This is a genomic window from Bacillus sp. SD075 (genome assembly GCF_017355165.1).
GTDB lineage: Bacteria > Bacillota > Bacilli > Bacillales > DSM-1321 > Peribacillus.
In genome coordinates, this window is the sequence record NZ_JADILK010000016.1 from 1 (window position 1) to 57,671 (window position 57,671).

A 57,671-nucleotide genomic window follows, 5' to 3' on the forward strand; every position below is an offset into this window, starting at 1 on the left:
AGGGGGTTCGGTATGGTCTCATACCGAACCCCTTTCATGATTTTATTGAGGAATTATTACCTATGGTTTTTTACTGTTTTTTTATATAGGATGAATCCCTCACTGGATTGGTGAAATTTGCGACACTCCTGCCGAATAACTGTCTAGCTGAGACCCCGCATGCACTTGCGGCGAGGATTCGGAAAGGGAGCGGATTTCTGAAAACAATTTGAACGTTTTTCAATGTAGTCAACTCAATCTTATGTTACCCTCTAAGAAATGGTTAGCTGTGATTAAACCAAGGGTTTTTTCATGTTTTCTTGAACTTATTTTTTGGCCGCACTCCGGCCCACACTGCAATGATAAGTCCTCCAATGGTATCCGCGATTAAATCTATCATTGTATCTTTATTTCCCCCGCCTTGTAGTGTCATTACGAATAATTGATCAGAACTAAATTCGTAGATTTCCCATATGACACCACCAAATGCTGAGAAAGAGAGGATAAACAAAAAAACAAACCAAGGGGATATTTCTTTGCCTGCATTTCTGTATACCAATTGTTCATATAAAGCAATTCCCGTAAAAGCAAGAAGGGAACCGCTTAGTAAATGTAGGAATGTGTCCCACCACCCCAGTCCATACCAACCTAAAATTGATCCTAAAAATTGTGAACCGAATAAGAAGATTAAATAGGAAATGATAATTGGCAGATTGAAATGAAGCTTGGTAAATAGGGCCAATAAAAGGGGAACTGCCCCACATACCACACCGCCCATCGAAACCAGTGATTTGAAAGTTTCATCGGCTGAATAGTAAAAAATAGATAAAGCGGCCATGAAAAGTACATACACTACACTTAATGAAATAACTAGCTTACGATTCATATGATTACCTCAACCAATCATCATAATTTTAATTTTTGTACACTAGAATAATAAATGGAGATAAGCATACCGCCGCTAAGACCGGAAAGTAAATCGTACATGGTATCTTTATTACCGCCTCCCTGCATGGTATGAGTAAAAGTGAGAATCTCCTGCGAACTCATATATTTCCCAAAGAACAGTGGCAAGGACGGAAAGTGAGAGAATAAAAATAAAGATGCCCCACCTTGAAACATCTTTTCTCGTTTTTTGAGGGATGTATAGTTTATAAAGAGCAACCCCAACAAAACCCACGAAAATACCTTTATAGAAGGGAAGGCCAGAGTCCCACCATTTCAAATCAACATAAAAATTTGCGATAGCCCTAAAAATGTCGTACAGAAAACAAAAATATAATAACCGATTATGATTGGAATGTTAAAGGGGTCATTTTTTACAAACAGTAATGAAATGGGCAAGGCACTTACCAATATTCCCCCAAGAGCTACCATCCATCGGGATGAATCATCTTTTATGAGATAAAAGATGAGTAAACCAGTCATGAATGCTATAAAAACCAGACTGAAAATAATGATTATTTTATATTCCAATATACTCACCTCATTCGTAAATATTCATTACGATCAAATCCAATTCAGCCAGATGCAACCCGGAAAATTGAATTTTCGGGTATTTTTATGATGTTCTTTTAAAATCCTCCAACTCACATTAGTGTTATCATGGTTGGTTCCTTTGGTGCTTTTACATGATGTTTTTACATTCTGCCGTGATAAACAATGAAATCACAGCAATTGTAGCTTCAATTGCCTACATTTATTTTTTTGCCACCTTATAACTTGGAGTGGGTTTGGCCCATTTTCAGCTACTTGCTGAAAGTTTTGGATATTTTCTTGAGGAATGATTGAAACAAAAAAAATGGTCAGTAATATTGAGACGGGTATGAAGAATCTTTCAAACGAGCGTGTAAAAGATTCAATACCAAGGCGAACTGTAAAGGTATCTACTGCAGCTATCAATATATTTAATACTACAAGTGGAGTATCCGGCATCCAAAAAGTTTCAATGAAATTCCCCACATATTAAGCAGTCTCGGAAGCAGTGGAAAAAGACCAGAAAAAAATGTGAGATGGATCACTTACCGATCTAAAGCGAGATATAAAATTTCCAGCCCGGATGTAAAACCATTCAAAAATTAATGCGATTTTCTTTCCCAGTACTGCAGCTAGCCAAGCATCATGCTTTGCAAAACTAACTAAAGGAGAAGGGGTATGTTAAATAACCGTACCTACCGAATACACACGGATTCAAATCATCAATTGATGTGATGTAATGTTGAAACTACCAGGCATTAATTTTAATCCTTTTGTTTTCCTTATTTTTGGCCTCATATTAAGAAATTAATTGCCTTACTTCAAAAATCCATCCCCGTTTCATTCGGTCTCAAATTTTCTGGCCTTTTCCTGAAAATTCTAAGATATTCATCAGAAACGATTCCATTGGTATTTAGTGCTGCTTTTCATATTATTCTTATTTCTTATTCCAGAATCAAAATCTAAATAAACAACCTGTATTTGAAAGAAGAGTAGCACTCCGATATGTATTATGTACGATTGCTTTTTTTGTCATGAAAGAAGATCTCCTTAAAGTAGCTAACTCTTCCCCTTTTATAATGTTTTATCGCTTCTAATAAATATTATTGAAGAAATCTAAAGTGTTTAGCGCTGTTCTCAACTTCGATACAAACTTTGCCCCGAACCTTTTGTTTTGGTGTTTTAACTGCACCTAATTTTTCATCATCCTCATGGTACTTGCTGATATGATCCTTCGGCTTTTCCAGGCGATGTTCATGAGTTTCTTAGCCTATTAAATGAACTATTATTGTAAGTTATATATTTCCTTAAGAATGGCACGATTCTTGCATGTAATTTGTTGGTATATCTAATATTTGGAGAAAGGAGGGAGATAGGGAACTGTAAGACACATGATTTTTGAAAAACTTTTAATTTCTTGGTTATCAAGCATATTGGATAGGTTCATATGTCAGGAAATGAATACTGATTCATAAAGGGAAGGCGAAGCAAGTAAACTTATAAAGGTCAGGAGAATATTACTATGAAAATACCAGTGGAAAATATAGTAGAGTTAACTGTAGAACATCAATTCACACAGGCTTATCATATATTGAGTCAGATACGTCCTGATTTGACTGTAAAGGAATATCTAGAATTATTAAATGATAAAAGTAGGGAGGGAAAACGGTTATTTGCTTTATATCATGATACAAGCATCGTAGCATTAGCAGGTATTAGCTGGCGTGAAGATTCATATAATGAACGCTATGTTTATGTACAATATTTGGTTACTGATGTAAATCATCGTCCTAGTGGCCTTGGATATACTCTTCTCAGTCATATAAATAATTGGGCAAAAGAACATGGAGCTGAATACATTACATTGGAATCGTGAATTAGGTGTCTTGACACCATGAATGTATAATTATTTTAGGAAGCGGATGGTATCTTTTAGGTGCAGCTCTTTTATCGTACATATGTACCAGCAAGGAAATTGGGACAAAACAATTATGATATTAAGGTTGGACCAGGTATCAATAAACTTAGGATGGAACAAACATCTGAACAAGTTTAAGGAAGTAAATTCTAAGGACATATTCAAAGGGAAGGTGCCCTGCCATCCGAAAATTAGTTGAAAGCTTATAGAAACTCTGTGGAGGTCTGCAGAGTTTTTCTTCATTTATCTTTTTTTTGCCCCTAAACCATCTTTGCGAAATACGATATAGATTACATGATAGATTTACATCAAAAAGGGACGCTAAGCGAAACAGACGTTTCATGTTCAATTCTTTATTCCTGCAAACGCTAACGTAAAGCCTGAAGCGTTAAAAGAGTCAAAAAAGCTGGGTGCTGCTGTTTATAACTCCATTGAACCAACTGGTTCGATAATATGGAAGTTATGGTATAATATAGGCCGTAATGGTGCAGCCGTTCATTATGATATGCCACACGACTTTTTGAGATACGAGGTATGTCGAACCACAATATCGAATCAGGAGCGCTTGGATAAAAAGTCACGGCTATCTAATAAAGCAAGCAGGGACCACTTAACTTGTTAATCAGTAGACTGACAATTTTTTTGAAAATAACAGGGCTATATAAAAAGATGACATAGAAAAAAGGCATCTGCTCTTACTAAAAGCAGATGCCTTTTGAACGATAATAGTACCGACTTGAAATGTCCTCCTTACTAGTTACTGTTTGCTCCTATAAACTATTTTCGGTGGAATTTTCCTTTTTTTGTTCTTCCTTCAAACTTAAGGCTACTAAACTGGCAAAATCATGAATGATGGTGGCTGCCAATAGTGATGTGATTTGTGTTGGATCGTAGGGCGGGAGGACTTCAACCAGGTCGAACCCAATAAAGTTGAATCCTTGCAGGGAGCGTATCATCTCAAGGGTTTCAAAGCTATTTAGACCTCCGACCTCCAGGGTGCCAGTTCCAGGGGCACAGGATGGATCAACAAAATCAATATCAAAGCTCAAGAAACATGGTGTATCCCCAATGGTTTTCTTGACTTCCCTCACAACATCTTCGATTCCTCTTTTCTTCAGCTGAGGAGTAGTTATCACATTGTAGCCTAGATCCGTACTTGAATCTATATCTCCTGGATGATTGAGCGTACCTCTGATGCCAATCTGGAAAACTTTATCCGTTTGGAGCAACCCTTCCTCATAAGCACGGATAAAAGGGGAACCGTGCCAATATTTTTCATCATAATAAGTATCCCAGGTATCTGTATGTGAATCAAAATGGAGAAGTGCAACAGGACCATGAATTTTAGCGGCAGCTCTTAGATTAGCCAATGTTACTGAATGATCTCCCCCGATGCCTATTGGAATGATACCGTTTTTCATCAAGTCTGCCATAGCCTTTTCAATTATCTCATAGCTTCGATGTATATTATGGGGAATGACCGAAACGTCCCCAATATCAATAGCATTACATTCGTCAAAAGGAAATACCTTGTGAATGGGATGATAGGGAAACAAGGTCATGGATGCCTGGCGGACTGCCTGTGGCGCAAAACGTGCTCCTACCCTGAAAGAAGCGGCCGTATCAAAAGGCATACCTACCACTGCCAGTCTGGCATTTTCTCTTGAAGAAGGTAAGCGCATAAATGATCCGGTGGTACAAAATTCTGGTTTAACATCAGGGGATAAAGGATATTTCATTTTTCTATTCCTCCATTTTCTTATAACTTATAGTCTTGAAACTCAAATTCATATAGTTGAATTTCTATAGCTGATTAATTATGCAATTATCATGCCAAGTCACAGTAAGTGATTTAATGAAGGTTTTAACCAGATAACAGTGGCTTGGGGTATGCAAAGGCGAATAATTTATGGGAAATTGAATCGCCGATGAAGAGATGCTGAAAGACTTCATTTCTATGAATCAATCATTTGCCGTTAAGAATACAGGAATTAAAAAGCATTTTTGGCTAGGTTTGTTTTTCGAATTAAACCGAGATCATATGGCACAGAAATTGCATTAAGGTATACAGGTGAAACTTTTTAAAAAGGGAGGCAAGGAGCTTTATCTAGTTAAGAAATTGAATCAACTGGTTTGAAAGCGGTTTCAAGGAGGAATGATAGGTGGAAAATGAGGTTTCATTGAAAAGATCACTGAAATTATGGCAAATCGTTATGATGGGGTTAGCTTATATGACACCCATGGTCGTATTTGATACATTTGGCATAGTATCTGGGATTACGGGCGGCCATGTACCGACTGCCTATATCGTTGCATTGGTGGGGATGCTTTTTACAGCTGCAAGCTATGGAAAGCTTGTAAAGGTTTTTCCTGCTGCAGGTTCTGCCTACACTTATACGCAAAAGGCCATAAACCCGCATTTAGGATTCCTGGTAGGGTGGTCTTCGTTGTTAGACTATTTATTTTTACCTATGGTAAATGCATTGTTGACCAAAATTTATCTCACAGCATTATTTCCAGAAATCCCTACATGGATTTGGGTAGTATTGTTCGTAGCAATCGTGACCATTCTCAATCTCCGGAGCGTTAATGTACTTGCTAACTTTAATGCTCTTTTTGTTTTAATTCAGATTGCCATCATGGCAGTGTTCATCATACTTGTTGTCAAAGGTTTAAATGATGGAGAAGGTACAGGAGAAGTGTTTACAATAAACCCTTTCGTAAATGAAGGAATGGACTTTTCTGCAATAATAACTGGGGCCACGATCCTTTGTTTTTCCTTTTTGGGATTCGATGCGGTAACGACACTATCTGAGGAAACGCCGAATCCGAAAGTAACGATTCCAAAAGCGATATTTTTAACTGCACTTTGGGGTGGTATCATCTTCATAACCTCATCTTTCTTTATTCAGCTCTTTTTTCCGGATATATCCCGATTTAAGGAACCGGATGCTGCCTTACCGGAAATCGCCCTTTATGTAGGTGGGAAGCTATTTCAATCCATTTTTCTTTGTACGACTCTCGTCAATACGCTAGCATCAGGACTAGCATCACATGCCAGCGTTTCCCGTCTTTTGTATGTTATGGGACGTGATAAAGTGTTTCCGGAAAAATGGATTGGATTTATTCACCCTAGATGGAAGACACCAGCCATTAATGTACTCATAGTTGGAGTCATTTCATTGTCGGCTTTATTCTTTGATTTAGTGACAGCGACGTCCCTGATCAACTTTGGTGCATTAATGGCATTTACTTTTGTAAATCTGTCAGTGATCAGCCATTTTATCATCAGGAAAAAAAAGCATCGAACGATAAAGGGGTGTATTCAATATTTAATTATGCCTTTAATTGGAGCCATAGCAATTGGCATTCTTTGGATCAATCTTGAGAGAAGTTCCCTAATAATGGGAACGGGTTGGTTTATTGTTGGTTTTTGTTATCTAATATATATTACAAAGGCATTCCAGAAGGCTCCGCCCCAATACCAAGTTGAAGAAATTCAGCTATAAGAATTTGCAAGAAAAACGCATTCGATAAGGATGTTTCAGTTTATAGTCAAAAAGGTTTCGGATTGGTTCATTCCGAAACCTTTTTGATTTTTAATTGGATTTGAAGCAGGTATAGAGAATAGATGACCGCGACCATTACTGGCCCTTGCCTGTCCAGTTGAATATCTTCTTTACATTCATGGCAGCGAAAATAAGTGTCGCTTGCATCGACAATATTTTTCGTCCGATTGCTGTCCAAAGCAGGCCATGCTTTTCTTTTGCATCTGGGAATTTTGCCACGGCTAGGAGAGGAGTGAGGTCCTTTATCATGAATGGCGTAACCTTAGAACCAGCATAGGCCACGTTCGTATTTACCTCTTCATTGGTCTTACGCATCAATCAAATAAGGAAGATAGATTGAATGAATGCCAGTTTACCAAAATAACTGGATCAATACTTTGGCGTTCTCCCTCCTCCCTCTGAATACCTATCTTTCACCAAGTCATAAATGAAAGGGATATCAATGGCGACCTCAATTTTACAACCAAATGTTCCGATGGCACCATTTTACATAGAGGAACATTTAAAGTCGATGACGCTAATAGAATCATGTTTAGAAAATATCTTTATCACTTCAAGCTTTAAAACAAATTAACTGGAGGCAAAAGGGCTCTATCTAGAAGTTAAAACAAAGTTGATTGGAACGTAAGGTGCGGATCCCTACGGGAAAAGTGTTGCGAGGGGAGACCCCGCAGGCACAAAGGTGCCGAGAACGTACCGCCCGCGGAAAGCGGGTGCCTGGAGGCTATGTTAGAATTTTACAAACGCTCAAAAAAATGTAGTGAAAATCAATTATCATCAGATTTGTCTACAGTCTGACACATCCTAAAAAGGATGCGCTTTTCTATATATTGAATTATCACTTTTTACATATGCAAACCTGAATTGCTTATGAATTAATACATATGTCCTGATGATTGTAAGTGTGATGTTGATGATTGCAAATGGCGGTATATTGCTATCCACACCATATCCTCATAACTGGCATGAAAGTTGCTTAATAATTTTATAAGAATAAAAGTGAGGTGCTAAAATGTCAGGAGAAATTAAGGTAATTGAAAAACGTCAATTGGATAATCCACTGCAAGAATTCCAGGGTATCTTAAAAGAAGCGATACATGTTTTGGACTATCCGAATCAGGTTTTTGATTTTCTTAAAGCGCCAATGCGTTTTCTGGAAGTCTGTATTCCTATTCAAATGGATAATGGAGAGACAAGGATGTTTCAAGGGTATCGGGCTCAACATAATGATGCAGCCGGTCCAACAAAAGGGGGAATCCGTTTTCACCCGGATGTCACTCCTGAAGAAGTTAAGGCATTGGCCGGATGGATGAGCTTGAAATGCGGAATAACCGATCTTCCATATGGAGGAGCAAAAGGTGGCATTGTGTGTGATCCCAGACAGATGAGTTCATCTGAGCTAGAACGTTTAAGCAGAGGGTATGTCAGGGCAGTAAGTCAAATAGTGGGCCCTACAAAAGATATCCCGGCACCTGATATGTATACGAATTCACAAATCATGGCCTGGATGCTGGATGAATACGATCATATCAGGGAATTCGATTCACCCGGATTCATTACAGGAAAGCCTCTGAGATTAGGAGGATCGAAGGGAAGGGAAAAGGCCACTTCCAAGGGAGTATTATATACACTTCAAATGATTTGTGATTTAAAGGGAATTCCCATTGAAGGCATGCGGGTAATCATCCAGGGATTCGGGAATGTTGGCAGTCATTTAGCATTGTATTTACATGAAATGGGGGCTAAGATTGTTGGAATAGCGGATGAACTTGGAGGTTTATACGATCCGAATGGCCTTGACATTCCTTACCTTTTGGAGAATAGGGACTCTTTTGGGGTCGTTTCGAACGTATACAAAGATTCATTATCCAATCAAGAATTATTGGAAAAAGAGTGTGATGTGTTGATTCCCGCAGCTATTAGCGGAGTGGTGAATAAAGATAATGCAAAACGATTAAAATGTGAAATCCTGATCGAAGCAGCAAATGGGCCGACAACAAAGGAAGCGATCAAGATTCTCGATGATAAAGGTATAGTGCTGGTCCCTGATATTTTGGCGAATTCAGGTGGGGTGATAGTCTCGTATTTTGAATGGTGCCAGAACAACCAAGGTTATTACTGGACGGAAGAGCTGGTGGATGAACGATTAAAGGAAAAGATAACGGCCAGCTTTTTGAATGTCTACCATACTTCACAAAAATATACCGTGAATATGAAAGTGGCTGCTTATATAGAAGGGATTCGCAAAATAGCAGAAGCATCCCAGCTTCGAGGTTGGATCAGGTTCTGAACGAATTAGGGCTTACAAGAAAGGAGGCAATCCGTTGAGTTTTGATATTCTGTCCGAAAATAAAGAAAACCAGGCTATTCATCATTATTGCTTATTGTCACAAGATTATAGATATGATGTGACCATTGTATATTCGGCCCAGTTTTTCGGTAAAGCAATGGTGACTTCCATGCAAAGCGGAAGAATGATCCTGCTTTGTGCCAATGATATTAATTTAGATCAGTACTGGGCTCCGACCCTGGGCATTGAACAAGAAGATATACATGAGTTCCAAAATTTTCTCAAGTTAGTCCTACAAACCCCATTTCATTTTGAAGAATACTGAAGGAAGGAATGATGTAAATGTACGTTGATGTGATACTTAGCCCTTGTGATGGCAGAATTGAAAAAATTTCAATATCCAAAAATTCAAGATTTTACGAATGGGAACAATTATTTCAGATTAAGAAGGCAGATGGACGTGTGGAAATCATTGATATTGGTGTCAGCGGGAAGATAGAATCATTGGAGGTATTGGAGGGTGAACCAGTGGTGGCAGGCGAGGTCCTCGCCTATTTTAAAGAAGATTTATTTGTGACCGGCAGCGATTAATATAAAACGAAAAAGAAGTTGTTCGCAAAGAAACACGAGCGTATCAAGGAAGCCTTCAAGATGAAATATATCAAGATCGTGAAAACCATGGAAAGAAGCCTTTTCCACCAGATAAATTTGATAAGGAAGAAACCAAAGCAATTAAAGAAAGTACTACGGATCCTGAGAGTGGCTACTATGTGAAAGATGAACGAACAAAACAGTTTGCCTATTCATTCCATGCGGCCGCAGACCGCAACGGTTTTGTATTGGGAACGATTGTAACACCTGGTAATACACATGACAGTCATATTTTGGAGCCACTTGTTGAGCAAGTGATTGAGAAAGTTGGAAAACCAGAAGCCGTTGCCGCAGATGCAGCTTATAAAACACCAGCGATTACAAGCTACCTATTTAACAAAGAAATCACACCTGCTTTACCCTATACACGTCCTCGTACAAAAGAAGGATTCTTTCGCAAACATGAATAGGTATACGATGAACATATTGATGGTTTCATTTTCCCAACGGGTGAACTATTAACGTATTCAACAACCAATAAAGAGGGCTATCGCGAGTACAAATTGCCCAAACACATGTGTGCAACCTGCTCACCTTTATCACGGTGTACAGAAAGCAAAGAGTATCAAAAAGTGGTGACCTGGCATATCTGGCAAACACATGGGGAAGAAGCAGTTCATCTGTGTCATCATCAAGATGTAAAACCTATCTATGCGAAACGTAAAGAAACGATTGAGCCTGTATTCGCAAATGCAAAAGAAAAGCATGGTATGCGTTGGACTACTTTAAGGGGACTAAAAAAATTGTCGCTGCAGGCGAGGCTTACTTTCGCTGCCATGAATGTATAGAAGATGGCCAATTGTGGACATGGCAAGGTCCAAAACTGACCTAACTTAGTGGGCTCATAGAGCCCTAATCTCTTAAATTTAAGCGAACATTCAAAGGGGATGTCAAAAGGGGTTCGGAATTTTTAATTCCGAACCCCTTTGACTACAAACCGAGAAGATAAAATGATTCATCTTCTTTTTCTGCTTATCCGGTCATCCTCCATTGCTCTCTTGTTCATTTTCCCCTATACCCCAATTTTGCCGAAACCCGATTGCCCGTTTCCATAACATTCTTAATGAGGAAATCAAGTCTTTCATCTGTCAGGTTAAAGCTGACAAAACCAATGCTCACCGCCCCGTGAACTTCTCCAAAATGGTTCAATATCGGCACGGAAACAGAACATGTTCCCTCTGTTCTTTCACTGTGACTGATTCCATGTCCCTTCATTTTAGTCTCTTGCAATATATCCCAAAAAGCTGGTCTTTCTTGAGATGGCAGAAGAGCATCCACGATTTTTTTCGCTTGATTATATGGCATATAGGCGAGCATCGCTTTATTGGCAGCCCCGATATGCATAGGCACTCGTGAGCCAAGCTGGTCATAAACCCGGATTTGGCTTTTTTCACTGTCGATTCGTTCGATAACGAGTGATTCCATGCCAATCGGCTGGCTAAGGTAGACGCTTTCCTCCACTTTGTTCATAAGCCTTTCCAGTTCAGGCCTTATTTGGCTGATGTAATCCATTTTGTCATACATACGTAAGCCGTATTCGAGCCAAATATTCCCCAGACCATATTGTTTGGATTGCCCGTCCTGTTGGATTAATCCATGCGAGGACATCGCTTTTAACAAACGATGCATGGAGCTGACAGGAAGATCACATTCTTGAGAAAGTTCCGTAATAGACAGCCAGTTTTCCGATGAATTGGAAACTAGCACCTTTATAACGTTCATGGCACGATCGATCGATTGCATAAACAAACCACCTATCTTTCATTACAAGTTAAATAAAAAGCTTATTTGTTTGAATATTTAAAACATATTGACATTATACCAAAGTTGATTTTATAATAAAAGAAAAATTCCTATTAGCGGAAACGTTTTCCGATATGCGGAAAAGAAGGGGGAGGCAGTGACATATTGTTCGTCCATGTATAAACCATTGGAACGTGTCATTGTAAAACATCCGAAAGAAGCATTCATTAGTCAAGAGCATTTAAGCCAAGCATGGAGGAACTTCAACTTTGCGGAAGAGCCAGATTTCAATGAGGCACTTCAAGAGTATGGTGACTTTATTTCCATTTTGGAGAAATATGTTCCAAACATCGATTATTTGCCAGCATCCTCGGAAGTCGGCATTGACTCCATATATGCGCATGACCCTGTCAAATTTACAGCCAAGGTGCCATTATCTTAAAGTCCGGGAAAGAATTGAGGCAACCTGAAGCTAATGTATACAAAGGATTTTGTAAGGAAAAGAGCATCCCGATTATTGGGTATTTAACGGGTGATGCTGTTGCGGATGGCGGTGATATCGTTTGGCTTGATGATAGGACCCTTGTTGTCGGACATGGTTATCGTACAAATGCTGAAGCCATTCGGCAATTAAAAGAAATGACCGCTCATCTTGTGGATGAATTCATCGTAGTTCAGCTTCCGCATGATCAAGGGGAGGCTGAGTGTCTCCATCTTATGTCTTTCATCAGCATGGTCGACCATGATTTAGCGGTAGTTCATTCACGCCTAATGCCAGTCTTTTTCAGAAAACTGCTGATTGAACGAGGCATCCAGCTTATAGAAGTGCCGGTTGATGAGTACTTGAATTTAGGTTGTAATGTTCTTGCCATTGCTCCGCGGGTTTGCGTGATATCTTCTGGTAACGATTACACCAAGCAAAAGCTTGTTGATGCAGGAGCAACAGTTTATGAGTACAAAGGAACTGAAATCAGTTTCAAAGGCACTGGCGGTCCAACTTGTTTAACCTGCCCGGTGGTGCGTACATATATTAATGAAGGGGATCGGGTTAATATATAATTGTAAAAAAACACCAGGAAAAAGCTATGTAAATGAACGAACGACATCCGACCTTGGCATGCCTGGAAAAGTATTGAAGGGCATGCCGCTAACGTGGAAGCTTTGTAAAAATGTGGGGTGTCAGTTACACACTTGAGGAAAAGTGTGGATTTTTCAGATTTGAAGAGTCGATAGGACAATTGAATGAAGCTGGATATAAAATGATAGAGCAGGAAATGTCGAAGTTTCAGAGCAAGGTGGTTGTGCATTTGTCACTGTGGTTTTAAGTTTCAGAAATTTCTGTTTTTTTCCATTATTACTCTAATATTTGATGAAAATCAGAAAGGGGATTTCAATGAGTCAATTACTTTGGGGTACTCCAGGAACGCTCCGTGCTTTGTTATGTGAACTTGTTAGCTGGGAAAGCCGTACTCTTACAGTTGGGGAACGCACGTTTCCTTATAAGGTGCAAGAGAAATTGAGGGAGCTTGAATATTTTAAAAGGAATCCGGAGTACTTATCGCTTCACGAAGCTGATTTAGGGAGGAATTTTGTCAACGCCTTTTATAAACATCCTGATGTAAAGGAGACCGTTGTATTAATTAGCCATTTTGATACGGTTCATACTGAAGAATACGGTGATCTTGAGACTCTTGCTTTTAAGCCGGAGGAGCTCACTAAAAAACTTCATGACCGGAAAGCAGATCTACCGGAAGAAGCGCGCATGGATCTTGAATCAGGAAAGTACTTGTTCGGTCGAGGTACGATGGATATGAAAATGGGGCTTGCCCTTCATATGGCTATCATCGAAAAGGCAAGCATTGAACAATGGCCGATCAATCTCCTGCTGTTAACGGTTCCTGATGAGGAAGTGAATTCTGCGGGAATGAGGGCTGCAGTTAAAGAACTTGTGGCTTTACGTGATAAATATGACCTTTCCTATAAAATGTTTTTAAATAGTGAACCTTCCTTTTCACAGAAGCCGGGTGATAATAGACATTATATTTATTCCGGAACTTTGGGGAAAATCATGCCCGCTGCCCTTTTTTATGGGAAAGAAACTCATGTAGGGGAGCCATTAAAGGGCATAACGGCTAACTATATGGCCTCGTTTCTCACGCAACTCATGGAATGGAACACACTTTTTCTGGAAAGTGATCTTGGCGAGGAAACACCTTTACCAGTCTCGCTTCAGCAAAAAGATCTAAAACTACAATATTCAACACAGACACCGTATCGGGCAGCCGCGCTTTATAATGTGTTCATAATGAAAAGAACAGCGGCAGAAATAATGGATCTATTCGAGCAGGTTGCAAACGAAGCAGCGATGAAATGCAATGAATCTTATAAAAAGCTTTGTCTGCGTGAACAAATTGAAGGTGTTGGTGAAGTGCAAGTATTGCGCTACGAAAAGTTACTTTCATATGCCGAGGGCAAGTTTGGCGGGAGTTTTGTTGAGCAAATAAAGAGTGAAGTTAAAGGAAACATGGATTTGGATGAGCGGGAAAAATCAATGCGGATCGCTGAAAAATTGATGATACAATGTCAGGAGCTTTCACCCGCCATTGTATTGCTGTTCGCACCGCCTTATTATCCAGCCGTCAATACGTCCGATGATCCGCTTATCATAGAATCTGTAAAATTAGTGAAGGAAACTGCCAGCATGCTTGATGAAGAAGTCAGCCAAATTCATTATTTTAATGGCCTTTGCGATTTAAGCTATGTTCAATATATTGATGAGTCCGATGGCTGGACGGCTTTTGAAAAAAATACACCAGTCTGGGGGGATACTTACAGCATTCCTTTTGCAGATATGCAAAAACTTCAGGCACCCGTACTTAATGTGGGTCCGTTCGGCAAGGACGCCCACCAGCGTACTGAGCGCCTTCACATCGATAGTGCCTTCGTCCATACGCCCGTAATGCTGGAGAAGTTAATAAAGAGCTTGTTTAATTGCTTGGTTGAGAAGTGATGGAGGGGATTTTATCCCTTCCGATAGGAAAACTGGATTAAAAGTACTGAACTTAACTGGGGGTATCTATATGAATGACCTGCCTAATGGTCAAATCACTTCCGATCCGCTTAATCAGAATAATAAGCCACTTAACCAATTAACGGAGTTACCGGAAAAAGGGATTAATCCTTTTGTATTAATGTTTATCGTAATTGTAATAGTGACGGTTTTAACCTATATCTTACCCGCAGGCCAATACGAAAGAATTGAAAAGGATGGCCGAAGTGTAGTAGACCCTACTTCTTTTGAACTCGTTGAATCAACACCAGTGGGATTATTGGAAATGTTCAGCAGCATTCACACAGGGATGATCGAAGGAGCGTCAATTATCTTGTTCGTCTTTTTGTTTGGCGGAGCACTGGGAATCATGCAGGCAACAGGAGCACTGGATTCTTTCATAAAGTTTGTGGCTGTTCGATTCGGTACAAAAGAGAAATTGCTTATCCCGTTGATGGTATTGATCTTCGCATCATTAGGGACACTGATCGGCTCTGCTGAAGATGCATTAGTTTATATCGCAATCATTGTTCCGATGACGATTGCATTAGGCTTTGATGCCCTTACAGGTTTTGCGATCGTCATCCTTGGAACACTGGCGACTGGATTCATTTCGGGCATTACGAACCCTTTTAATGTAGGAGTCGCCCAAAGCATTGCAGAACTGCCCATGTATTCGGGAATGGGATTGCGAATCGCTCTTCTTGCAGTGTTTTATATTGTTACAGTATTGTATATCTATTTCCATGCAATGAAGGTTAAAAGAAACCCTGAACTGGGGGAGTATGGGAAATTTAGGCGTGAAGAACATGCACATCTTGATAAAAACTTTAGGATGAGTAAAAGACATAGTGCCGCTTTAATTATTTTATTGGTGAATTTCATCCTATTAGTATATGGAGTTATTAAATTAGGATGGTATATAAGTGAAATTGGCGGCTTGTTTTTATTAAGTGGGATCATAATGGGCATAATTGGAGGCTTAACTCCATCCAAAATGGCTAATGGTTTTATTTCAGGAGCTGGCGATATGGTTTCTGGGGCATTGATAATAGGAGTTGCGCAGACAATCTTAGTCATCATTACAAGTGGCGGATTGCTGGATACCATTTTATATTTTGCTGCAGGATTGGTTGAGCAGCTTCCTCCCGCCATTAATGCTATCGGAATGTTCATTGTCCAATTATTTCTTAACTTCATTGTTCCATCCGGAAGTGGACAAGCAGCATTGACGATGCCGATCATGGCTCCATTAGCGGATTTAATGGGAGTGACAAGACAAACGGCAGTGTTAGCTTTCCAATTAGGGGATGGGATTTCGAATATGATATTTCCGACTTCTGGAGTGCTATTGGCTGGACTGGCAGTGGCAGGCATATCATTTACGAAATGGGTAAAATGGGTATTTCCATTTCTTTTGATTCAGGTTGCGGTAGCGATCATCTTTTTGATCATTGCTCAAAGCATACAGTACGGCCCTTTTTAAGGTGTGAAAAGTCTGAATAGTGGAACTAAGCGTTCGAGGAGGCATTTATGATGAAGACCATACAGGAAACAGTTGTGGATGAAGTGATTTCATGGAGGCGTCATTTTCATGAGAATCCGGAGCTCTCATATCAGGAGCACCAGACTTCTGAATTCATTTACAGGAAATTAAAGACTTTTACAGGATTAGAGGTGACGAGACCTACCGAGACGAGCGTTTTAGCGGTTCTCAAAGGAGCTAAAAAATCTGCCCGAAAATCGAATACCATCACCTTTCGTGCTGATATTGATGCACTCCCGATTGAAGAAGAAGCAGAAATTGATTATAAATCAAAAAATCCTGGGGTAATGCATGCGTGCGGACATGATGCACATGCTGCGATGTTATTAGGTGCTGCTAAAGTCCTCTCTGGGAAAAAAGATGCGATTAATGGCGAGATCAGGTTTATTTTCCAACACGCCGAAGAGGTTCTGCCAGGGGGAGCTCAGGAATTGGTGGAAAAAGGGGTCATGGAAGGAGTGGATTTTGCATTTGCACTGCATGTTACTCCTTATGAAAGAACAGGAACAATCTGTTTAAGGGAAGGGGTATTCTGTGCTGCAGCCGATGATTTTGAAATTAAAATCATAGGTCAGGGCGGTCATGCGTCGACTCCGGAATTAACGGTAGATCCGCTTATCATTGGCGCAGAAATTACGACGAATATTCAACATATCGTTTCCAGAAAAATTTCAGCTCTTAGGACACCTGTCATTTCAGTCACTCAGTTCCATTCCGGAAGTGCGCTCAATGTCATACCTGAATATGCAGAAATCGGTGGTACCATTCGTTCCCTAGACTCTGATAGCCGAGTGAAAGCAAGGGAGTATCTAGAGCAAATCGTTAAGGGGATATCAGAAGCGCATGGGGCAAAATGTGAAATTACTTGGTATTTAGGGTATCCAGCAGTGGTAAATGATAAAGCTGCTGTTGATATTTCAAGAACGGTCATGGAAGGTATTTTTGAAGAAAATAATATCATCCAGGTTGATGATCCTATGTTTGGAACAGAAGATTTTTCGGCATTTTCCGAAATCGTCCCGTCTTCCATGCAATTTATAGGCGTCCATAATAATGAGTTTGGAAAAGCGTACCCTTTACACCACCCTAAATTTAAAATCGATGAGAAGGCTTTAGGATATGGAGTAAGGTATTTTATAGGAATAGCGGATAAATTATGCGGTCATCAAAATAATTGAGAAAGCATTGGGCAGGACGAGACACCCGTTATAGTTTTAGAGAGGCTTTCGGTTGTCTTTTCTCCCTATCATGACTATATTTCTATGGTTTCCGCTTCAGTTAAGCGCAGCAAATTGATGTAAAGAAATTTCATGTAAAGACGATGGTTCAAAAGGTAAATTACCCACATCTTTTAAAAATAAGCTACCTATTTAGGAGGAGTATATATGTTTAAACACGCGATTGTAAGAAAGATTGGTAAAAGTTTTGTAAATGGCTTAACAACATCGGATTTAGGAAACCCGGATTATGAAAAAGCGCTTGTACAACACGAAGCTTATGTAGAAGCCTTAAAAAGGTGCGGTGTGAAAGTGACCGTTCTCGAATCGGATGAGAGATACCCTGATTCTACGTTTGTGGAAGATACCGCTGTATTGACGCCAAAATGTGCCCTTGTAACCAATCCTGGTGCAGAAAGCCGGAATGGTGAGATTAATGAAATGAAAGAAGTTTTAAAGGGATTTTATGACACAATCGAATATATTCAATCTCCGGGTATGTTAGATGGCGGAGATGTAATGCAAGTTGAAGATCACTTCTATGTGGGCCTTTCAACTAGAACAAATGAAGCAGGTGCTCTGCAATTCAAAGATATCATGGGTAAGTATGGTTATGATACAACCATCATTCCCCTTAAGAAATTCTTTCATTTAAAAACGGGTGTCAATTACCTGGGAGACAATAATTTATTAGTGGCAGGGGAGTTCATCAATCACGAGATTTTTTCTAGCTTCAATCAAATAACCGTAAAACAGGAGGAGGAATATTCGGGTAACTGCGTCAGAATGAACGACTGCGTTATTGTCCCTAAAGGATTTGGGGATACCAAGAAAAAAATTGAAGATTTGGGATACACAGTGATTGAAGTGGAAATGTCGGAATTTCAAAAACAAGATGGCGGCCTTAGTTGTCTCTCATTGAGGTTCTAAGATGGTTTGGGAGAAGGCATACGCTAATAGATAAGAGAAGGACGTGATTATATGGGGTATGGGCTGGAGAACAATGATCAGCTGCAACGCTCAATGAAAAGACGCCATTTATTTATGCTTTCACTTGGCGGCGTAATTGGTACGGGCCTTTTTCTAAATGCAGGCTATACAATTAACCAAGCGGGGGCAGGAGGGGCCTTGGTCGGTTATCTAGCTGGCGGCCTTATTTTGTATATGGTTATGGTCTGCCTTGGCGAGCTAGCCGTCCATATGCCGGTTACGGGTTCATTCCAAAAATATGCTGCCGAATATATTGGGCCTTCTGCTGGTTTCTCTCTAGGGTGGATGTATTTCGTAGGTTCAGCCGCAACTGCAGGAGTTGAGTTTACGGCAGCAGGAATATTGATGAAACAATGGTTCCCCCATAGTGCTACCTGGATTTGGTGTGCTGTCTTCATAGTGCTTTTATTTACATTGAATGCATTAACGACAAGAGGTTTTGCAGAGGCGGAATATTGGTTCGCTGGAATAAAAATCGTTGCAGTTTTTTTGTTTATCTTGATAGGAATCGCTGGCATCTTTGGTTTCGTCTCTTTATCTGATCGTCCAACCCCATTCTTTGAGAATTTGGCTCCTTCTGGTCTTTTTCCAGTAGGTGGCATTACAATTATCTTTGTGACAATGATGAATGTTATATTTTCTTATCAAGGCTCAGAACTAATAGGGATAGCGGCAGGGGAAAGTGAAAAACCTGAAGAGAACATCCCTAAAGCCATTCGAAACGTATTATTCAGAATCATTGTTTTTTACATTTCTTCCATTATCATCCTTTCTGCCATATTCCCTTCTTCGGAATTAGGCTTATTGGAAAGCCCTTTTGTAACTCTGATGAAGATAGCGGGAATCCCTTATGCAGCAGGTATCATGAATTTCATTATTTTGACAGCCATTCTATCTGTGGGGAATTCATGTCTTTATGCATCTACTCGCTTGCTTTGGTCGATGGCTCATGATGGAATGGCACCTAAGGTGTTTGGTATATTGTCCAAAAGGAAAGTGCCCTTGAATGCCCTTCTTTTTACAATATGCTTTTCGCTACTATCGTTATTGACTAGCTTCATTGCGGCTGATACTGTGTTCGTGATTCTTATGTCCATAGCGGGTATTTCCGTCACGATCTCATGGATGGGAATTGCTTTATCGCAATATATGTTTAGAAGGAAATTTATAAAAGCGGGTGGTAAAACGGAAGATTTAAAATACATAGTACCATTTTACCCATTTGTCCCGTTGTTTTGTTTAGGCTTTTGTTTGCTGATTCTAGTATTTCTTGCCTTTGACCCCACTCAGCGAGTTGGACTGTTTTATGGAATAGGATTTTTGGTAGCCTGTATAGTATTCTATAAATTTAAATTGGCTAAGAAAGTAGAGTCAAACACTAACTTTGAAAATGAAAAAATAATGTAATAGGGTTACACCAAAGGCTAGCCAGTTTTTACTGGTTGGCCTTTTTAAATCTTGAAATTACAGTAACTTTGATAATTATATACTGCATCGGAAGGGGAAAACTTACATTTTAACAAAATGGAAGGAATATCTTACAAAATAGGAAGGGGGAATTAACAAGCATGATTACAAAGTGACTAACGACATCACAATGAGTCTGTGGAGAAATAACTTTTTTACCGAGAGACGGAAAGAAAACAATAATATTAAAATTGGGGGAAGTAATGAAGATCAATCACATAAATTTAACAGTTAATGATGTTACAGCATCAAGGGAGTTTTTAGAAAGATACTTTGGATTGTCATGTGCAGGAAGTCGAGGAGATGGGTTTGCTGCAATGAAAGATGATAATGGATCCATATTGACACTAATGAAAGGAAGCGATGTACAATACCCCAAGACATTTCATGTTGGTTTCATACAAGAAAATGAAGAACAAGTTAACAGGATCAATCAACGGTTGAAGGATGATGGATTCATGGTAAAGCCTCCAAAACACTTACACAGATATACTTTCTATGTAGAAGCGCCTGGAGGTTTTAACGTTGAAGTACTGTGTTAAAAAAACGCAGTTCAGTGAGGTACGGTGAACTGTATCACAAGTTAAGCGTTTAACAACTGAAGTATTTCAATGTTTTTCAGCATTAGGCTCATTATAAGAAGCCCAATTCCTCAATTTAAATGGTGAGAAATTGGGCTTTTTATATTGTATTTTCCTTAAAGGTGTAAATCCGCATTTTCCTGCCGATACACCTAATAGTGACATGAGAATATTATATATTTAGATATAGACCTCGCTAGTATATTTTAATTTAATATATACACAAAGTGGTGGTTTGTAAAATATGTATGGAGTAAAGTGTAGAAAACAAAAGAGTTAAGACAAAACATCTCTGGTAAAACTCTATGTCCATTTATGCGTGAATTGGGTCAGCTGATTGTTACTGGTAAGGGTGTCTTCATGATCAGCATTGGCATCTCTGCTTTTTTCCGAGATATCACCTCAATATCTTCTTTCCATTTTACCGAGGGAGACGTTAAGGAGGTAAATCGGACTTTGTTCGCAAACTAAAGACATTCATGATAAGATAAATAAATCAAATACTAGTAAGGCAGGGTGGAGTCAGTCAATTCTGGCTCCACCCTGCCTTTTTGCCCACCTGATATTTGGAGGTTTTATTTTGAATGTTATCGTAAATAAATTTAAAAAAATGGGTTACAAGCATGTTTCTTTGTACGCTGTCATAGCACTTTGTTTGGTCGCTTCTGTTTTCTTTGTTCATCACAATTATACATTCTATGAAGTTCCAATAGCCAAAGTCATCAAAACAAATCTGGAAAATACAACTGAATTGAATGATATGTATCAAAATGAAGATCGACTATTTACCCAGAGTATAATAGCCGAATTACAAAATGGAGAAGAAAAAGGAAAACTTATTCATTTAAAGAATGAATATTCCTCATCCGGAGCTTTTGATCAAGAATATCGAGTTGGAAATGATCTATTTGTTTCGATTGATACGAAAACAGAAGGAAATTCAGAGTTAACTGGAACCATAAAAGACGTAAAGCGTGATAAATTTGTGTTGATTGTAGCATGGGTTTTTATCTTTACATTACTTATCGTTGGAAAAAAGCAAGGCCTGTTTTCAATTATAAGTTTGGCAGTCAATGCCATATTGTTGTCATATGCATTAGATTTTTATTTGAATACATCAGACATTGGTTTGGTATTGATATGCAGTATAAGTATCATTCTATTTACGGTTCTTTCCCTTTTACTCGTTAACGGTTTTAATGAAAAAACCTATGCAGCGGTTATTGCGACACTGTTAGGGACTTTTTTATCACTGTTCATCACTTATCTTGTTATGTGGTTAACTTCCGAAAATGGACTTCGATATGAAGAGATGCAATTTATCACTCGTCCTTATAAAATGGTGTTTATGGCAGGGTTATTTATCGGTTCTTTAGGAGCCGTAATGGATATAGCCATTACCATGTCTTCTTCGATTTTTGGGTTGTATGAAAAGAATAACTACATATCGGTAAAAGCACTTAAAACTTCAGGATTAGAGATTGGAAAAGACATAATGGGAACCATGACAAATATTTTGTTCTTTGCCTATATAAGTGGCTCCATACCTATGATTATATTGTATTTGAAAAATGATTCTGCATTGGGATTTACCCTTACCATGAACCTTACATTGGAATTGGCCCGTGCCCTAGCTGGTGGTATTGGAATCGTGTTAACTATTCCAATAGGCCTATATGTCTCTATTTTTTTCATTAATCGAAAGAGGGAAAGAAGATGAATGTATTAGTGTTGCTAGCGATTATACTATTAATATTGATGATCTTGATTGGCGGAAAAAAAGGGGCACGTTCATTTTTTGCTTTGTTCCTAAACTTTGGTGTGTTACTTTTTACCATCATTTTTATGACAAATCCAAATAATGATCCGTATATCGTAACATTGATTGCATGTACGGTGATTAGTTATATTAATTTATTTTTTATTAACGAAGTGAACAGTACAACAAAAACAGCATTCATTTCTACTATTATCACGATTGTTATTGTACTCTTTTTTATTGTCATTGTGACGGAAAATGCGATGATACAAGGTTTCGGTGAAGAAGAAATAGAAGAGCTTAGCATCTTTTCCCTTTATATTGGAGTAGATTTTGTTAAAATTGGAGCTTCAGTAATTATTATGAGTACTATTGGCGCGATTATCGATACAGCCATGGCCATTGCATCTCCCATGCGAGAAATGTATCATCACCATCCATCCATTAGCAAGAAAGAATTATTCACATTTGGATTAAGTATTGGGAGGGATATCTTAGGAACATCTACGAATACACTATTTTTTGCTTTCTTTGGAGGCTATTTGGCATTGCTTATATGGTTTAAGGATTTATCCTACTCTGTTGGAGAAATTGTAAACTCAAAAATATTTAGTGCTGAAATGATCACTATATTTAGTGCTGGGACAGGTGTAGCCCTGATAATTCCTATTACTGCCTTGATTACTGCTTATTTTTTGGTGAAAAAAAGAGGGAATAAAGCGAAAGTGATTTAGGTTTCACTGCAAAAAGGCTTATGAGCACTCATTTGCCAGCTTAATTCCTTCATAACGTTCATGATGTACATGGAAAGAAATTAACGAAAAAGCTGACTGCATAAGCCCATTCAAGGCGGCTTGTGTATCAGCTTTTCTTTTTTAACTTTAGTTGCCAACCGGTTTGAAACTGTATGACTGTATCCTGAAATCAAACATGTATATTGAGTTGCTTCCGGAGTCGTTGCATTTCAGAATTAAAATAGGCTTTACTGTAATCGCATCCGACAATAGCAACGATATTGCCGTCATCATCAATAATTGGCGCAAAGCTTGTTTTCCATTCACCGTACCTGTCTTCGTATATGGGAGTAACACCCGCTTTACCATTAAACGCCTGGTAAGCGACATTAACCATTTCCGGGGGACCGATATATTCTTCCCCCGGTTCAATTACAAAGCCTTTATCTGCAACGAGGTGAATCAGACGTCCATCCTCAGTCATGATAAATATAAAGACCCATTCAATTACGCCTTCCTTTTCTTGAATCATGGTAAGCTTTTGTTTTAATTTCTGGGAATAGGAAGTTTGCCGGTTCATATTTTTTTGTAGGTTGATAACCTCTTCAGCTGGAATGATAGCTGCGGTTACAGCGGCAACGGAACGAAGCCGTTGATTTATTTGTTCTTCTAAAATGGCCCGTTTATTCACTGGTGAAAAGCGTGCCTCTTCAATCTTATTACGTAATTTTTTATATTTCCTGCTCATCGTCGGCTGGCTGACCTCCAATACCTTTGCCGCTAGTTTTAATGATTTGTATTGTTCCATTGCCATGTTGATCAGTTGCTCCTCCACAAGTTCGACTGCTTCCTGCAAAGGCATTAGAAAATCGATAACAGGTAGTGAAGTGGGTTTGGGCCCTTTAAAAGGGAGGACCTCTTTAACCAAAGCAACATCCACTTCCGGTATTCCGCTTGTAATCACAAGCCTCTCAACTGTATTTTCAAGTTCACGCACGTTACCTGGCCATTGATAGATACATAGCAAGTCGATTGCATCCGGTGTGAAGGCTACATTTCGATTGTATAGTGCATTGTACTTTTGTAAAAAAAATTGAACCAGGTGAGGGATTTCATCTACACGATTTCTAAGCGGCGGAAGATGGATAGGAACGACATGAAGACGATAATATAAGTCTTCTCGAAATTCACCTTTTTTCACCATTTTTTCGAGCGATTTATTTGTTGCGGCAATCACTTGAATATCAACAGGGTGTGAGGTCGTACTTCCTATTGGTGTGACCACGCGTTCCTGAAGGACGCGAAGCAGTTTTACTTGTACGTTAAGCGGTAACTCGCCCACTTCATCCAAGAATAGGATACCCTTATGGGCCAGTGTGAATTTCCCTTTGGCACCGTCTTTCCGTGCGCTGGTAAATGCCCCTTCTACGTAGCCAAACAGTTCGCTTTCAATCAAGTTTTCCGGGATGGCGCCGCAATTGACAGGTATAAATGGACCGTCGCTTCTGTTACCCATATTATGTATGGCCCTGGCGGCCATTTCCTTCCCTACACCGGATTCCCCCAATAATAGGACGGTTGCACTGACATCACAGACCATGTGCATTTTATGAAGAACATCAAGCATGGGTTTACTGCGGATCACAAATGGAAAAGATGGCTTCTTTGATTCCGACAAAGCCCCCAATTGCCTCACTGATGCATCTGGATAAGAGTCTTTCATTTCTTTATAGGCCCAGACCCATGCCCCAGATTCAATCGGGTACGCCGTCATCAGCATCTCTGGACCCTGCCATGAGGGCTGCATGAAAGATCTTTTTTCATTTTTGCCCATTACCTCTTCTGCCAAGCTTGTAGAAAATAAATCTTGTTCCACATCCTTGATAGAACCACCGATATTAGCGGATTTGACTGTTTGGAATAAGGAGTTCCCTGTTCCGATCGATTTCAGTATGGTGCCATTATTATCTGTCACAATAAGCTGATCGTAAATAGACAAGAGTGCAGAGGTGAAGTGATCCATTTATGTCTACCTGCCTTTCATTAAACTTCTTAGTTTTATATTACAGAAATTTCACAATTGTTCAATAGTTTCAAAAATGAATATTCTTCCTATTGAAAACCCTGTAAGCATAGTGTTTCTGATTGGCATGGTTATTGCTATAAAGTAAAGGGAAGGGACTAAAATGCATGATTGAAAAGGAGGGAGAGGCTATTTTGAATAAAGAGAATCAGTTTCAACAGAATATCAATTCTGAAGATCCCTTTATTAAAAACCTATATTCAGATTTGAATGAGCGAATCAATGCGTATGAGCAGGAAGATGCCGTGAAAATCGACAAAATGAAATGGAAGGACGCGACAGGCTCTATTTTTTTCATGATTTTAATCATCGTTTACCTCGTCTATTCACTTGTTTAAAGTAGTTTTGTTTAGAACACCCAAAACTATAACAGCCTTATTTACAAGCAATACAATCATTATTTTATAGTTGGGAGAGAAGCGTGTGAGTAAAGAGAATTCCTCCATTTCAAAGGATGTGGCCTTTGGCTTTTTACCGGCAAGTAAAAAGGACCGGATTTTTAATCTTCGGGATTTGATTTTAGTTCAGGTTGTTATTGGCCTCTCATCTTTTGGGCTGTTAACTGGTGGATACACAGGTACAATGCTTGATGCGAAGCAGTCACTTGCAGCGATTTTATTCGGTAACGCCTTCCCTATGCTGTTGATTGTTCCCATTACCCTTTATTTTGCGCGTTATGGCATAGACACTTTTGTAGGGTTTCGAAGTTCACTAGGGTATCTAGGGTCTAATATCTTTTTCTTTGTTTTTCTTATTCTGACTCTCGGCTACATTTCCATTGCGCTTTTTATGTCTGGACAGGCGTTAGCAGAGGGCGCAAATTGGATGGGAATGCCCGCCATTTTCTCAGACCAAACAACGGGAGCGCCGTTTTTCTCGATTTTACTCTTTATCTGTGCATTTCTTGTAACGGTGAGGGGACCGGTAGCGATTCAAAAATATACGGCAGTAGCCGTTCCGGTTTTTATGGTTCTCATGTTTGGCCTTCTCGCAATAGTCTTGTTTGGACAGGGATTCACGAAAGTTGCCAATATACTTCCTTCTGAACCGTTTGAAACGACTTCTCGCTCATTCGCGACAGCCCTGGAATTGAATGTCGGTCTCGGCTTTTCATGGCTTCCATACCTTGGCCAATACAGCCGTTTATCTAAAACAGAAGGAGGCGCATTTAAAGCGGGATTCTACAGCTATGGAATCATCGTCTGTATCGCTGCTTTAGTTGGGGCCCTTGCAGCATTAGTCGCTGGTTCACTTAATCCTTCTGACTGGATGTTTTCCATCGCAGGAAGTTGGGGCGGATTCATCGGCTTGATCTTACTTTCGGTAGGGAATGTCGGTGCAGCCATTTTCCTTATGTACTCACAAGCTGTCAGCTTTAAAACTGTATTCCCGAAAAAGTCATGGATGATTGCGATGGGTACAACCGTACCGACTATATTCTTACTCCTAAGCTCAACGTTCTACGATGCATTTGGTTCATTCATTGCTGTCATTTCTTTTATTATGGCAGTTCTTGGCGGCATTGTCGTTGCAGATTACTTTTTCGTAAAGCGCCAACGCATTTCAATAAGGGATTTGTATGATACGCAAGGCTCATATGCTTATTGGAAAGGCATTAATCCATCTGCCGTTCTCACGGTGGTTATTGGAACGATCGTTTACTGGGCACTCTATAATCCATTGACTTTTGAAGCAAGTGACTTTTTCCTTTATACAGCTGCCGGAATTCCAACATACTTTGTCGCTTTAGTCACCTACTATGTTTCATCTAAATATATTTTCCGTTTTGAAGTTGACATGGAGCGTCCATCCGTTGAATTAAAGGAAGCTAAATAGAAAAAAACGCACTTTAAAGAATCTAGGAAACGAGAGGAGATTGTTCAATGTTTACACAAAGTTTAGATTTCAAAACAACTGATTTAACTACATTCCCATTTCCATTCACATCAGGTAACTATCGTTATTCAAACGACTTGAAAAGGCTCTCAAACATTAACTGTATTGAAATTACACCAGAATACAGACTCCAAGTGGAAACGAAGCGTCGTCTCCTTCAAGAACAGCCGCATATAAGGTTTCAATCATTTTCACACACATTAGAAATGCAATGGGAAGTATTGGAAATGCTTATCGGCATGGCAACTGATCGCTATCCGGAGCATTTCGAGGTCATTAAAGATGGAGACAAGTGGACTTTCAAGAACCACATTTTCGGGGAATCCGATTCTTTTGTGTATGGCGATGCCAGCACGCTTCCAAATGAGCCGCTTGATTATATAGGCCGCCATTTCCACAATGATTTTGTTTTAATGGTTCATCGAGATAGTAATTTCTATCTGGAAGTGGGGCAAGTTTCATACGCCGCACTCTTCTCGGCTAACTGGAATAAAGGCATGTCCTTTGATGAAATCCACGCACCTGTTCCATTTGTATCGCGGAAAGGTGATGAACTGGCAGATCGCGTTCGTAAGTTTTTATTATCCATCGAGCCAGGAAAGCCATGGACACGCATTAACTGGAACCTGATGGCGGACCGTTGGGATGTCAACTATGAAACGATGGATGTGTGGGGACCGCAGCGCTCTGGGATAACACCGGAAAATGCAGGGGAACTTGTTCGTTTGCGAGTTGAAGAACAAAAATTTTATCGCATGCCGCGAAGCAACGCCATTCTATTCGTATTGAATACTCAGTTCCTGCCACTGGGGGATTTAACAAGGCGCAAGGAGTGGTTTGATCTGACATATAGCGTACTGCAGGATATTCCGGAACCTATGGCTGAATACAAAGGAATTGCCCCGTTTCTTCCGCAATCGGTCGAATATTTGAGGCGTATTGATGAAAAACAAAAAAGCGAAGATAATTAAAAAACAGGAGGATAGGTCCGTGTACAATAGTCCAGTATTGTTTGATAAATCCATTACGATCGTAAATCAATTTACTCCTCGGAATGAACGAAGAAAGTTTGTCGTCATTTCTGATCAAGCTGGATATGAAAAGGCGAAAAGTTTCATTTCTGAAATCACAGGTACAGTCCCATTTGAATGTCTTACGATTAATGGAATGGAAAATAAAGAGGAGATTAAGAGAGTCATCTTGTCTCAAAAGATGGGCACCCAATTTTATATTGCGGCTGCATGGAACAATGCCGTAATGGCCTTCTCGCTCGGGGTGGAAGCTGGTCTATCTGAAGCGGAGATCCAGACGGTGATTATCGGGCCTAAACGACGTTACGTATATTGCATGAAATGTTTCGAAGTGTCGGAAGTCGAAGAAGAAGCAGAGATTGCAGAGTGTGACCATTGCAGAGCCAGTCTTGAAATCGGTCCTTTTTATTCAATCGTACGGGAAGGCTATATTGGTTACCCATTCATCCCAATCGGAAAAGAAGAAGTAGGGAGCTGAACATCATGCGGGTAGTAGGAAATATTCAAATGAAAGTAAATAAGATCATTCAAGAAACGCCATTCGTGAAACAATTCGAGTTAATTCCAGTTGATGGAAAACCGTTGCCTGCATTTACAGGCGGTTCGCATTTGACCACGTTCATGTCGGACGGGGATACGATATTCGAGAGAGAATATTCCCTTATCAGCAACCCAAGGGACCGTAAAAAATATGTAATTTCCATCCGGCGTGATGAGACGTCACGTGGAGGTTCCGCTTTCTGGCATGAACATGTAAAGGTGGATTCCAGGTTGGAAGTCAGTTTCCCTAAAAATAACTTCCCTCTCAGCTTTCGAGCTAAGCATCATGCTTTTTATGCAGCTGGAATTGGCATCACCCCATTTCTGGCAATGATGGAAGACATGGCTTCCGAAGGGCAAACCTTCGAACTCCATTATGCAGCACGCACACCGGAATTATGTCCTTTTTATGATCTGTTGAAAGCCAAATATCCTGATCAATGCACCTTTTATTTTTCGCAGGCAGGAGACAAATGCAGAATGTTGCCAGAGACGATGATGGAGCATCGCATTGGCACACATGTATATTTTTGCGGACCACTCGAGATGGTACAAGAGTACCGAAAAGCTGCCAGTTCATATGGTTATCCGGAACACGCGATCCACTTCGAATTATTTGCGACAAAAAATGACGGGCCGCAAGATCCTTTCATTGTCGACCTTACTGACAGCGATCGGTCCATCCATGTTCAAGAGGATGAAACACTGCTTGATGCGCTTTTAAGGGAAGGAATCGATGCACCGTATTCTTGTAAAGTGGGCGGGTGCGGAAGTTGTGAGATAGATGTTGCAGAAGGTGAAGTGGATCACCGGGATAACTTCCTTAGTGAAGAGAACCGTCAAACACGAAAGTCAATCCTGACTTGCTGTTCACGTGCGAAGGACGACAGACTTGTCTTAAAACTTTAATGATTCCGTATAGGTACAGGTAAAGTCAAAAAAATAATAATGAAAACCGGAGGCATAAAACATGACAATTTTAGAAACGGCAGTTTTAGAGCTTAAAAATTACATCGGCGGTAAGTGGCAGAACTCATCTTCAAATGAAGTAATCCCGGTAATTAATCCTGCAACACAGGAAGTCATTGCAAGGGCTCCGCGTGCTACCAAGGAAGATACAGAAAATGCAATCTCAGTAGCGAAAGCAGCTTTTGAAAGTGGAATCTGGTCAGGACTAACAGCACAGGAGCGTGCTTCCTACCTATATAAAATCGCGGATAAAATTGATGAACGTGCGGAAGAGTTAACGATTCTTGAAACAATGGACAACGGGAAACTTAAAGCGGAGGCGGGTTTCGATATTGCAGATGCCGCCGCGTGTTTCCGGTACTACGCTGGCTTAATCCTTCATCCAGAAGGTGAAACTTACCAAGTTCCTGCTCCCGTGCAAGCGATGGTTGTTCGTGAGCCAGTAGGTGTGGCAGGTTTGATTGTACCTTGGAATTTCCCTCTTTTAATGAGTGTCTGGAAAATCGCACCGGCCCTTGCGGCAGGTAACACCATTGTATATAAACCGGCTGAATTGACACCTGTAACAGCAATGAAATTATTTGAAATCCTAGAGGAAGTAGGCATCCCTAAAGGTGTGGCTAATATGGTGATGGGCCGCGGCACCGTTGTCGGTCAAACCATTGCAGAAAGTAAGGATGTTGACATTGTTTCATTTACAGGAAGTACGGATGTTGGCCGTTCTATCATGAAAGCGGCCGCGGGCAACTTAAAGAAAATTTCCCTTGAGCTTGGCGGTAAATCGCCTAACATCGTTTTTGCAGATGCGGATTTAGAGACGGCCGTCGATTATGGATTATTCGGGATTTTCTTCGGTGCCGGCCAAGTATGTTCATCGGGTAGCCGAATTCTAGTTGAAGAAAGCATTTATGATGAATATGTAAAACGCTATGTGGAACGCGCTAATAAAATCAAAGTAGGACCTGGCCTTGCGGAAGACAGCAATATGGGGGCAATTGTCAGCGAAGCGCAAATGAATAGCATTTTGAACTATATTGAAATCGGCAAACAGGAAGGTGCGACACTTGCAGCAGGCGGTTACCGTCTTGTTGATGACGGTCTTGACAAAGGATACTTCATTGCACCGACTGTCTTCACCGAAGTAACACCTGACATGCGCATCGTACAAGAGGAAATCTTCGGTCCAGTCGTAGTCATCCAAAAGTTTAAAGATGAAGAAGAAGCTATTAAACTTGCAAATGATACAGACTACGGCCTTGCAGGCGGCGTCTTCACTAACGATGGGGCAAAAGGATTACGCGTAATCAAGAAAGTGCGGGCAGGCATTACATGGGTAAATGATTATCATCCAACATATGTCGAGGCGCCATGGGGCGGTTACAAACAGAGCGGAATTGGACGCAGTTTAGGAAAATACGGCTTGGATGAATACCAGGAAATTAAACAAATCAACATTAATCTCGATGTAAAACCGGTCGGCTGGTTTCCAAATTAAGCATTAGAATATAGAGAAAACAAACAACTTACCATAATTAACTCAAAGGGGTGCGGAAGTGAAAAATTCCACACCCTTTTTGAAATTTTAGCCTAAGGTTAATCAATGACTGCCTCAATTTTACGTACCAAAAGGTTCTCTTAAACAATTGGTCTCAAGCAATCATTTCAAGTTGATCTTGATGAGTAGAATATGTTTAAAAAGCATCCTCATCACCTCAAGTTTTAATCCTTCTATTTAAAAAGACTGTAGGAGAAAGGGATCCTAGCTAACTGTTAAAGTAGATTGGAACAGGAAGGAGTGAAGCTTCTGCGGGAAAAGCGCGTCCAAGGGCGACCCACTCGCGGAAAGCGAGTGCCTGGAATGGAAATCAATGATCAGATTTTACAAGTCATAAAAAAACTATAGTGAAACCTAATCCAAATACGGATTAGGTTTTTTCAAACTGCCGAGAAACTCTATAAAGCACTCAAAAGTTGTTTCTTACGCTTAAATCTGACAGTTGACCAATCCCAGGGAATTAGCTTTTTCTCAGTTTTTCTTCCTGTGCAATAAAAGGGGGAGTTTTCCTTTAATAAGTGAAAATGGATTGAGCATAAAAAACTCCATTGGTATGATAAAAGTATCATGCCCATGCAAATTTACCTGTGTAGCATTTATACTTGGTGTCGTTGATTGTTGTACATAGTATCATTAAAAAGGAAAAGACATTACATATTGCTCACCATATAAATTAATAAGAATGATGTTCATTGCCTTTCTTTAATATGGAGGGGGAGCAGGTAGACTGGACTATCAAAGAGTTCTCCAATCAAGGAGGAAGCGTTCTATCAAATGTTAAAGAACAGTCAGGGAAGGAGTGGATATTGATGAAAAAGTTTTATTCGGATATGACAGTGGAAGAAGCGATTTCTAGTTTCCCCATAGGAAGCACTGAAGTGGAAGTTTTGGATGATTCAGAAGATTTCATCGGATTTTTGACAATAGAAGCTTTATCTGCGGCAGTGCAGCAGAGTGATTTGACGAAGCCCATTTCTCATTTCATTACTGTGGATGCACCGCTACAAAATTTACGGAATTACTCAATACCTTATGAACAATTTCAAGCATTCTTCGAGAGTGATTTATGCAGGGTTATATTCAATGCCTTGTATGATGGCGTGTATATCACGGATGGAGCTGGAACGACATTATTTATCAATCAAGCTTATCAGCGTATCACTGGAATAAGAGAAGAGGAAATCATCGGAAAACCGATGAGTTATTTAATTGAGCAAGGTATGATATCCGTTTCTGCTTCATTAGACTCCATTCGAACGAAGAATCAAGTTACTTTGACACAAAGAATTAGAAATGGGAGAAAGATTATCGTTTCGGCCACACCTATTCTATCGCCACAGAATGAAGTCATATTTGTCATAAATAGTGTTAGGGATATTACTGAATTAATCCGGATGAAGTACACGATCGACAGTCAAAAGTTATCTTTCCAACCTATTTCTCAATTATTGCCTGGCACGGAACAGGTGAATTTGCAGGAAATAATCATTGGGCCTTCTACAACTCCTTTATTCAAGCTGGCTGATAAAGTAGCTAAAACGGATGCGAAGGTCTTGTTACAGGGAGAAACGGGGGTAGGTAAAAGTTTAATTGCCAAGTATATACACGCCAAAAGCTCGCGGAAGGAAAAAATTTTCCTTGAAATAAATTGCGGAGCCATCCCAGCAAACTTGGTGGAATCTGAACTTTTTGGCTATGAGCCAGGGGCATTTACCGGATCCCTTAAGAATGGGAAAATGGGGATTTTCGAGAAAGTGAATGGTGGCACGTTATTTTTGGACGAAATTGGGGATTTACCTTTAGAGTTACAAGTAAAACTTTTGAAAGTGGTAGAAGAAAACAAGTTTATGAGAGTGGGTTCTACCGAAATGAAAGAAGTGGATGTCAGGTTAATTACTGCCACTCATCGCGATTTGGCCTCCCTCGTTCAAGAGGGTTCGTTCCGTGAAGATCTATATTACCGGCTTAATATCGTATCCTTTGAAGTTCCGCCCTTACGCCAGCGAAAGGAAGAAACGATCCCGCTTTTAGAAATGTATTTGAAAAAGTTCAATGGAAAATATAATGAGAAGAAAAAGATGACACCGGAATGCTATGAATGGCTGACGAACTATTCGTGGCCAGGAAATATACGAGAGCTTGCGAGTCTGGCAGAGCGACTTGTCGTCACGACTTATGATGATACGATTGATTTGCCTAATTTACCATCGTTCATCCAGCCGGTTTTATCAAAAAAAACGACAACACATTCTTTGAAGGAAGCCGTTTTCGAGCTTGAGCGTTCCCTGATCCTGAATGCGATGAAAAAATATGGGACTACACGGGCGGCTGCCATCTTTTTGGATATCAGTCAAAGCGCTTTGGTGCAAAAAATGAAAAAATTTCACATTCGATTAGAAAACGAATCGAATTAGTTTTTTGATTTGATTTCTACTCGTTATTTCAATTGTTATCCATGGAAAAAAGGTTGTCCCCCCTTGAAAATTAAGCGTTTTCACTTTGGCATGATTCCTGCATTAGTAAAAAGCGTGAAAGGGGAGATAACCATGAATATTTCTATTTTTTCAATGGCTAACAAATTGGTGACAGGAGCAGATTCTTTACGACAGCTGACTGATGAGGTTAAGCGATTAGGGATGAAGAATCCGTTGATAGTTACAGATGAAATTTTAGTGGATGCTGGGGTTGTGAAAAAGGTGGAGGATTTACTTTCTTCAGCATACGGTATTTTTTCGGATGTGAATCCTGAACCGGAAATTGAAATCGTTGAGCAATGTGTACGGTCAATCAGGGTTGGAAAACATGATGGGCTGATTGCGGTAGGTGGTGGGAGTGCGATGGATATCGCGAAAGCCTCTTCCGTCATGGCTACGAATTCGGGTAGCATCGAGACCTATTTCGGTACGGACTTAATTGAGGTTCCCGGACTACCTTTAATTGCCATACCGACAACGGCCGGAACCGGCTCTGAAGTGACGAATATTTCAATTTTATCGGATAAGAAAGAACAGGTTAAGAAGGGAATCGTAAGTTCGTATCTATTACCGGATGTAGCGATTGTATCGCCCGTCATGACACTGACTTGCCCGCCAAGTGTGACTGCTGCGAGTGGAGTGGATGCACTTGTTCATGCGGTCGAGGCTTATATTTCAAAGTTTGCTTCGCCCGTTACGGATGCTTTGGCAATTGGGGCCATGAAATTAATCGCTGTAAATTTACCAAAGGCTTATGCTGCGCCAGCTAATCTGGAAGCACGGGAAGCCATGATCACGGGAAGCCTAATGGCAGGGTTAGCTTTTGGAAATGCCGGTGTTGGAGCTGTGCATGCCTTAGCATATCCGCTTGGAGGCCGCTTCCATTTATCGCATGGGGTCAGCAATTCATTATTACTCCCATTTGTGATGAAGTGGAATAAAATTGCATGTTTGGAAAGATTCCGTGACATAGCTGAAGCACTTGGAGAGAAAGTCAATCATTTAAATGATGATGAGGCAGCTGATAAAGCTATAGAAGCGATGACCAGAATATGTCGTTACGTGGATATACCTGAGTCACTAAGTGAATTTGACATTCCTGAATCTGCTTTAAGTGAAATGGCTGCAGAGGCCATCAAACAAGTCCGTTTACTTCGCAATAATCCCCGTGCATTAAACGTTCGGGATATCGAAAAAATATACCGTTCAGCCTATGGCTATTAAGTGGGGGAAACAATATGAAATGGAAAAACCGTCGCTACGGGGAAGAGACATCGTATATACCTGCGGGACCTTTTAAAATTAGACTGCCATTTGTCCATTATCGATTTGAGTGGCCTGATTATGTTCAAGGCTTATTGATGTGTGCAGTTGACCTTGGAGCGATTACACTGCTTGCAGACCATCTAGGTATGCCTTTTGATGTGGCTCTAGCCGTCGTTGTCTTGAATGGATTGTTATACTTAGCACATCATTTACTCGGTGACCCAGTTATACCAGGGTGGATTACACCTGCGGTTCCATTGCTTGTATTGTTTGTCGGGCAGTTTCCGGAAGGGCCTGATCGGGTCTATGCACTCGTTGCGTTTCAATTAACATTAGGAATTTTATCGATAGTGCTTGGAATGACCGGACTTGCCAGCAAGGTCGTTAGATTAGTTCCGAATGCAATCAAATCAGGCATTATTTTAGGAGCGGGAATTGGTGCTGTCGTTTCCATTTTCGAAGTGGGTGGAAAGTTTGATTTATTTCCTTATACAATAAGCATTTGTATCGGATTTGCCTTTTATCTACTTTTCTCGAAAAGTTTTGGAAAATTAAAAATAAGAAATAAAGCTTGGGTATTCATAGGCAATTTAGGGATATTGCCAGCTATTTTGCTTGCGGTCTTTGTAGCCCCAATTTTTGGAGAAGCAAAATGGCCTGATATTCAATGGGGATTCAGCAGCCCGGATTTTGCTACCCTTTGGTCGGATTATACTGTTTTCGGTTTAGGTTTTCCTGCCATGACTTTCTTTTTAAGTGCGATTCCAGCTGTTTTTGCTACTTATTTAGTCGTATTCGGGGATGTGCTGAAAACAAAAGCGTTGCTTTCTGAATCCGATGAGGTCAGGGAGGATGAAAAAGTGGACTATAATCCAAACAGAGCGCATTTAATTTTTGGTGGCCGCAATGTGATCATGAGTTTGGTCGGACCTGATATAACCATGTGCGGTCCGTTGTGGGCAGCCATGCAGGTCGTGGTTGTGGAACGGTTCAAGAATGGCAAGAAAGCCATGAATTCTTTCTTCGGCGGTGCTGGCTCTTTCCGTTGGGGTACGAATACTGGGTTATTCTTATTGCCGGTAGTCAGCTTGGTGGAACCAATTCTCGGTGTGGCCTTGGCCTTGACGCTTTTGGTTCAAGGATATGTCAGTGTACGCGTCGGCGTGATGCAGGCGAAGAGCCAACGCGACCTGGGAATTGCAGGGGTCGTCGCTGCCATCCTTGTTATAAAAGGTGCTGGAATGGCTTTTGCAGCAGGAATCCTATTATGTGCCCTAATATATGGCAAGGACTTTTTCAAAGGTGAAAACGATAATACTTTTACAGACCATGAAGAAGAAGTAGAAGAGGAGATTAAAGCAGGATGAAAAAAGTAGTGGAAAAATGGCCTATTTATATTGACGGAGAAGCTATTCATACGGAGAATCATTTTGTAGTGGAAAATCCAGCAACATTGGAGCCTGTGGGCTATGTTCCGGACGCCAACGAAAAAGAGGCAAAGGCTGCTGTGGATGCAGCTCAAGCTGCCTTTCTGACTTGGTCGAAAACCAGTGCACATCATAGGGCGGAATTACTTGAGAAGTGGTACACGATCATTGAGAACAGGCTGGATGAAATGACAACGATCATGACAATGGAACAAGGTAAGCCATTGGCCGAGGCGAAAGGTGAAATGAAATATGCTTCAAGTTTCGTGAAATGGTTTGCTGAAGAAGCAAAGCGAAACTATGGGGAAATCATACCAGCCTCCGTTGCTTCAAAGCGTATATTAGTGCAAAAGCAGGCAGTCGGTGTCGTTGCTGCCATAACTCCGTGGAATTTTCCAGCTGCCATGATCACAAGGAAAGTGGCTCCAGCCCTTGCTGCAGGATGTACGGTGGTCATCAAACCCGCGGAACAAACGCCATTGACGGCTTTGCTATTGGTTGAAAGTGCCTATGAAGCAGGCATTCCGGGCGGTGTGATAAATATTGTCACTACACAAAAACCGGGAGATGTGTCAGACGTATGGATGAATGATTCACGTGTTAAAAAGATCACATTTACCGGCTCGACTCCTGTAGGGAAACATCTAATGAAAAAAGCGGCAGAAACAGTAAAAAAAGTCTCGCTTGAACTCGGTGGGTTGGCTCCGTTCATCATTGCTGAGGATGCGAACATCGAAGAAGCAGTAAAAGGTTTGATTCAATCGAAATTCAGGAATGCTGGACAAACATGTATTTGTGCGAACAGGATATTCGTCCATGAGACAATTGAAAAGCCGTTTTTACACGCATTTGAAGAAGCCGTTTTAAATTTGAAGGTTGGAAATGGAATGGAAGGAACCGATCTTGGTCCATTGATAGATGGAGCCGCAGTGAAAAAGGTTCAGCTTCAATTAGAGGATGCTGCAAGTAAAGGGGCCATCATCCATAAAAATTCAAAAGTCAATGAAAAGCAAGGCCATTTTATCGCACCAGCCATACTTTCCAATGTAACGGATGATATGCTGTGCATGCAGGAAGAGACATTTGGGCCAATTGCGCCAGTCAGTACATTCAAAACCGATCAAGAAGCGGTAGATCGAGCCAATAACACGAATTTTGGCTTGGCAGCGTATGTGTATACCGAGTCGTTAAATAAGGCAGTTGCTTATTCGGATGGTCTTGAATATGGGATTGTCGGTATAAATGACAGTGCTCCATCCACGGCACAAGCACCATTTGGAGGAATGAAGGAAAGTGGTCTAGGCCGGGAAGGCGGACACTATGGCATGGATGAATATTTAGAAGTGAAGTATGTATCCATGCAGCTTGGCCAGTAAATAAAATTGGGGAGTATGCGATGATTCTTCAGGCATTCAAAGAAAGAGTAGACGGCACATCAAATATCGATGTGCCGTCTACTCTTTTTCAATGCTTAAAAAGTATTTTCACGTCCCTTCAGATAGGAAGGAGGGAAGGTCATGTTTCCAAGAATGACATCGAGGTCAGCACCGGTAGCCTTTGGTACGTTACTTGCATTACCATGGAAAGTCTCATTTGCAAGTAATGCAAAGGCCACCGCTTCTTTCGCTTCAGAAGAGTATCCCAACTCTTCTTGAGTCAATACTTGAATAGAATTTCCAAGCAGTGATTGAATCATATTCAATAACGTTTTGTTATAGCTGCCACCGCCGCCAATGATCACTTCTTCAATGGTGGTTTTTGGAAAGATGAAATTTCGATAGTTTTCCACAATGGACTTTGCTGTAAACATCGTTACAGTTGCCAAAATATCTTGATTTGGAAGCGATTCAAACATCTTTAATAGTTTTACTACATATTGCTTGCCAAACAATTCCCTGCCCGTTGATTTTGGTGGAGGGCTCATAATATAAGGATGACTGATACAATAAGATAAAAGTTCGTCATTGATTTGTCCTTGTTTAGCTATGTTACCACCTTCGTCATAGCTTATATTGAACAATTGGCGGCATACTTCATCAATGATCATATTCCCAGGACCTGTATCAAAAGCAGACATGTCATTCAGAGATGCTTGCTTGGGTAAGACGGTCACATTTCCGATGCCACCGATGTTTTGAAGTAATCTGCCCTTCGCTTCACTTCTATAAAGAATGTATTCTGTAAAAGGGACAAGAGGAGCCCCTTGCCCACCAGCAGCCATGTCCATCGTACGGAAATTAGAGATTACAAGTGTGTTTGTATCGTGAGCAATTACTGCAGCTTCCCCAATTTGCAACGTGGAGGGTATATAATTCTGTTCCTTTACAGGCTGGTGGTAAATGGTTTGTCCATGGGATCCAATAAGGTCCAGTTTATTAATGGGAAATCCAGCTTTATGACAAACTTCTTTTACCGCATTGGCGAATAACTTCCCTAATTTAAAATTCAAACTGCATATTAACTGCACATCGGATGTGTCTGCAGATAAAGACTTCATTATTTCTATTTCAATATCTTTTGGAAAAGGGCATGTCATGAACTCAATCATTTCCAGTTCAGTCTCGAGTCCACTATTATTCACCCGAACAAGCGCGGCATCGATACCATCCAGTGATGTTCCGGACATCAATCCAACTATGTACATCGTCATTCCCCCTACTTCAATTCTTTTATAATCCTTATTTAGCATCACATGAACAGTGTAAGCTACTAACATATTGTTTAATGGATACTTCCAATGTTCACTAATTGCGTGCCCTGTAACTTTTCTCAAAGATCATTTTACTTTTATAGTAATCTGTTTAGATTGCTTGCTTTCATTGTGGGTGCGGTCCAAGGCAGTCACAAGATATGTGTATGTCCTTCCTTTTTCTACACTGTCGTCATGAAACAATTGACGTTGGTTACCTTTATGCACTGCGGTAAGTAAGTTCGTTGAGTTTTCTATGTTTCCTTTTTTCTTCCCATCAAAACGATAAATGGCATAATAGGATGCATCTGATTGCTTGTGATCCTGAATTTCAAATTGTATTCCTGCTCCTGCCTGTGTTGGCTTGCTCACTTTTGGAGCCTTTGGGGAATGGTCGTCAATCCATGGCATGGCTGGAACCAATGCGGGATGCTTATAAATATCGTCTCGTAAGCGATCCGCTATCCCAAGGGGGTTTTTCCGTAAATCTTTGGCACTGAAATGCATGCTTCCATCAAATTCCTTAAATGTTCGATTCAGTTTTAGCTGGTTTGGCATTTCTTCAGGATTGAACCAGTTTTGTACACCATTGGACTCTGTATTAATTTTATAGTCTCCTTGTCCAATATAGAGTTGAACATTTTTACCTTCGACTTCTTTTGTCCACCAATCAAGAAGTTTGGCATAGTCAGCTACCGGCAATCCTATATTCCAATATAATTGAGGGGCAATATAATCGATGTATCCATTATTGATCCAAGTCCTGGTATCTGCATATAAATCATCATAATTCGTTTGTCCAGCGGCAGTGTCAGAGCCTGTGGGATCAACTTCCTTGTTGCGCCAAACTCCAAATGGACTTATACCGAACTTCACATATGACTTTTCTGCCTTGATTTTTTCATTAATATCCTTAACAAGGTTATTTACATTATCCCTGCGCCAATCTTCAATATTTGTAAATCTATCTGCTCCATATTTTTGATAGGAAATGTCATCTGGGAAAGGTACACCTGCAATCTTGTAAGGATAGAAATAATCGTCCATATGGACTGCATCGATATCATAATCCTTAACAACTTCCATTATTCCATCGATCACAAACCGTTGTACGCCAGGAATGCCAGGGTTAAAATACAATTGTTGTCCATAGGGTATGACCCAATCCGGGTGTTTTCTAGCAGGATGAGATTCTGGAAGATTGTCAATATCCGATATTTCAGCTGTTTTACCTAAAGGCATGGTAATGCGGTATGGATTAAACCACGCATGAAATTCCATATTACGCTCATGTACTGCTACTAGCATGAATGCAAGAGGGTCATACCCAGGATCTTTTCCTTGGACTCCTGTTAAATATGTTGACCAGAGACCGTATTCAGATGGATAAAAAGCATCGGCAGTGGGTTTAATTTGCATAACCACAGCATTCATTCCCATTGCTTTTTGTTCATCCAAATAATTTATGAATTCTTCTTTTTGTGCTGATACGGATAAACCAGGTTTGGACGGCCAGTCAATATTTAACACACTTGCAATCCAAGTAGCACGCAGTTCCTGTTTTACATAAGTCGTTTGCTGAGGGATAGGCCTGGATGCTGCATTTGCATTCAAATCAGCTGGAAGGAGAAGTGATCCTCCCACCAAAGCGGCTAGCGCCAATGAACCAAATTTTTTCTTTGTCATTCTTTCATTCATCAATGTACAACCTCATTTCATTACTAATATTTATATTTCATTATTTGTAAGCGTTAACAAATAATGAAAATATGAATTTCCAAGATCTAACAACAAAAAGAATCGTAGGTTTGGTTCATATAAGGGTTAGTATTAGTAGAATGCTAAATATCAACCAATTTAAGTATCTTACGTTTATTTTAAAATTAAATTTTAAAAATGTATATACAATATTGAAATTTAATTTTAATAGTGATATATTTTCTATAGCTAAAAAAGTTTCACCACTTTCACCACTGAAATAAAAAAGGATGATAGGTATGCTGGAGCACTTAACGACAGAGCGTCGTAATGAAAAGACCATGAGTTTAGATGAAATGGGAACACTAGAATTTTTAGAGGTAATGAACGAAGAAGACATTAAAGTTGCCCATTGTGTAAAAAAAGAACTACCGCAAATTTCTAAAGCGGTGGAGATGATCGTTGAAGCCATGAATAAAAACGGACGATTAATTTACATGGGTGCAGGAACAAGTGGGCGCATCGGTTTATTGGATGCAGTAGAATGTCCCCCAACATTTAATACCGATCCGAGTGAAGTAGTGGGTCTTATAGCTGGTGGGGAAAAGGCTTTCATTAAGGCGGTTGAAGGCGCTGAAGACAGTTTTGAATTAGGTCCTGAAGATTTAAAGAAAATCGAATTAACAAACAGGGATGTTGTAGTGGGCATTGCTGCTAGTGGACGCACTCCATATGTTATGGCTGGATTGGAATATGCCAATCAAGTTGGTGCAGGAACGGTGTCTATAAGCTGTAACAAAGGTTCTGAGATAGGTAAGATTGCAAATGTTGCGATTGAAGTTGTGAACGGGCCTGAAGTCCTGACGGGTTCTACACGTTTAAAAGCTGGAACATCGCAAAAGTTAGTATGCAACATGCTTTCGACGGCATCTATGGTTGGAGTTGGAAAAGTTTATGGTAATTTAATGGTAGATTTACAGTTAACTAATGAGAAGCTAGTTGAACGTGCAAAACGTATTATCATGGACGCTACTGACTGTAGCTATGAAATTGCAGATGAATTTTTAGAAAAGGCGCATGCTCAGCCTAAAATTGCAATTGTCATGATTTTAACGAATGTATCGTATGAAGAAGCTTTAAATCGTTTAGTGAAGGCACAAGGATTCATAAGAAAAACGATTTAACGCTTTTTATAAAAAATAAAAAATTGGAGGAACAAATAATGAAGGTATTATTCGTATGTTCAGGTGGAATGTCCAGTGCAATCGTTGTAAGCGCTTTAAAGAAGGAAGGGGAAAAACAGGGTGTAACTTTAGAAGTATTGGCAGTAGGCACCCAAGAATTTGATGCAGAAGTACGAAATGGCTGGGATGTTGCGATGGTGGCTCCGCAAGTCAAACATCGTTTCGATGGCTTTAAGGCATCTGCGGACGAAGCGGGCGTCCCATGTGAAGCCATTCCAGCTCAAGCCTACAGCCCTCTTGGCGGACCTAAGCTATTAAAACTTGTAACCGAATTAGCTAAATAATAAACGAACTACTATTTCTTTTCATTAAATGTAAAAGGAGAAAACACGAATGGACAAGTTTGTAGCTTTTTTAGAAAATAATCTTTCAACACCCATGGCTAAATTGTCTGAGCAAAAACATTTACGCGCAATTCGAGATGGTGTGGTTTCTGCGCTACCTTTCATCATCTTTGGCAGTTTATTCTTGATCATTGCATTTCCGCCCGTTGCAGCAGATACGGCATTGGGTGAATGGTCTGCAAAACATCTGGCTGAAATATTAATACCATATCGTTTAACGATGTTTATCATGACGCTATATATTACTTTTGGTATAGGCTACAGCTTATCTCAAAGCTATAAACTTGATCCTCTATCTGGAGGTTTACTATCATTAGCAGCCTTCTTGTTCACAATTGGAGTAAAGATGATGGATGATGTGGGGTTTGTTTTGCCAATGACAAATCTTGGAGGGCATGGTCTTTTTGTAGGAATGCTTGTATCCATTTTTGCTGTCGAAATTTTACGTCTCTGCAAGACAAAAAATATCACGATTAAAATGCCGGATTCTGTTCCAACTTCAGTAGCCCGTTCATTTGAAGCATTAATACCAGTTACAATTGTACTGCTTGTCATGACTTTAATTACAGTCGTTTTTGCTGTTGATCTACATTCACTTGTTGATAAAGCGGTTGCACCACTCATCAGTGCAGGCGATACATTGCCAGGTGTATTAATTCCAGTATTTTTGATTACGTTCTTCTGGTCATTTGGTATTCATGGCGTTTCAGTAGTAGGTGCCGTTGCTCGTCCGGTATGGGAAGTGTACTTGGGGAATAACTCGGCAGCAGTTGCAGCCGGAAAGGCAATTCCCCACATAGCTCCTGAAACATTCTTTCAATGGTTTATTTGGATTGGTGGGTCTGGTGCAACTTTGGGTTTAGTTATAGCCATGCTCTTAACGGCAAAGTCCACCTATAGTAAAGCAATGGGGAAAGCGACAATTGTGCCAAGCATTTTTAACATCAATGAACCTGTTATCTTCGGGATGCCGATTGTCCTAAACCCGGTACTGATTATTCCATTTATCATTACACCTCTAATTGGTGCGACACTTGCATATATAGCAACGTCCATTGGACTGGTGAACCCGACATATGTAATGGTTCCCTGGACATTGCCCGCTCCAATAGGTGCCTACCTTTCTACAGGCGGTGATTGGAGAGCCATTGTTCTCGTGATGGTGAATTTAACAATTTCCGTTATTATTTATCTGCCATTCTTTAAGATGTACGATAAAAAGCTATTGGCGCAGGAAAACATGGTAGAAACAACGGATAATAAAAATATCGCTTTATAAGGAATACCAAAAAGGGGGTTTGGGACTAAATGCTCCAAACTCCTTTATATAATGTGAGGGGGGGAAGAACATGAATTCAACATCTAGAATTCACTTTTTTAGTTACAAAAGTGCCTTTCTATTTTTTAGCTTCATTCTTGTTTTTAATTTTATCTTTAACAGATTAATGGATGCCTTTGAGATAAATAAACAATTATCACTGTACTTAGGAAATACCTTTGCCATAAGCGCGGGATTGACGATGGTTGTTTGTTTTGTTGAAGGTAAGTTTAAAAACAAGAAAAAAGCATTACTATTATTCTTGTCTTTATTAGCGGTGAGCGCACTGGTTTGTTATGCAATAATCTATAAATAAAAAAAATTCAGATTAGCTAACTATGAGGTGTTAGGGGAATGGAAATGAAAAAAGGGTTGAAGATTGCCACAATAGGTGGGGGCTCTAGTTATACACCAGAATTAATAGAAGGATTTATTAAACGATATGATGAGTTGCCTATTAGGGAACTGTGGTTAGTGGATATTGAGGCGGGAAAAGAAAAACTTGAAATTGTAGGAAGCTTAGCAAAACGTATGGTTGAAAAAGCAGGACTTCCAATGGAAATACATCTAACGCTAGACCGCCGTCAAGCCTTGCAAAATGCTGATTTCGTCACAACGCAAATGAGGGTGGGATTACTTGATGCAAGAATCAAGGACGAGCGGATCCCGTTGGAATTAGGATTAATTGGTCAAGAAACGAATGGCGCAGGAGGATTATCGAAAGCTTTACGAACGATTCCCATTATTCTTGAAATTGCCGAAGAAATGCAAGAACTCTGCCCTGATGCATGGTTAATTAACTTCACAAACCCAGCGGGGATGGTAACGGAAGCCCTTCTCCGCTACAGCAAACATAAAAAAGTCATTGGTGTATGCAATGTTCCATTTAATATGCATATCTCTATTTCTAGCATGCTTGGTGTTGATATGAAAAGAGTGCGCATAGATTTCGCTGGGTTAAACCATATGGTATTCGGAATGCATGTGTTCGTTGATGATCAAGAAATCACAGATAAAGTGCTTGAAATGCTTGGCAATCCTGAAATTCAACTGACGATGAAGAATATTGCCCCATTGGCTTGGAACAGAAGATTTTTGAAATCTTTAGGAGTGGTGCCTTGCCCGTACCATCGTTATTATTACAAAACAAATACGATTTTAGAGGAAGAGCTGGAAGCATTCAAATCAGGTGAAACTCGAGCTGAAATTGTGAAAAAATTAGAAGAAGGTTTGTTTGACCTATACAAGGATGAAACTCTTGACACCAAGCCTCCACAATTAGAGCAACGCGGTGGAGCTTACTATAGTGATGCAGCGTGTAACGTCATTTCTTCAATTCATAATGATAAGAAAGACATTCAAGTGCTAAATGTACAAAACAAAGGATCGCTTCCAGATATTGATTATGATTCAGCAGTCGAAGTAAGCTGTATTGTCACCAAGAATGGACCAATTCCTTTGACTATGGGGAAATTACCCGTACAAGTGAATGGCTTGATTCAACAAATCAAATCATTTGAAAGAATAGGTGCAGAGGCAGCCGTTACAGGTTCTTATGATAAAGCGTTATTAGCTTTAACGATTAACCCGCTCATTCCAAGTGATGACCTGGCGGAAATGGTTTTACAAAAACTATTAAAGGAGCATGAAGAATATTTACCACGATTCTTCAGTGACAGTGCTGCACCAAACAACGTGTGAATGGACAGTAATCCATTAAAACATCATAATCTAACATAAAATAGGAGTGTAATGATATGTCAACCGAAATGAACAATAATGAAATGGAAATTTTTGAAATAATATCACATAGTGGAAATGCAAGGGGATTAGCATTCGAAGCACTGAAAGAAGCGGAAGAATTCAATTTTGAAAAGGCAGAGGATTTAATCAAACAAGGCCAGGAAGAATTGAACTTGGCCCATAAGACACAAACCAAGCTAATTCAAGCAGAATTGAATGGAGTTCCAAGTGAGAAAACTTTATTAATGATTCATGCTCAGGATCACTTGATGACGGCAATGAGTGAACAAAAACTAATTGAACATATGATTCGCATTGTAAAAAAGCTAGCCCCACAACAGTAAAGAGGTGATTAAATAATGGGTAAACTCGGTATATCTATCTATCCAGAGCATTCAACCGTTGAAAAAGACATGGAATACATTGCACGTGCACACAAATATGGATTCAAAAAGATCTTTACTTGCCTGCTTTCTGTCGAAGGTGACAAAGAGAAGATTTTAAAAGAATTTAAAGAAACAATTCGTTATGCCAATCAATTAAATATGGAAGTGATGGTCGATATTGCTCCCAGAGTATTCGGTTCGCTAGGCATTTCTTATAATGACTTATCGTTTTTTGCAGAATTAGGTGCGTATGGAATCAGGTTAGACATGGGTTTTACAGGTAACGAAGAGTCGATTATGACACATAATCCATATAATCTAAAAATTGAAATAAACATGAGCAATGCAACAAAATATTTAGAAAATATTATGGATTACAAACCAAATAAAGAGAATTTAGTTGGATCGCATAACTTCTATCCTCACCGCTATGCAGGATTGAGCTATCCTCATTTTATAAAATGCTGTGAGTCATTCAAAAAACATAATATCCGCACGGCAGCTTTCATAAGCTCACATGCAGCAACGTACGGACCTTGGCCTATAATGGAAGGATTATGTACATTAGAGATGCACCGGGAATTACCCATTACAACTCAAGCGAAACACTTGTATGCGACAGGGTTGATTGATGATGTAATTATTGCAAATGCCTACGCATCTGAAGAAGAATTGAAACAGCTTAGTCTGTTAAATAGCGGTCAATTAACATTTAATGTTAATCTTCACGAAACCATAACAGTATTAGAGAAAAAGATAGTAGTGGAAGAATTCCATTTTTACCGTGGAGATGTTTCCGATTATCTTATTCGCTCGACTCAATCACGCGTAAAATATAAGAGCGAAGAATTTAAACCAACATATACCCCTGATATTAGACGCGGTGATATTTTAATTGAAAATGAGCTCTATGGACAATATAAAGGGGAATTGCAGATTGCCTTGAAGGAAATGAAGAATTCGGGGAAAACGAATGTAGTTGGCCGAATAGCAGAAGAGGAAATTTTCCTCCTCGATCATTTGGAACCATGGGGGAAATTCCAATTCAATGTTAATTGATCAGGGAAGGAACGTTGATATTCCTTCCTTTTTTACTGAATAGGAGAATGATATGAATTATATTATCGGTGTTGACGGCGGGGGCACTAAAACTGAAGCAGTGGCTTATGATTTAGAGGGTAATAAAATAAGTGAAGGTAAAGCGGGGTTTGGAAACCTGCTTATAAATGAAAAACAAGCAATCGCTAACATAATACAGGCAATTGAACAAAGCATAACTCCTATTGATAATGGTAGCTGCCATTACATTTGCTTAGGATTAGCCGGGTATGGAGGAGTTGAAAATCCACAGGGTATAAAAAGTGCATTAAGCAAGGCATTTAATGCCCCGTTCACGATTGTAAATGATGGAGTTATCGCTCATGCTGCTTTACTAAAAGGAAATGATGGCATTCTGACTGTATCCGGAACTGGATCTGTAAGTTTCGGCATCCATAAAGGAATCGAGAAATCGGCTGGTGGCTGGGGACACATTCTTGGGGATGAAGGAAGTGGCTATTGGATCGCCATGCAGGCTTTTATAAAAATGACGAAAGAAGTGGATGGGGGGCATGACCATAGCCTTTTAACCGAGACAATACTTAAAAAACTTGGCTATCATAGTGTTATGGAACTAAAGAAATTCATTTATTCCGCCACGAAATCCGAGATTGCCGCGTTTGTTCCCCTAGTTGTCCAACTTGCTGAGAAGGGCGATGGTTTCTCGCAAAATATTCTGAATCAGGCCGGGTACCACCTTTCAAAACAAACGCTTGAGGTAATGAAGAAGTTAAAGTTAAGTGAGAATGTTACAATGGCAATAAAGGGTAGCGTATTGACAAATATACCATTGGTGCAAAGCTCTTTCATCAATCATATTAAACTTGAAAATCCAAATGTGAAATTTGTTTTAGAAGACGTCTCCGCTACCTTGGGTTGTTACTACATAGCAATGAAGCATTTAAAGTAAGTAAAGATCAAGGAGAATAAATCTTATGCACGTCGAAAATATTATATTGAGAATTGAAAGTTTATTGAACCAGTTGCCTAGATCAGAAAGGAAAATTGCACAATACATTTTAGAAAATCCAAACGACATTATAAGAATGACGATACATGAATTAGCTGATCATGCCAATGCCAGCAGTTCAGCTGTAACGAGATTCTGTCATTCTATAAAAGTTAACAGTTTTTCAGAACTGAAGGTATCTTTATCATCCCTGATTTCCCAACCGGAGAAAAAAGGTTTCCATGACATTGAGCCTAATGAAACAATAGCGTCCATTAAAAATAAAATAGTGTCCAATTCTGTCCAAGCTATACAAGAAACTGCACATTATTTGGATGAGGCCGTTCTTGACAATATCATTGAAACCATGAGAAGTGCAGATGTCATTTATGTTTATGGTTTAGGGGCATCATGGCTCGTTGCTGAAGATATTACACAGAAATGGTTACGTTTAGGAAAGATTGTAAGTGCCAATCAGGACCCGCATATTACGGCCACTGCACTTGCTGCATCATCAAAGAATACCGTTTTTTTCTGTATTTCCAATAGTGGTGAAACGGAAGAGATCCTGGAACTCGTTGATATTGCTAAAGCATATGGCATTAAAACAATTGGTTTATCACGGTTGGGGAACAATGGACTAACTAAGAAAGTTGATATGTCCCTAAATCATGTACGTGCACCGGAGGCTAAATTTCGAAGTGCGGCAACAAGTTCGCTTTTTGCACAATTTCTAACGGTCAGCATAATTTTCTATGCGTATGTTTCAAAATTCTATAATGAAAATAAAAATGAAATTGAACGTTCAAGGGAATCGGTATTGAAATTCACAAAAAGGAATTTGGATACTTAGAAAGGTAAGTCTTATCTTATCGTGTTAACAAGCATTGATAATATCAATGAGCGGTATTATATTCCGATCAGGATGACTTGTAAAATCTACATCACGATGAAAGGAAGATGTACGCTGATGATCCGGAAGAATTCTCCGAGTCCCATTTATCATCAACTTGAGGAAGAGATTAAAGAAGCGATTCAAAATCTTGAATTGGAGCCAGGAGAGATGATTCCTTCAGAAAAAGAATACACTGAAAAATATGGAATAAGCAGAATGACGGTGAGACAGGCCATATCTAACCTTGTGTATGGAGGATATTTATACAGGCAGCGCGGAAAAGGAACATTCGTTGCCCAACAAAAATTGGAGTCGCCCTTGCAAGGATTAACAAGCTTTTCAGAGGATATGATTTCTAGAGGACTTGAACCAAGTACACGAGTTATCAGTTTTACGGAAGTCAATGCTGATCATGAACTTGCTGTAAAGCTTGAGGTTGAAGAAGGAACTTCTATTTTCGATCTGGAACGTGTAAGGCTTGCTGATCAGTTGCCGATGGCATATGAAAGACTATACATCTCTAAAGTTCTTGCCGGGGATCTAACGAAAGAAATAGCCGTAACGTCCATTCATGACTATGTAGAAAAAATGTTTGGCTTAAATATCCAGCATAACATACAGGTGATTGAAGCCTCCATTGCACAAAAAAAAGAGGCGGAAATGCTCGAGGTAATCGAAGGTTCCCCTATATTGCTGATAGAACGAAGAATTATCCTGGATACCAATCGACCACTTGGGGTTGTCCGATCTGTCTACCGTGCAGATCGATATAAATTCAGAATCGATTTGGAACGTTGAAAAACAGAATCCCACTCTTAATTAATAATAGTAAAAACAACTTATCTGGATAAGATAAACCCCTTGCCTAAATATGGACAGGGGGTCTTTTCGTAGAATATCATTTTTCGAGTTTGTGAGTTTTCCAGTTCAAAAGGAAAGGTGCTTTGGAAAATTAGGGAATAACAATCCGAGGACTTTAATTATTTCGCTAAGCTTTCTGTCAATCGGTTTTCTTTCCAAATGGCTGTAATGCCCAGTCCAATGACGATAATCACAGCGGCGAAAAGATAAGGATAGTGGATGTTTACATCAAATAGTAATCCTCCCAGAGATGGCCCGGCTATATTCCCTAAGCTCGTATAGGTGGAGTTCATTCCAGCAACGAATCCTTGTTCTTTCCCGGCAGCTTTTGATAAAAATGTCGTCAATGCCGGACGAAGTAAGTCAAATGCAAGGAAAATGAAGCAGGTTACCACAAGAACTGCCAAAAAGCTAGAGATCATAGTGGACGCTACCGCAAAAATTGCACCGACGATTAAACATAATTGGATAAGTTTCTTTTCGCCGAGAAGATCTACCAGTTTTCCAAACATGAATACTTGCACAACAACTCCGAAAATAGAGCTTATTGTAATGATAATTGCAATATCCTTCGGCGTGAAGCCGAATTTATGATCAGAAAATAGGCTAAAAACAGTTTCATAGGCTGATAAACCAAAAGCGAGTACAAATACAATGATGAACGCGATAAAGTAAATCGGATTAAGTGATCTCTTTAAATCGCCCATAAAGTTTGTTTGCTTTGCATTAGCAGAAACGTTTGCAAGTTGTTCCTTTGTCAGCGGCTCTTTTAACATGAATATTGATGATAGGCATGCTAAAAAAGCAATGGCTGCCGCAAGGAAGAAAGGCAAGCGTATACCATATTCTGCAATAAAGCCACCGATTCCGGGTCCTATTATAAAGCCCAAGCTAATGGCGGCTGAAATATAGCCCATTGCTTTTGGCCTTTCCTGTACGGATGTAATATCCGCAACATATGCAGTGACACCTGGCATAATAAAGGCGGCACTGATTCCCCCTAGGATCCTTGATAAATAAAACACCGATACGTTTGTCCCTACACCGAAGATAAGTTCTGAAACACCAAAAAGGAATAAGCCGATGATGATGATTTTCTTTCTGCCGTAACGGTCAACCCAACGACCGGCGAATGGTGACATAACAAGCTGTGAAACCGCAAATACGGCAACCAGATAACCCATCGTACTTCCTGATAAATGCATGATATTCATAAATGACGGCATAACGGGGATGATGAGCCCAATTCCCAGAAAAGCAATGAATATATTGCTTAGTAGAATAATCAATACCGCCTTTTGTTCTTTAATTGGTTTAACCATGTAGTAGCACCACCTTATTTGTGAATCATTTTTGTGAAATACCTCTCCAAAACACTTTCCAAGAGGCAGCTAATTTATCCTTCAACCGTTTCTCATCATTGCCGTATACAAGTTCAAGCAAAATGGAATCCACTACTCCCAAAAAAGCATAGGTCGGCGTTATGGCTGCATCTTCGACGATTAATTTGGCATTGATCCAATCCTGGAATTTACATTCCAGGATCGCCTGCACCTTTTCCTCGATATCTATGACTTCCTGCCCGATTTCTTTTTCAAGATGCGCTGGCGGAAAAAAGGACATGCGCAGCCAAAACTTTATATGCTCATTTTTTTGGAAAAGATCGATGACCAATTGTAGGAATCCGTATAAATCTTTTTCAGGATTTTTTGAATCGACTTTACTGAAATATTGAAGTTTCGAAGATAACTCCGTCTCTTTCGCATCACGTAAAACTTGAAGAAAAAGATCATCCTTGCCTTTAAAATGGGCGTAAATGGATTGCTTTTTCATGCCGACTTCTTCAGCTATTTGAGAAAGCGACGCTCCTTCATAACCATGAATCGTGAAATATTTAAGAGCGGCTTCTTTAATTTCATTACTTTTCAATACTATCACTCCTATTTTAACGAACGTTCGTCAGTTATAATAGCAAATTAAATAAATATATGCAAGCGAATAAGTGTATACAAATTATTTTGCAACAGAAATCATTCGATATGCAATCAAGGCTATTCACTAAAGTCCCGCATATAATTCTATATGGATAATAAAGAGACAGGTGGGATGAAGTTGGATACCTATGACATCAGAAGAGTGATCCATTACTATTACACAAAAATACAAGAAACGAATCATCCTTATTATTGGTACTGTTTGGCTGAAACTCAAGGTAGGGCCGGATTAACAAATGAAGCACTGCAAACGATTGATAACGCCTTGTCGTTTCCAAACCCTTATCCTTCAAAGCAGGAACTGCTAGACATGCAATTGAATCTCCAAACTGTTCTTTCAAGGGAAATGAACCTGAAAAGAACAGTCATGGTGACCTCACAGCAAGGTGATATTGATGGGGACGGGACAAAGGACAATGTTTTTCTTACCGCAAACAAAACCCCTGATAGCCCCTTTTTGAGGAATATAACTTTGGTTATCCAAAATGGGAGGACGAATCAATATGAACAAGTTCCCATGAAAAATAACGCAGGATATAATCCGACCCTTTTTCTCGGTGATTTTACAGGTAATAAGGGGGATGACATTTTGGTGGTCATTGATACAGGAGGAAGCGGTGGTTCCATTTATGCGTATGTTTTTTCATATCTTAACGGTCGACTCATGACCATTTTTAATTCAGATGCATTTAATGATATCTTTAAATACGATGTTAATTATGAAAACCAATACAAAGTAAGGGTGAACAGTTATTACCTAAAAGAAAGGTACATTCTCGACCTTACTTATAAGGATAAGGAATATTTATCTGAAATTTATAACGATGATGGTGTGTTGAAGGCTCCGATAGAAGGATGGGTGAATCCTTTATCTGGTTTATATCCGGTTGATTATAATAGGGATGGCATATATGAACTCGAAGCGTATCAGAGGATCGCAGGGAGGTATAATGCCGACTCACTAGGTTTTGTACAGACTGTATTGAAATGGAGTGGGCAAGCGTTTGTTCCTGACCGGCAGAATGTGGCTATTTTTGGAGAAGATATATAGACACTGAATAGAGATCCATGAACTACGAACAGGCAAAATCCTCGCCCAACAGAAGCCGGAAAATATTCCTGGCAATGGTTCATCTGGCAGTGTTCATTTACGAAATTGAACCGGCTTTCTATACGATTAAACAAATTTTTTCGAAGTTGAGCGCTTATTGAAAAAATCTTAGTAGGCGATACCTACACGTGACTTTAAATAATCGTTACTTTTTATTTGGCTAAATGCAAATTCTGCTGTATCCGCAACGGATATTTTAACTCCATCCTCCGGCAACAAGTCACCTTCTACACGATATATACCAACTCTTTCTCCATCCGGCAAATACGTTGGGCAGACAATCGTCCATTGAAGTGTTGATTGTTTTAGCAAGTCGAAAATTACATGATGTTCTTTTGCTGCACGGGTAGACTTCTGCCTTGATTCACTTGACTGATAACGCAGAGAATTCGGGGTTATTCTACTTTGCATGATACCTGCCGTTCCAATGGTTATAATTCGTTGTATACCCTTGCTTTCCATAGCTTCGATAATTAGTGGCATACTTGCTGATAAAGTGGTTGTCCCATCGGTATTAAGTGCACTAATAACTACATCAATTCCATGTATGGCCCGTACGATATCATCTTTATTTAAAGCATTACCTTGAATAATGGTTAAATTGGAATTTTTTATAGCAATCTTCTCTGGAGTGCGAACTAAAACGGTAACATGATGATTGCCTTGCAGACCATAAGTAACTAATTGACCACCAACTCGTCCAGTTGCACCCAAGATTAAAATATTCATAGAAACGAACCTCCTTTTTCGAATACAATCATTCCACTAACATTGTATCGTCATTTTCAACTAATGGGGAACTTAAGTGCATTAGGAGATTATAATCAAGGAAAATGTGCGTTGATAAAGATATAAAAACGGGCCGCTCAAAAATTTCATGAGTGGCCCCTTTGAAGATTATTGACTGAATATTATAAATATTGTAGTATTTAATTTGCATTTTTTACGAAACTATGTTTTGTCGGAACAAATAGGTGTTCCTTGTGTAAAGTGAAATAATCTAACAGGAGGTTTTGTCATGAAGAAAAGAATAAGAAATACCTCGTTTATTTTTTTGTTGGTAGTGTCCATAATTCTATCTTTATCATTTTTTCTTCCTTCTTTTGGGCAGACAGCGTTACAGCAAACCGACTTTAAAGTAACTCTATTAGGAACAGGTTCACCTATTTTAAGTACATCTCGCTCCGGTCCAGCTACACTTGTAGAAGTTGGAGATGAAAAACTCCTCTTTGATGCTGGACGCGGAACGGCTTTACAATTATATAAGGCGAATATGTTACCAGGAAGTGTTGATAAGTTATTTCTTACTCATTTGCATTCGGATCATACAATTGGCATACCGGACGTATGGCTTACAGGTTCTTTACCAACGGGAGGGAAAAGAGAGCAATCATTTAAGATTTGGGGGCCTAAGGGAACCGAGAAAATGATGTTACATATGAATAAAGCATTTAAAGCCGATTTGGATGCAAGGGATGACTCTGGAAATGGGAACGTTGCAGGAGCAAGTATTACGGCAAATGATATCAAGGAGGGTATTGTCTATAACAAAAAGGGAATTGAAGTAATAGCGTTCAAGGTTGACCATAAATCAATTGAGCCGGCTTTCGGTTTTCGGGTTAATTACAAAGGACATTCAGTAGTTATCTCAGGTGACACCCGCTATAATGAAAATCTTATTAAATTTTCCAAAGGTGCTGATGTAGTTATTCATGAGGTTGCAGCGGCAAAACCTGATAATGAATCAGAATCAATAGCCAATATACTTGATCTTCACACAACACCTGAGGAAGCGGGTAAAGTCTTTAGCCAAATACAACCAAAGCTTGCTGTTTACTCACATATTGTATTATTGGGAGGATTAACAGAAGAAAAAGCTGATTTGCTCGAAAGAACAAAAAAAACTTATGAAGGAACTGTTTTAGTAGGTGAGGATTTGCTGTCCATTGAAATTGGGGATAAGGTTCAAGTACAGAAGCCCGGAAACGATGCGAACTCGGTGAACTAAAACAGACAGAGCTGCAGCGAGCAAAGGCGTTAGGCCTACTAATTAATCCGATGAGAGTTTACCAAAGCCGATGAATACATTTTTTCCAAAGGGAATCCAATGAACGGCATATTAGATGATCTATATTTTTTGTAATAGCACATGGTTTGGTAGAGTCAGGTTGCCAGAAGAAATCAGCGAGTTAGACGAGGAATATTATATGGTTTTTGTACGAATAGAGAAAAAAAGACGGAATGGAATCAAATTTGCTTTTTGCCGGCATAGACCCAAAGCAAGGCTTTTTTAAAGTCAAATATTAAGGGAGACAAAACGAAAAAATCCCCGAATGAATATCGTGAATGGCTCCAGGAAGTCTATGATAATGCTTATTTTTTTCACTCTCCCATCACCATGATTTTATTCATTTTAATGCCAGAACGATACATTACTTATGAAATTAGAACCAAGACTGTTGAACTTCTTGAAGTTGTTGTTGAGCTTCTTCAAGCTGTTGCTGTGCTTGTTGGAATAGTTGTGGATTATCATTAACTTGGGCAGATTGTATAGCCTGTTTGGCTTGTTGCGCCGCAATGATAGCTTGCTGATATTGTTGTTTTTGTGTCATTTTAAAAGTCTCCTTCATTATTTTTACTAAAGGCTAAATCTTTAACCTTTTTATATTTTGTATTTAAATGTTGATATTATTCATGTATAGGTTGATTCATTTCTCCTAAACGAACGAATGAAGAATATTACCAACCTTTATAACAAGCTGGTTTCAGGATTAAAGATATGAGATAAGGCAATAACAGTAGGGATTATTCGTAAAAATGGAATTATAAATTGTTGAATTGAAGGGGTAGGATAGCGAAATAGCCTGCTTGCAGATATAATGTTCAAAGAAGGAATTTAATGCTATGGTCCATACTCCGATGTTGACTAGTGATTTATGTGGAAATATTCGAAAAGGGGAGCCAAGAGTGGTTGGAGGATTTTGGATATAGAGAAAAAGTACGGGTCAATGTCGTTCTGACCGGCAGCTTGATAACGTACAAAATATATAAGAAGCCGGCCTAATATAGGGCCGGATTTTGGTTTATGGAATGATCTTTGCATTTGCGAGAGCAAGCCCTAGATTCTCGACCATTTTGTTCCGAAGCTGCTCGCCATGACAACGCACAGGGGACATTTACAAGCGGAGCGCCGGCTCCGAAACCGAAATAGCAAGCGATCAAACCGAATAGATGGCTATTTGTTATGTTGAATGCTTGATTGGCACCACGGCCACGTTCTGTTGCCTTCGCGAGGAGTCCCGCATCTATTAACTCCAAGAGGCTATCATAAGCTCCCGGCTTGCAAAGAAACCGCAACGGAATTCCAGGATCCTTCGAAATCGAGGCGTAAATCGCAATAATCATGGAGAAGTTCATCTGACTTCCAAGCGAAAAGTCGCAGACTACAGAAGGACGAAACGTCGACCAAGTCCAATTTTCACCATTTTGTTTTTTGTTCAAAAAACCTTACAGATCAACATTGAACTCGGGCGGCATATAGTTTGCGTCTAACTCACGAGCAGGCGTTATGAGCTGGGCGAGATGTGCGCAACATCTTGTATCCTGCATCAAACTGACATGTTTTAAGCCCACCGCGATGGCTCGTTGGCCTCTACGTTGATCACTAGCATGGCAAGGTTATGCGGAACAAGTTCAGACCAAGTCGGACTGGTCCTAGAAGGCAGCTTAGGCACTTTTTGTAATTAGTAGTGACTACGCTTAATGGCGTATATAAAATAAATTTGCATTCACTCATTTTTTCAGCTTTACATAATCTTGGGTATTTATTACATCTGCAAATATCCTTGAAGAGGTGATTGCATCGTTAACTTCGTTGAATCTAATGAGAAAGCTATTACATTCTAAGTCTTTCGTAACACAAACATCAAGAATATTTTCACTATCATATCCCAAATTAGATAACAGTTGATTTAGAACCTCGTAATTATTTAATCGTAATACATTGATGGTATAACTATTATTGATAACAAAGGGACTATCTTATTTACAGTCAAATTTAATCCTCTTCAGCTGGACCGGCAATGCTATTAGGTGGACAACACTGGTCATTTATTGGCATTTATGCGGCTATTTCTATTGTCTGCGTTGTAATATCCATTAAGTTAAAATGGTGGTATTGGAAAATTCCTTTAGATGATAGGCTGGATTTATCTGCACTTGATCGCGATGGATGACGCAGATGGTATACACGCCATTGGAAATAAGACTTGTAGTTACATGAAATGAAAAATCAGCCATATAGATGAAAGGTTGATTTGTTACTGAATGTTTATTCCCTTTACAAATGACCTGCCAAGATTAGTAGGGATTGGGATGTTGATATGTTTGGTAGGCTTAATTAGAGTTGTTCGGTGTCTAAATCAGAGTTAATGCTGTCGCTCCTGTGATGGTTAATACTCCGATGATGGTAAGATACCTGCTTGGAGAAAAGAGGATTATTTAAATCACCATCTCATAAAAACACCTGTCCGGACTGAAGAAGTGACTGGATACGGTTGTCTACTTAAAATCGGATAGAGCCAAACATTTTACAGGCGTAACATTAGATAATTAATAATGGAGGATATCTAAGATAATAAGATTAATATTAATTGTGTACACCAGCTATAACCCAGAATTGGGCGCTTGAATTTAATAAAAGAAAAGCACATATTAGACGTGACTAATATGTGCTTTCTTTATAGGAATTTATAATGCTGTAGGTCGTGAAATCTAATGCTCTAATATCATTCACATGTTCTGAAGGTATATTGAATAAGGAAGTATAAATTAAAGATACCCATTTAATACTGTGCCAAAAAGATCGAATTCAGGATCTTTTGACGGAGTTATTGGAGGGGCTTCAGATCGCGCTATTGAAGAGTTGAAAACAGGCTTACCTTCATCTGACTCTACAGAGTTTTCGTCATTCTTTTTATACAATGGGTTATCGATCATACCCAAATCAACTCCTTGTGAATAAAATTAACGAATGGTAAGTTATTAATTCCCTAAAGATATTGATTTTATGCTAAAAAATATTGCGATGACCGGGATTCTTTGAAATAAACGGTTAAACTTGTAACCAATC

50 protein-coding genes and 2 pseudogenes are annotated in these 57,671 nt (G+C 39.6%); 37 read left to right on the forward strand and 15 right to left on the reverse strand.

From position 1 onward, the window contains the following. Positions 1-289 precede the first annotated feature (289 nt). From IOC57_RS12990 to IOC57_RS26525, 4 genes are all read right to left on the reverse strand, one after another. The gene (locus IOC57_RS12990) at positions 290-865 is read right to left on the reverse strand and encodes a DUF2238 domain-containing protein (RefSeq protein WP_207439130.1); all 576 of its coding nucleotides are present in this window, start codon (positions 863-865) and stop codon (positions 290-292) included. A gap of 111 nt (positions 866-976) precedes the next feature. Then, positions 977-1,204 carry a DUF2238 domain-containing protein gene (locus IOC57_RS26750; protein ID WP_483862051.1) on the reverse strand — a complete coding sequence of 76 codons (228 nt, stop codon included), beginning with the start codon at positions 1,202-1,204 and terminating at the stop codon, positions 977-979. Next, complete coding sequence (locus IOC57_RS25905; RefSeq protein ID WP_286184820.1) at positions 1,201-1,455, reverse strand: hypothetical protein; 255 nt, start codon at positions 1,453-1,455, stop codon at positions 1,201-1,203. The genes IOC57_RS26750 and IOC57_RS25905 overlap by 4 nt, the downstream gene beginning before the upstream one ends. 192 nt (positions 1,456-1,647) lie before the next feature. Beyond that, entirely contained in the window at positions 1,648-1,941 is a 294-nt protein-coding gene (locus IOC57_RS26525; protein ID WP_207439131.1) for a GerAB/ArcD/ProY family transporter, read from the reverse strand. A 1,036-nt stretch (positions 1,942-2,977) separates the two neighbouring features. Between IOC57_RS26525 and IOC57_RS13005 the strand changes: the two genes are divergently transcribed. After that, positions 2,978-3,331 (forward strand): GNAT family N-acetyltransferase, encoded by a 354-nt coding sequence (locus tag IOC57_RS13005; RefSeq protein WP_207439132.1) that lies wholly within the window; start codon positions 2,978-2,980, stop codon positions 3,329-3,331. Between the two features lie 812 nt (positions 3,332-4,143). Here the strand turns inward: IOC57_RS13005 and speB are convergent. Beyond that, complete coding sequence (speB, locus tag IOC57_RS13010) at positions 4,144-5,112, reverse strand: agmatinase (RefSeq protein WP_207439133.1); 969 nt, start codon at positions 5,110-5,112, stop codon at positions 4,144-4,146. Positions 5,113-5,535: 423 nt separating this feature from the next. On the opposite strand from speB, the gene IOC57_RS13015 reads away from it, so the two are divergent. Continuing rightward, positions 5,536-6,882, forward strand: a complete 1,347-nt coding sequence (locus IOC57_RS13015; RefSeq protein ID WP_309487705.1) for an APC family permease — start codon at positions 5,536-5,538, stop codon at positions 6,880-6,882. A gap of 135 nt (positions 6,883-7,017) precedes the next feature. On the opposite strand, the gene IOC57_RS13020 is transcribed toward IOC57_RS13015, so the two are convergent. Continuing rightward, positions 7,018-7,224: a hypothetical protein gene (locus IOC57_RS13020; protein WP_207439134.1), complete on the reverse strand. Its 207-nt coding sequence runs from the start codon at positions 7,222-7,224 to the stop codon at positions 7,018-7,020. Between the two features lie 730 nt (positions 7,225-7,954). Between IOC57_RS13020 and IOC57_RS13025 the strand changes: the two genes are divergently transcribed. From IOC57_RS13025 to IOC57_RS13040, 4 genes and pseudogenes are all read left to right on the forward strand, one after another. Beyond that, positions 7,955-9,232, forward strand: a complete 1,278-nt coding sequence (locus IOC57_RS13025; protein WP_207439135.1) for a Glu/Leu/Phe/Val family dehydrogenase — start codon at positions 7,955-7,957, stop codon at positions 9,230-9,232. Between the two features lie 34 nt (positions 9,233-9,266). Next, positions 9,267-9,557, forward strand: coding sequence for an SAV0927 family protein (locus tag IOC57_RS13030; RefSeq protein WP_207439136.1), 291 nt, complete (start codon positions 9,267-9,269; stop codon positions 9,555-9,557). 17 nt (positions 9,558-9,574) lie between these two features. Beyond that, positions 9,575-9,823, forward strand: coding sequence for a biotin/lipoyl attachment domain-containing protein (locus IOC57_RS13035; protein ID WP_207439137.1), 249 nt, complete (start codon positions 9,575-9,577; stop codon positions 9,821-9,823). Positions 9,824-9,831: 8 nt separating this feature from the next. Further along, positions 9,832-10,715, forward strand: a pseudogene (locus IOC57_RS13040) (transposase); the annotation flags it as partial. 170 nt (positions 10,716-10,885) lie between these two features. On the opposite strand, the gene IOC57_RS13045 reads toward IOC57_RS13040, so the two are convergent. Then, positions 10,886-11,626 (reverse strand): IclR family transcriptional regulator, encoded by a 741-nt coding sequence (locus IOC57_RS13045; RefSeq protein WP_207439138.1) that lies wholly within the window; start codon positions 11,624-11,626, stop codon positions 10,886-10,888. 175 nt (positions 11,627-11,801) lie between these two features. On the opposite strand from IOC57_RS13045, the pseudogene IOC57_RS13050 reads away from it, so the two are divergent. From IOC57_RS13050 to IOC57_RS13090, 9 genes and pseudogenes are all read left to right on the forward strand, one after another. Beyond that, positions 11,802-12,685: pseudogene (locus IOC57_RS13050) on the forward strand (dimethylarginine dimethylaminohydrolase family protein). Between the two features lie 334 nt (positions 12,686-13,019). Beyond that, positions 13,020-14,636 (forward strand): M20/M25/M40 family metallo-hydrolase, encoded by a 1,617-nt coding sequence (locus IOC57_RS13055; RefSeq protein WP_207439139.1) that lies wholly within the window; start codon positions 13,020-13,022, stop codon positions 14,634-14,636. 70 nt (positions 14,637-14,706) lie between these two features. Continuing rightward, a complete protein-coding gene (locus IOC57_RS13060; RefSeq protein ID WP_207439140.1) occupies positions 14,707-16,161 on the forward strand; it encodes a YfcC family protein in 1,455 nt (484 codons plus the stop codon). A gap of 50 nt (positions 16,162-16,211) precedes the next feature. Then, positions 16,212-17,399 (forward strand): amidohydrolase, encoded by a 1,188-nt coding sequence (locus IOC57_RS13065; RefSeq protein ID WP_309487706.1) that lies wholly within the window; start codon positions 16,212-16,214, stop codon positions 17,397-17,399. 207 nt (positions 17,400-17,606) lie between these two features. After that, positions 17,607-18,368, forward strand: a complete 762-nt coding sequence (locus IOC57_RS13070; protein WP_207439142.1) for a dimethylarginine dimethylaminohydrolase family protein — start codon at positions 17,607-17,609, stop codon at positions 18,366-18,368. A gap of 51 nt (positions 18,369-18,419) precedes the next feature. Beyond that, entirely contained in the window at positions 18,420-19,835 is a 1,416-nt protein-coding gene (locus tag IOC57_RS13075) for an amino acid permease (RefSeq protein ID WP_207439143.1), read from the forward strand. A 263-nt stretch (positions 19,836-20,098) separates the two neighbouring features. Further along, on the forward strand, positions 20,099-20,437 hold the full coding sequence (locus tag IOC57_RS13080; protein ID WP_207439144.1) for a VOC family protein: 339 nt from the start codon (positions 20,099-20,101) through the stop codon (positions 20,435-20,437). A 619-nt stretch (positions 20,438-21,056) separates the two neighbouring features. Beyond that, positions 21,057-22,196 (forward strand): YibE/F family protein, encoded by a 1,140-nt coding sequence (locus tag IOC57_RS13085; RefSeq protein WP_396020812.1) that lies wholly within the window; start codon positions 21,057-21,059, stop codon positions 22,194-22,196. Then, complete coding sequence (locus tag IOC57_RS13090) at positions 22,193-22,969, forward strand: YibE/F family protein (RefSeq protein WP_207439145.1); 777 nt, start codon at positions 22,193-22,195, stop codon at positions 22,967-22,969. The genes IOC57_RS13085 and IOC57_RS13090 overlap by 4 nt, the downstream gene beginning before the upstream one ends. Before the next feature lie 190 nt (positions 22,970-23,159). On the opposite strand, the gene IOC57_RS13095 is transcribed toward IOC57_RS13090, so the two are convergent. Beyond that, on the reverse strand, positions 23,160-24,992 hold the full coding sequence (locus tag IOC57_RS13095) for a sigma 54-interacting transcriptional regulator (RefSeq protein ID WP_207439146.1): 1,833 nt from the start codon (positions 24,990-24,992) through the stop codon (positions 23,160-23,162). 194 nt (positions 24,993-25,186) lie between these two features. Between IOC57_RS13095 and IOC57_RS13100 the strand changes: the two genes are divergently transcribed. The 10 genes from IOC57_RS13100 to IOC57_RS13145 all read left to right on the forward strand — a co-directional run bounded on the left by IOC57_RS13100 (position 25,187) and on the right by IOC57_RS13145 (position 37,586). Further along, complete coding sequence (locus IOC57_RS13100; RefSeq protein ID WP_141521338.1) at positions 25,187-25,390, forward strand: hypothetical protein; 204 nt, start codon at positions 25,187-25,189, stop codon at positions 25,388-25,390. 85 nt (positions 25,391-25,475) lie between these two features. Next, complete coding sequence (locus IOC57_RS13105; protein ID WP_207439147.1) at positions 25,476-26,888, forward strand: purine-cytosine permease family protein; 1,413 nt, start codon at positions 25,476-25,478, stop codon at positions 26,886-26,888. Between the two features lie 47 nt (positions 26,889-26,935). Continuing rightward, on the forward strand, positions 26,936-27,919 hold the full coding sequence (locus tag IOC57_RS13110; RefSeq protein ID WP_207439148.1) for a heme-dependent oxidative N-demethylase family protein: 984 nt from the start codon (positions 26,936-26,938) through the stop codon (positions 27,917-27,919). Between the two features lie 19 nt (positions 27,920-27,938). Next, positions 27,939-28,457: a hypothetical protein gene (locus IOC57_RS13115; protein WP_207439149.1), complete on the forward strand. Its 519-nt coding sequence runs from the start codon at positions 27,939-27,941 to the stop codon at positions 28,455-28,457. 5 nt (positions 28,458-28,462) lie between these two features. Continuing rightward, positions 28,463-29,428: a PDR/VanB family oxidoreductase gene (locus tag IOC57_RS13120; protein WP_286184821.1), complete on the forward strand. Its 966-nt coding sequence runs from the start codon at positions 28,463-28,465 to the stop codon at positions 29,426-29,428. Positions 29,429-29,489: 61 nt separating this feature from the next. Next, positions 29,490-30,983: an aldehyde dehydrogenase family protein gene (locus IOC57_RS13125; protein ID WP_207439150.1), complete on the forward strand. Its 1,494-nt coding sequence runs from the start codon at positions 29,490-29,492 to the stop codon at positions 30,981-30,983. Positions 30,984-31,852: 869 nt separating this feature from the next. Beyond that, positions 31,853-33,457 (forward strand): sigma-54 interaction domain-containing protein, encoded by a 1,605-nt coding sequence (locus IOC57_RS13130; RefSeq protein WP_207439151.1) that lies wholly within the window; start codon positions 31,853-31,855, stop codon positions 33,455-33,457. A gap of 132 nt (positions 33,458-33,589) precedes the next feature. After that, positions 33,590-34,741 carry an iron-containing alcohol dehydrogenase gene (locus IOC57_RS13135; RefSeq protein ID WP_207439152.1) on the forward strand — a complete coding sequence of 384 codons (1,152 nt, stop codon included), beginning with the start codon at positions 33,590-33,592 and terminating at the stop codon, positions 34,739-34,741. Between the two features lie 14 nt (positions 34,742-34,755). Further along, the gene (locus IOC57_RS13140) at positions 34,756-36,150 is read left to right on the forward strand and encodes a solute carrier family 23 protein (RefSeq protein ID WP_207439153.1); all 1,395 of its coding nucleotides are present in this window, start codon (positions 34,756-34,758) and stop codon (positions 36,148-36,150) included. Continuing rightward, positions 36,147-37,586, forward strand: coding sequence for an NAD-dependent succinate-semialdehyde dehydrogenase (locus tag IOC57_RS13145; RefSeq protein ID WP_207439154.1), 1,440 nt, complete (start codon positions 36,147-36,149; stop codon positions 37,584-37,586). The genes IOC57_RS13140 and IOC57_RS13145 overlap by 4 nt, the downstream gene beginning before the upstream one ends. A 95-nt stretch (positions 37,587-37,681) precedes the next feature. On the opposite strand, the gene anmK is transcribed toward IOC57_RS13145, so the two are convergent. Together anmK and IOC57_RS13155 are read right to left on the reverse strand one after the other, a co-directional pair. Then, positions 37,682-38,854, reverse strand: coding sequence for an anhydro-N-acetylmuramic acid kinase AnmK (gene anmK / locus IOC57_RS13150; protein WP_207439155.1), 1,173 nt, complete (start codon positions 38,852-38,854; stop codon positions 37,682-37,684). 132 nt (positions 38,855-38,986) lie between these two features. Next, positions 38,987-40,597, reverse strand: a complete 1,611-nt coding sequence (locus IOC57_RS13155; RefSeq protein WP_286184824.1) for a glycoside hydrolase family 10-like protein — start codon at positions 40,595-40,597, stop codon at positions 38,987-38,989. Between the two features lie 299 nt (positions 40,598-40,896). Here IOC57_RS13155 and murQ point away from each other — a divergent pair, with 299 nt between their 5' ends. The 10 genes from murQ (at position 40,897) to IOC57_RS13205 (ending at position 49,372) form a co-directional block, all read left to right on the forward strand. Then, positions 40,897-41,781 carry an N-acetylmuramic acid 6-phosphate etherase gene (gene murQ, locus IOC57_RS13160; protein ID WP_207439156.1) on the forward strand — a complete coding sequence of 295 codons (885 nt, stop codon included), beginning with the start codon at positions 40,897-40,899 and terminating at the stop codon, positions 41,779-41,781. Between the two features lie 38 nt (positions 41,782-41,819). Beyond that, positions 41,820-42,125: a PTS sugar transporter subunit IIB gene (locus IOC57_RS13165; RefSeq protein ID WP_063233328.1), complete on the forward strand. Its 306-nt coding sequence runs from the start codon at positions 41,820-41,822 to the stop codon at positions 42,123-42,125. 49 nt (positions 42,126-42,174) lie between these two features. After that, entirely contained in the window at positions 42,175-43,464 is a 1,290-nt protein-coding gene (locus tag IOC57_RS13170) for a PTS sugar transporter subunit IIC (protein WP_207439157.1), read from the forward strand. Positions 43,465-43,534: 70 nt separating this feature from the next. Next, positions 43,535-43,819 carry a hypothetical protein gene (locus tag IOC57_RS13175; RefSeq protein WP_207439158.1) on the forward strand — a complete coding sequence of 95 codons (285 nt, stop codon included), beginning with the start codon at positions 43,535-43,537 and terminating at the stop codon, positions 43,817-43,819. Positions 43,820-43,857: 38 nt separating this feature from the next. Further along, complete coding sequence (locus IOC57_RS13180) at positions 43,858-45,204, forward strand: 6-phospho-beta-glucosidase (protein ID WP_286184826.1); 1,347 nt, start codon at positions 43,858-43,860, stop codon at positions 45,202-45,204. 56 nt (positions 45,205-45,260) lie between these two features. After that, a complete protein-coding gene (locus IOC57_RS13185) occupies positions 45,261-45,590 on the forward strand; it encodes a PTS lactose/cellobiose transporter subunit IIA (RefSeq protein ID WP_207439159.1) in 330 nt (109 codons plus the stop codon). 15 nt (positions 45,591-45,605) lie between these two features. After that, complete coding sequence (locus IOC57_RS13190; RefSeq protein ID WP_207439160.1) at positions 45,606-46,691, forward strand: DUF871 domain-containing protein; 1,086 nt, start codon at positions 45,606-45,608, stop codon at positions 46,689-46,691. A gap of 52 nt (positions 46,692-46,743) precedes the next feature. Further along, positions 46,744-47,640, forward strand: coding sequence for an N-acetylglucosamine kinase (locus tag IOC57_RS13195; protein WP_207439161.1), 897 nt, complete (start codon positions 46,744-46,746; stop codon positions 47,638-47,640). A gap of 25 nt (positions 47,641-47,665) precedes the next feature. Then, positions 47,666-48,532, forward strand: a complete 867-nt coding sequence (locus IOC57_RS13200) for a MurR/RpiR family transcriptional regulator (protein ID WP_207439162.1) — start codon at positions 47,666-47,668, stop codon at positions 48,530-48,532. 117 nt (positions 48,533-48,649) lie between these two features. Beyond that, the gene (locus IOC57_RS13205; protein ID WP_207439163.1) at positions 48,650-49,372 is read left to right on the forward strand and encodes a GntR family transcriptional regulator; all 723 of its coding nucleotides are present in this window, start codon (positions 48,650-48,652) and stop codon (positions 49,370-49,372) included. Between the two features lie 182 nt (positions 49,373-49,554). Here IOC57_RS13205 and IOC57_RS13210 read toward each other — a convergent pair whose 3' ends face one another. Continuing rightward, positions 49,555-50,757, reverse strand: a complete 1,203-nt coding sequence (locus IOC57_RS13210) for an MFS transporter (protein ID WP_207439164.1) — start codon at positions 50,755-50,757, stop codon at positions 49,555-49,557. Between the two features lie 25 nt (positions 50,758-50,782). After that, positions 50,783-51,364 carry a TetR/AcrR family transcriptional regulator gene (locus IOC57_RS13215; RefSeq protein ID WP_063233337.1) on the reverse strand — a complete coding sequence of 194 codons (582 nt, stop codon included), beginning with the start codon at positions 51,362-51,364 and terminating at the stop codon, positions 50,783-50,785. Positions 51,365-51,739: 375 nt separating this feature from the next. Between IOC57_RS13215 and IOC57_RS13220 the strand changes: the two genes are divergently transcribed. Beyond that, entirely contained in the window at positions 51,740-52,480 is a 741-nt protein-coding gene (locus IOC57_RS13220; RefSeq protein ID WP_286184835.1) for a VCBS repeat-containing protein, read from the forward strand. Positions 52,481-52,648: 168 nt separating this feature from the next. Here IOC57_RS13220 and IOC57_RS13225 read toward each other — a convergent pair whose 3' ends face one another. Further along, positions 52,649-53,269 carry an NAD(P)-dependent oxidoreductase gene (locus IOC57_RS13225; protein ID WP_207439166.1) on the reverse strand — a complete coding sequence of 207 codons (621 nt, stop codon included), beginning with the start codon at positions 53,267-53,269 and terminating at the stop codon, positions 52,649-52,651. Between the two features lie 289 nt (positions 53,270-53,558). Between IOC57_RS13225 and IOC57_RS13230 the strand changes: the two genes are divergently transcribed. Further along, positions 53,559-54,548: an MBL fold metallo-hydrolase gene (locus tag IOC57_RS13230; RefSeq protein WP_207439167.1), complete on the forward strand. Its 990-nt coding sequence runs from the start codon at positions 53,559-53,561 to the stop codon at positions 54,546-54,548. A 436-nt stretch (positions 54,549-54,984) separates the two neighbouring features. Here IOC57_RS13230 and IOC57_RS13235 read toward each other — a convergent pair whose 3' ends face one another. Together IOC57_RS13235 and IOC57_RS13240 are read right to left on the reverse strand one after the other, a co-directional pair. Next, entirely contained in the window at positions 54,985-55,152 is a 168-nt protein-coding gene (locus tag IOC57_RS13235; protein WP_153246146.1) for a hypothetical protein, read from the reverse strand. A 2,218-nt stretch (positions 55,153-57,370) separates the two neighbouring features. After that, positions 57,371-57,538, reverse strand: a complete 168-nt coding sequence (locus IOC57_RS13240) for a hypothetical protein (protein WP_207439168.1) — start codon at positions 57,536-57,538, stop codon at positions 57,371-57,373. Between the last annotated feature and the right edge of the window lie 133 nt (positions 57,539-57,671).

Coding starts and splice junctions, on each gene's coding strand:
- IOC57_RS13185 (WP_207439159.1), top strand. CDS start 45,261: ATGTCAACCGAAATGAACAATAATGAAATGGAAATTTTTGAAATAATA.
- IOC57_RS13220 (WP_286184835.1), top strand. CDS start 51,740: ATGCAATTGAATCTCCAAACTGTTCTTTCAAGGGAAATGAACCTGAAA.
- IOC57_RS13175 (WP_207439158.1), top strand. CDS start 43,535: ATGAATTCAACATCTAGAATTCACTTTTTTAGTTACAAAAGTGCCTTT.
- IOC57_RS13225 (WP_207439166.1), bottom strand. CDS start 53,269: ATGAATATTTTAATCTTGGGTGCAACTGGACGAGTTGGTGGTCAATTA.
- IOC57_RS13235 (WP_153246146.1), bottom strand. CDS start 55,152: ATGACACAAAAACAACAATATCAGCAAGCTATCATTGCGGCGCAACAA.
- IOC57_RS13130 (WP_207439151.1), top strand. CDS start 31,853: ATGAAAAAGTTTTATTCGGATATGACAGTGGAAGAAGCGATTTCTAGT.
- speB (WP_207439133.1), bottom strand. CDS start 5,112: ATGAAATATCCTTTATCCCCTGATGTTAAACCAGAATTTTGTACCACC.
- IOC57_RS13065 (WP_309487706.1), top strand. CDS start 16,212: ATGAAGACCATACAGGAAACAGTTGTGGATGAAGTGATTTCATGGAGG.
- IOC57_RS13135 (WP_207439152.1), top strand. CDS start 33,590: ATGAATATTTCTATTTTTTCAATGGCTAACAAATTGGTGACAGGAGCA.
- IOC57_RS13080 (WP_207439144.1), top strand. CDS start 20,099: ATGAAGATCAATCACATAAATTTAACAGTTAATGATGTTACAGCATCA.
- IOC57_RS13205 (WP_207439163.1), top strand. CDS start 48,650: ATGATCCGGAAGAATTCTCCGAGTCCCATTTATCATCAACTTGAGGAA.
- IOC57_RS12990 (WP_207439130.1), bottom strand. CDS start 865: ATGAATCGTAAGCTAGTTATTTCATTAAGTGTAGTGTATGTACTTTTC.
- IOC57_RS13060 (WP_207439140.1), top strand. CDS start 14,707: ATGAATGACCTGCCTAATGGTCAAATCACTTCCGATCCGCTTAATCAG.
- IOC57_RS13180 (WP_286184826.1), top strand. CDS start 43,858: ATGGAAATGAAAAAAGGGTTGAAGATTGCCACAATAGGTGGGGGCTCT.
- anmK (WP_207439155.1), bottom strand. CDS start 38,854: ATGTACATAGTTGGATTGATGTCCGGAACATCACTGGATGGTATCGAT.
- IOC57_RS13035 (WP_207439137.1), top strand. CDS start 9,575: ATGTACGTTGATGTGATACTTAGCCCTTGTGATGGCAGAATTGAAAAA.
- IOC57_RS13095 (WP_207439146.1), bottom strand. CDS start 24,992: ATGGATCACTTCACCTCTGCACTCTTGTCTATTTACGATCAGCTTATT.
- IOC57_RS13140 (WP_207439153.1), top strand. CDS start 34,756: ATGAAATGGAAAAACCGTCGCTACGGGGAAGAGACATCGTATATACCT.
- IOC57_RS13070 (WP_207439142.1), top strand. CDS start 17,607: ATGTTTAAACACGCGATTGTAAGAAAGATTGGTAAAAGTTTTGTAAAT.
- IOC57_RS13230 (WP_207439167.1), top strand. CDS start 53,559: ATGAAGAAAAGAATAAGAAATACCTCGTTTATTTTTTTGTTGGTAGTG.
- IOC57_RS13240 (WP_207439168.1), bottom strand. CDS start 57,538: ATGATCGATAACCCATTGTATAAAAAGAATGACGAAAACTCTGTAGAG.
- IOC57_RS13110 (WP_207439148.1), top strand. CDS start 26,936: ATGTTTACACAAAGTTTAGATTTCAAAACAACTGATTTAACTACATTC.
- IOC57_RS13090 (WP_207439145.1), top strand. CDS start 22,193: ATGAATGTATTAGTGTTGCTAGCGATTATACTATTAATATTGATGATC.
- murQ (WP_207439156.1), top strand. CDS start 40,897: ATGCTGGAGCACTTAACGACAGAGCGTCGTAATGAAAAGACCATGAGT.
- IOC57_RS13145 (WP_207439154.1), top strand. CDS start 36,147: ATGAAAAAAGTAGTGGAAAAATGGCCTATTTATATTGACGGAGAAGCT.
- IOC57_RS13200 (WP_207439162.1), top strand. CDS start 47,666: ATGCACGTCGAAAATATTATATTGAGAATTGAAAGTTTATTGAACCAG.
- IOC57_RS13025 (WP_207439135.1), top strand. CDS start 7,955: ATGTCAGGAGAAATTAAGGTAATTGAAAAACGTCAATTGGATAATCCA.
- IOC57_RS13045 (WP_207439138.1), bottom strand. CDS start 11,626: ATGCAATCGATCGATCGTGCCATGAACGTTATAAAGGTGCTAGTTTCC.
- IOC57_RS13165 (WP_063233328.1), top strand. CDS start 41,820: ATGAAGGTATTATTCGTATGTTCAGGTGGAATGTCCAGTGCAATCGTT.
- IOC57_RS13120 (WP_286184821.1), top strand. CDS start 28,463: ATGCGGGTAGTAGGAAATATTCAAATGAAAGTAAATAAGATCATTCAA.
- IOC57_RS13005 (WP_207439132.1), top strand. CDS start 2,978: ATGAAAATACCAGTGGAAAATATAGTAGAGTTAACTGTAGAACATCAA.
- IOC57_RS13055 (WP_207439139.1), top strand. CDS start 13,020: ATGAGTCAATTACTTTGGGGTACTCCAGGAACGCTCCGTGCTTTGTTA.
- IOC57_RS13190 (WP_207439160.1), top strand. CDS start 45,606: ATGGGTAAACTCGGTATATCTATCTATCCAGAGCATTCAACCGTTGAA.
- IOC57_RS13155 (WP_286184824.1), bottom strand. CDS start 40,597: ATGAATGAAAGAATGACAAAGAAAAAATTTGGTTCATTGGCGCTAGCC.
- IOC57_RS13195 (WP_207439161.1), top strand. CDS start 46,744: ATGAATTATATTATCGGTGTTGACGGCGGGGGCACTAAAACTGAAGCA.
- IOC57_RS13075 (WP_207439143.1), top strand. CDS start 18,420: ATGGGGTATGGGCTGGAGAACAATGATCAGCTGCAACGCTCAATGAAA.
- IOC57_RS13210 (WP_207439164.1), bottom strand. CDS start 50,757: ATGGTTAAACCAATTAAAGAACAAAAGGCGGTATTGATTATTCTACTA.
- IOC57_RS13125 (WP_207439150.1), top strand. CDS start 29,490: ATGACAATTTTAGAAACGGCAGTTTTAGAGCTTAAAAATTACATCGGC.
- IOC57_RS13170 (WP_207439157.1), top strand. CDS start 42,175: ATGGACAAGTTTGTAGCTTTTTTAGAAAATAATCTTTCAACACCCATG.